63 protein-coding genes (2 of these 63 only partly in view) are annotated in these 54,283 nt (G+C 71.3%); 39 read left to right on the plus strand and 24 right to left on the minus strand.

Features of this window, described 5'->3' with window-relative positions; translation table 11 throughout:
• From AB0J76_RS39235 to AB0J76_RS39245, 3 genes are all read right to left on the minus strand, one after another.
• Nucleotides 1-181, minus strand: partial view of a methyltransferase domain-containing protein gene (locus tag AB0J76_RS39235; protein ID WP_352325364.1) — the 5' portion only. It extends 596 nt beyond the left edge of the window; 181 of the gene's 777 nt are visible here — the first part of the coding sequence; its start codon is at nt 179-181; the stop codon falls past the left edge of the window.
• A 101-nt stretch (nt 182-282) separates the two neighbouring features.
• Entirely contained in the window at nt 283-1,254 is a 972-nt protein-coding gene (locus tag AB0J76_RS39240; RefSeq protein ID WP_352325365.1) for an extracellular solute-binding protein, read from the minus strand.
• Nucleotides 1,255-1,373: 119 nt separating this feature from the next.
• A complete protein-coding gene (locus AB0J76_RS39245; RefSeq protein WP_352325366.1) occupies nt 1,374-1,604 on the minus strand; it encodes a hypothetical protein in 231 nt (76 codons plus the stop codon).
• Between the two features lie 105 nt (nt 1,605-1,709).
• Here AB0J76_RS39245 and fdxA point away from each other — a divergent pair, with 105 nt between their 5' ends.
• From fdxA to AB0J76_RS39260, 3 genes are all read left to right on the plus strand, one after another.
• Nucleotides 1,710-2,036 carry a ferredoxin gene (fdxA, locus tag AB0J76_RS39250; protein ID WP_106240826.1) on the plus strand — a complete coding sequence of 109 codons (327 nt, stop codon included), beginning with the start codon at nt 1,710-1,712 and terminating at the stop codon, nt 2,034-2,036.
• 94 nt (nt 2,037-2,130) lie between these two features.
• Nucleotides 2,131-3,201 carry a succinyldiaminopimelate transaminase gene (dapC, locus tag AB0J76_RS39255; protein ID WP_352325367.1) on the plus strand — a complete coding sequence of 357 codons (1,071 nt, stop codon included), beginning with the start codon at nt 2,131-2,133 and terminating at the stop codon, nt 3,199-3,201.
• A gap of 76 nt (nt 3,202-3,277) precedes the next feature.
• Nucleotides 3,278-3,952 (plus strand): DUF4178 domain-containing protein, encoded by a 675-nt coding sequence (locus AB0J76_RS39260; protein ID WP_352325368.1) that lies wholly within the window; start codon nt 3,278-3,280, stop codon nt 3,950-3,952.
• Between the two features lie 36 nt (nt 3,953-3,988).
• Here the strand turns inward: AB0J76_RS39260 and AB0J76_RS39265 are convergent, their stop codons facing one another.
• The gene (locus tag AB0J76_RS39265; RefSeq protein ID WP_352325369.1) at nt 3,989-4,846 is read right to left on the minus strand and encodes a hypothetical protein; all 858 of its coding nucleotides are present in this window, start codon (nt 4,844-4,846) and stop codon (nt 3,989-3,991) included.
• Between AB0J76_RS39265 and AB0J76_RS39270 the strand changes: the two genes are divergently transcribed.
• The 6 genes from AB0J76_RS39270 to AB0J76_RS39295 all read left to right on the plus strand — a co-directional run bounded on the left by AB0J76_RS39270 (nt 4,845) and on the right by AB0J76_RS39295 (nt 9,576).
• Nucleotides 4,845-5,663, plus strand: a complete 819-nt coding sequence (locus tag AB0J76_RS39270; protein ID WP_352325370.1) for a 2,3,4,5-tetrahydropyridine-2,6-dicarboxylate N-succinyltransferase — start codon at nt 4,845-4,847, stop codon at nt 5,661-5,663. The two genes, AB0J76_RS39265 and AB0J76_RS39270, sit on opposite strands and share 2 nt — an antisense overlap.
• Entirely contained in the window at nt 5,663-6,718 is a 1,056-nt protein-coding gene (gene dapE, locus AB0J76_RS39275) for a succinyl-diaminopimelate desuccinylase (protein ID WP_352325372.1), read from the plus strand. Before AB0J76_RS39270 ends, dapE begins: the two co-directional genes overlap by 1 nt.
• 238 nt (nt 6,719-6,956) lie before the next feature.
• A complete protein-coding gene (locus AB0J76_RS39280) occupies nt 6,957-7,757 on the plus strand; it encodes a TIGR00730 family Rossman fold protein (RefSeq protein WP_352325373.1) in 801 nt (266 codons plus the stop codon).
• A gap of 11 nt (nt 7,758-7,768) precedes the next feature.
• Nucleotides 7,769-8,353, plus strand: a complete 585-nt coding sequence (locus AB0J76_RS39285) for a TIGR00730 family Rossman fold protein (RefSeq protein ID WP_352325375.1) — start codon at nt 7,769-7,771, stop codon at nt 8,351-8,353.
• 72 nt (nt 8,354-8,425) lie between these two features.
• Nucleotides 8,426-9,034, plus strand: coding sequence for a hypothetical protein (locus AB0J76_RS39290; protein WP_352325376.1), 609 nt, complete (start codon nt 8,426-8,428; stop codon nt 9,032-9,034).
• Nucleotides 9,031-9,576, plus strand: a complete 546-nt coding sequence (locus AB0J76_RS39295) for a DNA-3-methyladenine glycosylase I (RefSeq protein WP_352325377.1) — start codon at nt 9,031-9,033, stop codon at nt 9,574-9,576. The genes AB0J76_RS39290 and AB0J76_RS39295 overlap by 4 nt, the downstream gene beginning before the upstream one ends.
• 22 nt (nt 9,577-9,598) lie before the next feature.
• Here the strand turns inward: AB0J76_RS39295 and AB0J76_RS39300 are convergent, their stop codons facing one another.
• Both AB0J76_RS39300 and AB0J76_RS39305 read right to left on the minus strand, forming a co-directional pair.
• The gene (locus AB0J76_RS39300) at nt 9,599-10,360 is read right to left on the minus strand and encodes an enoyl-CoA hydratase-related protein (protein WP_352325386.1); all 762 of its coding nucleotides are present in this window, start codon (nt 10,358-10,360) and stop codon (nt 9,599-9,601) included.
• Nucleotides 10,361-10,371: 11 nt separating this feature from the next.
• Nucleotides 10,372-11,169, minus strand: a complete 798-nt coding sequence (locus AB0J76_RS39305) for a PaaX family transcriptional regulator C-terminal domain-containing protein (protein ID WP_352325378.1) — start codon at nt 11,167-11,169, stop codon at nt 10,372-10,374.
• Between the two features lie 159 nt (nt 11,170-11,328).
• On the opposite strand from AB0J76_RS39305, the gene AB0J76_RS39310 reads away from it, so the two are divergent.
• Together AB0J76_RS39310 and AB0J76_RS39315 are read left to right on the plus strand one after the other, a co-directional pair.
• The gene (locus AB0J76_RS39310; protein WP_020545024.1) at nt 11,329-11,496 is read left to right on the plus strand and encodes a DUF3117 domain-containing protein; all 168 of its coding nucleotides are present in this window, start codon (nt 11,329-11,331) and stop codon (nt 11,494-11,496) included.
• Nucleotides 11,497-11,571: 75 nt separating this feature from the next.
• On the plus strand, nt 11,572-12,987 hold the full coding sequence (locus AB0J76_RS39315) for a leucyl aminopeptidase (RefSeq protein ID WP_352325380.1): 1,416 nt from the start codon (nt 11,572-11,574) through the stop codon (nt 12,985-12,987).
• Between the two features lie 27 nt (nt 12,988-13,014).
• Here AB0J76_RS39315 and AB0J76_RS39320 read toward each other — a convergent pair whose 3' ends face one another.
• Nucleotides 13,015-13,653, minus strand: a complete 639-nt coding sequence (locus AB0J76_RS39320) for an O-methyltransferase (RefSeq protein ID WP_352325381.1) — start codon at nt 13,651-13,653, stop codon at nt 13,015-13,017.
• A 161-nt stretch (nt 13,654-13,814) separates the two neighbouring features.
• Between AB0J76_RS39320 and sigE the strand changes: the two genes are divergently transcribed.
• The 4 genes from sigE to AB0J76_RS39340 all read left to right on the plus strand — a co-directional run bounded on the left by sigE (nt 13,815) and on the right by AB0J76_RS39340 (nt 17,256).
• Nucleotides 13,815-14,447, plus strand: coding sequence for an RNA polymerase sigma factor SigE (gene sigE, locus AB0J76_RS39325; RefSeq protein WP_352325382.1), 633 nt, complete (start codon nt 13,815-13,817; stop codon nt 14,445-14,447).
• A 1-nt stretch (nt 14,448) separates the two neighbouring features.
• Complete coding sequence (locus tag AB0J76_RS39330) at nt 14,449-14,973, plus strand: anti-sigma factor (RefSeq protein WP_352325383.1); 525 nt, start codon at nt 14,449-14,451, stop codon at nt 14,971-14,973.
• Between the two features lie 156 nt (nt 14,974-15,129).
• On the plus strand, nt 15,130-16,803 hold the full coding sequence (locus tag AB0J76_RS39335) for a trypsin-like peptidase domain-containing protein (RefSeq protein ID WP_352325384.1): 1,674 nt from the start codon (nt 15,130-15,132) through the stop codon (nt 16,801-16,803).
• 87 nt (nt 16,804-16,890) lie between these two features.
• Entirely contained in the window at nt 16,891-17,256 is a 366-nt protein-coding gene (locus tag AB0J76_RS39340; RefSeq protein WP_352325385.1) for a sec-independent translocase, read from the plus strand.
• A 68-nt stretch (nt 17,257-17,324) separates the two neighbouring features.
• Here AB0J76_RS39340 and AB0J76_RS39345 read toward each other — a convergent pair whose 3' ends face one another.
• A complete protein-coding gene (locus tag AB0J76_RS39345; protein WP_352319211.1) occupies nt 17,325-18,464 on the minus strand; it encodes an Mrp/NBP35 family ATP-binding protein in 1,140 nt (379 codons plus the stop codon).
• Nucleotides 18,465-18,624: 160 nt separating this feature from the next.
• On the opposite strand from AB0J76_RS39345, the gene AB0J76_RS39350 reads away from it, so the two are divergent.
• Complete coding sequence (locus tag AB0J76_RS39350) at nt 18,625-19,086, plus strand: MarR family transcriptional regulator (protein WP_352319213.1); 462 nt, start codon at nt 18,625-18,627, stop codon at nt 19,084-19,086.
• Here the strand turns inward: AB0J76_RS39350 and AB0J76_RS39355 are convergent.
• Complete coding sequence (locus AB0J76_RS39355; RefSeq protein WP_352319215.1) at nt 19,070-19,537, minus strand: DUF1003 domain-containing protein; 468 nt, start codon at nt 19,535-19,537, stop codon at nt 19,070-19,072. The two genes, AB0J76_RS39350 and AB0J76_RS39355, sit on opposite strands and share 17 nt — an antisense overlap.
• Nucleotides 19,527-20,729 carry a CBS domain-containing protein gene (locus AB0J76_RS39360; RefSeq protein ID WP_352319334.1) on the minus strand — a complete coding sequence of 401 codons (1,203 nt, stop codon included), beginning with the start codon at nt 20,727-20,729 and terminating at the stop codon, nt 19,527-19,529. Before AB0J76_RS39360 ends, AB0J76_RS39355 begins: the two co-directional genes overlap by 11 nt.
• Nucleotides 20,730-20,834: 105 nt before the next feature.
• Here AB0J76_RS39360 and AB0J76_RS39365 point away from each other — a divergent pair, with 105 nt between their 5' ends.
• Nucleotides 20,835-21,785 carry an EamA family transporter gene (locus AB0J76_RS39365; protein ID WP_352319217.1) on the plus strand — a complete coding sequence of 317 codons (951 nt, stop codon included), beginning with the start codon at nt 20,835-20,837 and terminating at the stop codon, nt 21,783-21,785.
• 63 nt (nt 21,786-21,848) lie between these two features.
• Here the strand turns inward: AB0J76_RS39365 and AB0J76_RS39370 are convergent, their stop codons facing one another.
• Nucleotides 21,849-22,217 (minus strand): hypothetical protein, encoded by a 369-nt coding sequence (locus AB0J76_RS39370; protein WP_352319219.1) that lies wholly within the window; start codon nt 22,215-22,217, stop codon nt 21,849-21,851.
• Nucleotides 22,218-22,268: 51 nt separating this feature from the next.
• Between AB0J76_RS39370 and AB0J76_RS39375 the strand changes: the two genes are divergently transcribed.
• From AB0J76_RS39375 to AB0J76_RS39400, 6 genes are read left to right on the plus strand one after another with little or no spacing between them, the layout of a single operon-like run.
• Nucleotides 22,269-22,910, plus strand: coding sequence for a hypothetical protein (locus AB0J76_RS39375; protein WP_352319221.1), 642 nt, complete (start codon nt 22,269-22,271; stop codon nt 22,908-22,910).
• A gap of 55 nt (nt 22,911-22,965) precedes the next feature.
• Nucleotides 22,966-23,577, plus strand: coding sequence for a molybdopterin-dependent oxidoreductase (locus AB0J76_RS39380; protein WP_352319223.1), 612 nt, complete (start codon nt 22,966-22,968; stop codon nt 23,575-23,577).
• Nucleotides 23,547-24,272 (plus strand): ferredoxin reductase, encoded by a 726-nt coding sequence (locus tag AB0J76_RS39385; protein WP_352319225.1) that lies wholly within the window; start codon nt 23,547-23,549, stop codon nt 24,270-24,272. The genes AB0J76_RS39380 and AB0J76_RS39385 overlap by 31 nt, the downstream gene beginning before the upstream one ends.
• A 10-nt stretch (nt 24,273-24,282) precedes the next feature.
• Nucleotides 24,283-24,552 carry a DUF6510 family protein gene (locus AB0J76_RS39390; protein WP_352319227.1) on the plus strand — a complete coding sequence of 90 codons (270 nt, stop codon included), beginning with the start codon at nt 24,283-24,285 and terminating at the stop codon, nt 24,550-24,552.
• A gap of 2 nt (nt 24,553-24,554) precedes the next feature.
• Nucleotides 24,555-25,151, plus strand: a complete 597-nt coding sequence (locus tag AB0J76_RS39395) for a sulfite oxidase-like oxidoreductase (RefSeq protein WP_352319229.1) — start codon at nt 24,555-24,557, stop codon at nt 25,149-25,151.
• 60 nt (nt 25,152-25,211) lie between these two features.
• Nucleotides 25,212-26,144, plus strand: a complete 933-nt coding sequence (locus AB0J76_RS39400) for a CoA ester lyase (protein ID WP_352319231.1) — start codon at nt 25,212-25,214, stop codon at nt 26,142-26,144.
• Here the strand turns inward: AB0J76_RS39400 and AB0J76_RS39405 are convergent.
• Both AB0J76_RS39405 and AB0J76_RS39410 read right to left on the minus strand, forming a co-directional pair.
• Entirely contained in the window at nt 26,134-26,691 is a 558-nt protein-coding gene (locus tag AB0J76_RS39405; protein WP_352319233.1) for a DUF6529 family protein, read from the minus strand. The two genes, AB0J76_RS39400 and AB0J76_RS39405, sit on opposite strands and share 11 nt — an antisense overlap.
• On the minus strand, nt 26,688-27,413 hold the full coding sequence (locus AB0J76_RS39410; RefSeq protein ID WP_352319234.1) for a hypothetical protein: 726 nt from the start codon (nt 27,411-27,413) through the stop codon (nt 26,688-26,690). The genes AB0J76_RS39405 and AB0J76_RS39410 overlap by 4 nt, the downstream gene beginning before the upstream one ends.
• A gap of 190 nt (nt 27,414-27,603) precedes the next feature.
• On the opposite strand from AB0J76_RS39410, the gene AB0J76_RS39415 reads away from it, so the two are divergent.
• Both AB0J76_RS39415 and AB0J76_RS39420 read left to right on the plus strand, forming a co-directional pair.
• Complete coding sequence (locus tag AB0J76_RS39415; RefSeq protein WP_352319236.1) at nt 27,604-28,530, plus strand: CPBP family intramembrane glutamic endopeptidase; 927 nt, start codon at nt 27,604-27,606, stop codon at nt 28,528-28,530.
• Between the two features lie 544 nt (nt 28,531-29,074).
• Nucleotides 29,075-31,969, plus strand: coding sequence for a hypothetical protein (locus tag AB0J76_RS39420; protein ID WP_364392629.1), 2,895 nt, complete (start codon nt 29,075-29,077; stop codon nt 31,967-31,969).
• Here AB0J76_RS39420 and AB0J76_RS39425 read toward each other — a convergent pair.
• The gene (locus AB0J76_RS39425) at nt 31,953-32,354 is read right to left on the minus strand and encodes an NUDIX hydrolase (RefSeq protein ID WP_352319240.1); all 402 of its coding nucleotides are present in this window, start codon (nt 32,352-32,354) and stop codon (nt 31,953-31,955) included. The two genes, AB0J76_RS39420 and AB0J76_RS39425, sit on opposite strands and share 17 nt — an antisense overlap.
• Before the next feature lie 74 nt (nt 32,355-32,428).
• On the opposite strand from AB0J76_RS39425, the gene AB0J76_RS39430 reads away from it, so the two are divergent.
• From AB0J76_RS39430 to AB0J76_RS39445, 4 genes are all read left to right on the plus strand, one after another.
• Nucleotides 32,429-33,055, plus strand: a complete 627-nt coding sequence (locus tag AB0J76_RS39430) for a DUF6758 family protein (RefSeq protein ID WP_352319242.1) — start codon at nt 32,429-32,431, stop codon at nt 33,053-33,055.
• A gap of 81 nt (nt 33,056-33,136) precedes the next feature.
• Nucleotides 33,137-33,751, plus strand: a complete 615-nt coding sequence (locus AB0J76_RS39435) for a MarC family protein (RefSeq protein WP_352319244.1) — start codon at nt 33,137-33,139, stop codon at nt 33,749-33,751.
• An 11-nt stretch (nt 33,752-33,762) separates the two neighbouring features.
• A complete protein-coding gene (locus AB0J76_RS39440; protein WP_352319246.1) occupies nt 33,763-34,482 on the plus strand; it encodes an MBL fold metallo-hydrolase in 720 nt (239 codons plus the stop codon).
• A complete protein-coding gene (locus AB0J76_RS39445) occupies nt 34,483-35,400 on the plus strand; it encodes a PD-(D/E)XK nuclease family protein (protein WP_352319248.1) in 918 nt (305 codons plus the stop codon).
• Nucleotides 35,401-35,414: 14 nt separating this feature from the next.
• Here the strand turns inward: AB0J76_RS39445 and AB0J76_RS39450 are convergent, their stop codons facing one another.
• The 3 genes from AB0J76_RS39450 to AB0J76_RS39460 form a co-directional block, all read right to left on the minus strand.
• Complete coding sequence (locus tag AB0J76_RS39450) at nt 35,415-36,320, minus strand: oxygenase MpaB family protein (protein WP_352319250.1); 906 nt, start codon at nt 36,318-36,320, stop codon at nt 35,415-35,417.
• Between the two features lie 13 nt (nt 36,321-36,333).
• The gene (locus AB0J76_RS39455; protein WP_352319252.1) at nt 36,334-37,224 is read right to left on the minus strand and encodes an alpha/beta hydrolase; all 891 of its coding nucleotides are present in this window, start codon (nt 37,222-37,224) and stop codon (nt 36,334-36,336) included.
• A gap of 311 nt (nt 37,225-37,535) precedes the next feature.
• Nucleotides 37,536-39,377, minus strand: coding sequence for a DEAD/DEAH box helicase (locus AB0J76_RS39460; RefSeq protein ID WP_352319253.1), 1,842 nt, complete (start codon nt 39,375-39,377; stop codon nt 37,536-37,538).
• Between the two features lie 350 nt (nt 39,378-39,727).
• Here AB0J76_RS39460 and AB0J76_RS39465 point away from each other — a divergent pair, with 350 nt between their 5' ends.
• A complete protein-coding gene (locus AB0J76_RS39465) occupies nt 39,728-40,381 on the plus strand; it encodes a ferritin-like fold-containing protein (RefSeq protein WP_352319255.1) in 654 nt (217 codons plus the stop codon).
• Nucleotides 40,382-40,906: 525 nt separating this feature from the next.
• Here the strand turns inward: AB0J76_RS39465 and AB0J76_RS39470 are convergent.
• The 5 genes from AB0J76_RS39470 to ligD (AB0J76_RS39490) form a co-directional block, all read right to left on the minus strand.
• A complete protein-coding gene (locus tag AB0J76_RS39470) occupies nt 40,907-41,137 on the minus strand; it encodes a DUF3107 domain-containing protein (protein ID WP_352319257.1) in 231 nt (76 codons plus the stop codon).
• A 91-nt stretch (nt 41,138-41,228) separates the two neighbouring features.
• Nucleotides 41,229-41,849: a TetR/AcrR family transcriptional regulator gene (locus AB0J76_RS39475; RefSeq protein ID WP_352319259.1), complete on the minus strand. Its 621-nt coding sequence runs from the start codon at nt 41,847-41,849 to the stop codon at nt 41,229-41,231.
• Between the two features lie 108 nt (nt 41,850-41,957).
• Nucleotides 41,958-42,167, minus strand: coding sequence for a hypothetical protein (locus AB0J76_RS39480; protein ID WP_352319261.1), 210 nt, complete (start codon nt 42,165-42,167; stop codon nt 41,958-41,960).
• A 43-nt stretch (nt 42,168-42,210) separates the two neighbouring features.
• Entirely contained in the window at nt 42,211-43,086 is an 876-nt protein-coding gene (ligD, locus tag AB0J76_RS39485; protein ID WP_352319263.1) for a non-homologous end-joining DNA ligase, read from the minus strand.
• Nucleotides 43,083-43,964: a non-homologous end-joining DNA ligase gene (ligD, locus tag AB0J76_RS39490; protein WP_352319265.1), complete on the minus strand. Its 882-nt coding sequence runs from the start codon at nt 43,962-43,964 to the stop codon at nt 43,083-43,085. Before ligD (AB0J76_RS39490) ends, ligD (AB0J76_RS39485) begins: the two co-directional genes overlap by 4 nt.
• A gap of 81 nt (nt 43,965-44,045) precedes the next feature.
• Here ligD (AB0J76_RS39490) and AB0J76_RS39495 point away from each other — a divergent pair, with 81 nt between their 5' ends.
• From AB0J76_RS39495 to AB0J76_RS39505, 3 genes are all read left to right on the plus strand, one after another.
• Nucleotides 44,046-44,957 (plus strand): Ku protein, encoded by a 912-nt coding sequence (locus tag AB0J76_RS39495; protein WP_352319267.1) that lies wholly within the window; start codon nt 44,046-44,048, stop codon nt 44,955-44,957.
• A gap of 1,155 nt (nt 44,958-46,112) precedes the next feature.
• Nucleotides 46,113-46,478 carry a hypothetical protein gene (locus AB0J76_RS39500; RefSeq protein WP_352319269.1) on the plus strand — a complete coding sequence of 122 codons (366 nt, stop codon included), beginning with the start codon at nt 46,113-46,115 and terminating at the stop codon, nt 46,476-46,478.
• A 366-nt stretch (nt 46,479-46,844) separates the two neighbouring features.
• A complete protein-coding gene (locus AB0J76_RS39505) occupies nt 46,845-47,165 on the plus strand; it encodes a hypothetical protein (RefSeq protein WP_352319271.1) in 321 nt (106 codons plus the stop codon).
• A 352-nt stretch (nt 47,166-47,517) separates the two neighbouring features.
• Here AB0J76_RS39505 and AB0J76_RS39510 read toward each other — a convergent pair whose 3' ends face one another.
• Both AB0J76_RS39510 and AB0J76_RS39515 read right to left on the minus strand, forming a co-directional pair.
• Complete coding sequence (locus tag AB0J76_RS39510) at nt 47,518-47,925, minus strand: hypothetical protein (RefSeq protein WP_352319273.1); 408 nt, start codon at nt 47,923-47,925, stop codon at nt 47,518-47,520.
• A gap of 530 nt (nt 47,926-48,455) precedes the next feature.
• A complete protein-coding gene (locus AB0J76_RS39515) occupies nt 48,456-48,848 on the minus strand; it encodes a hypothetical protein (RefSeq protein ID WP_352319275.1) in 393 nt (130 codons plus the stop codon).
• Nucleotides 48,849-49,128: 280 nt separating this feature from the next.
• On the opposite strand from AB0J76_RS39515, the gene AB0J76_RS39520 reads away from it, so the two are divergent.
• The 6 genes from AB0J76_RS39520 to AB0J76_RS39545 form a co-directional block, all read left to right on the plus strand.
• Nucleotides 49,129-49,296 (plus strand): hypothetical protein, encoded by a 168-nt coding sequence (locus AB0J76_RS39520; protein ID WP_352319276.1) that lies wholly within the window; start codon nt 49,129-49,131, stop codon nt 49,294-49,296.
• Between the two features lie 311 nt (nt 49,297-49,607).
• The gene (locus AB0J76_RS39525) at nt 49,608-50,513 is read left to right on the plus strand and encodes an alpha/beta hydrolase (protein ID WP_352319278.1); all 906 of its coding nucleotides are present in this window, start codon (nt 49,608-49,610) and stop codon (nt 50,511-50,513) included.
• A gap of 43 nt (nt 50,514-50,556) precedes the next feature.
• Complete coding sequence (moeZ, locus tag AB0J76_RS39530; RefSeq protein ID WP_352319280.1) at nt 50,557-51,738, plus strand: adenylyltransferase/sulfurtransferase MoeZ; 1,182 nt, start codon at nt 50,557-50,559, stop codon at nt 51,736-51,738.
• A gap of 46 nt (nt 51,739-51,784) precedes the next feature.
• Nucleotides 51,785-52,507: a hypothetical protein gene (locus AB0J76_RS39535; RefSeq protein WP_352319281.1), complete on the plus strand. Its 723-nt coding sequence runs from the start codon at nt 51,785-51,787 to the stop codon at nt 52,505-52,507.
• A complete protein-coding gene (locus AB0J76_RS39540) occupies nt 52,501-53,730 on the plus strand; it encodes a S8 family serine peptidase (RefSeq protein WP_352319283.1) in 1,230 nt (409 codons plus the stop codon). Before AB0J76_RS39535 ends, AB0J76_RS39540 begins: the two co-directional genes overlap by 7 nt.
• A 158-nt stretch (nt 53,731-53,888) precedes the next feature.
• Nucleotides 53,889-54,283, plus strand: partial view of a hypothetical protein gene (locus AB0J76_RS39545; protein ID WP_352319285.1) — the beginning only. The gene runs 406 nt beyond the window's last position; 395 of the gene's 801 nt are visible here — the first part of the coding sequence; it begins with the start codon at nt 53,889-53,891; its stop codon lies beyond the right edge, outside the window.

Genomic DNA, 54,283 nt, shown 5'->3' on the forward strand with positions numbered 1-54,283 from the left:
CGCCCCTGAAGGCGATCTGCGCGGTCAGCACCCCGGTGCCGCACCCGAGGTCGAGCACGCGCTCCCCGGGCTGCGGGTCGAGGAGGTCGACCAGCGGCGCGCCCTGGGTGGAGACGTACCCGAAACTGCTGTCGTAGGCGCGACTGTTCCACCGCTCCAAGCTCGGTGCGTCGTATCGCAAGACGATCAGCTCACATTCGTCAGACATCGGGTCCCCGTGGCCGTGCTGTCCGTTCACTTTAGAGCCTGATCGTCTCTACGACATATCAAGTCACAACGGACTCATCCCACGCTCTTGCTCCATTCCCGCCTGAGGTACGCCTTCGCCGCGTCCGTCTGCGGGATCGTCATGAGCACGGGAGGGCCGGCGGCCTTGGGCAGCCGGGCGGCCTGCTCGGTGTCGAGCTTGCCCTTCATGAGCATGGCCTCGCCGCGCGCCGGACGGGCGTAGCCCTTCTGCAGCAGGTTCTGGCCCTCGTCGGAGAACAGGAACTCCTGCCACAGCCGGGCGGCGGCCGGATGCGGGGCGGTCTTGCTGATCGCCTGGACGTGGTACGCGCCGAACGGCGCGTCGCGCGGGATCGTCACCTCCCAGGAGTCGGCGTGGTCGGCGCTGCGGGTCGCGTTGAGGTGGTCCCAGTCGATGATCACGTTCGCCTTGGCCGGCTCGACGAGCTGCCCGGCCTGCTTGAGCTTGGCGAACAGCTCCACCCCCTGCCTGGCGTCCGGTTTGGCGCCGGCCTTCATGGACGCGGCCATCACGCCGCCGAACGCCGCCGCCGAGCGCAGCGGGTCGCCGTCGAGGGCGACGCGGTAGCCGGGCTTGAGCAGGTCGGCGAAGGAGGCCGGGGCCTTGACCTCGCGCGGGTCGTAGCCGATCGACATGTAGCCGCCGTACGCGCCGTACCAGGCCCCCTTGGGGTCCTTGACGTAGTCGGGCAGGTCCTGCCAGCCCGTCACCTTGTACGGCGCGAACTTGTCGGCCCCGTAGACGGCCATGTCCAGAGTGAGATCGAACACGTCCGGCTTGAGCTGGGCGGCGGCGTCGAGCTCGCGCTTGCTGCTGGCGCCCGGTTCCAGCTCGTTGACCTTGATGTCGTACTTGTCGGCGAAGGTGTCGATGATCTCGCCGTAGTTCACCCAGTCGTGCGGCAGGCCGATCACGGTCAGCTGGCCCTCGCGCTTGGCGGCCTCGGCCAGGCGCGCCATCGTGCCGAAGCCCTGCTTCAGCGAGGCGGCCCGGACGTTGAGCACCGGAAGGTCCTTCGACCCCTCGGACGCGGTCTGGGATGTTGACGCGCCGCATCCGGCGCTGGCGAGAACGGCTGCTACGGCGGCGCAGATACGTGCGGTCACACAACGAATACTTACCGTTACTTCGCCCGAGGTCGAGGAGGCGCGACCGGAACGACCTTGGCCGCGACCAGCGATTCCTCGTCGATCTCCACCAATGTGCCGTCCCGCTTGCGAACGCGCAACACGCCGTCCGTCCAGGATTCGAGCACGCCGACGGCGTCCCGGAAGCCTTCTGGGACGCGTCTTCGCGTGGTGATCCGTGCGCCTATGTCCTGAGTTGTGATCGCGACGACGAGGCGTGCGGCCATGAGTTTGCCACCCTCCGTTTCGGCCAGCTGGCAAGCACGGCAATACTAGGGCGTAGCAAACCGCGGTCAGAGTCATGCCATGGTGCGGAGAAAAAGGAGCTCGAGGTGACCTACGTCATCGCGCAGCCTTGCGTGGACGTCCTGGACAAGGCGTGCATCGAGGAGTGCCCCGTCGATTGCATCTACGAGGGCGAGCGCATGCTTTACATCCACCCCGACGAGTGCGTTGACTGCGGCGCGTGCGAGCCAGTGTGCCCCGTCGAGGCCATCTTCTACGAGGACGACCTTCCCGAGCAGTGGAAGGACTTCTACAAGGCGAACGTGGACTTCTTCGAGGACCTGGGCTCGCCCGGAGGCGCCTCGAAGGTCGGCAAGATCGAGAAGGACCACCCGGTGGTGGCCGCGCTGCCGCCGCAGGGCGAGGACCACTAGCGAGTCGCGTGCGCCGGGGCCGTCCACGTCGGGCGGGCCCCGCGCGCCCGTGTCCGCGGCAGGCGTGTACGGCCCCGAACGACCCTGGAGAACCGTGAACAAGCTGCCCGACTTCCCCTGGGACCGGCTCGAACCGTACAAGGAACGTGCCCTGGCGCATCCCGACGGCATCGTCGACCTCTCGGTCGGCACGCCCGTCGACCCGGTGCCCGAGGCCGTCCAGCAGGCGCTGCGCGACTCGGCGGACAGCCCCGGCTACCCGCTGACCCACGGCACGAAGGCGCTGCGCGAGGCCGCCGCCGGCTGGCTGCGGCGCCGCCACGGCGTCACCGTCGACCAGCAGGACGTCCTGCCGCTGATCGGCTCCAAGGAGTTCGTCGCCTGGCTGCCCACCTACCTCGGCGCCCGGCGGGTGGTCTTCCCCGAGCTGGCCTACCCCACCTACGACGTGGGCGCCCGGCTCGCCGGCGCGACCGCCACCGCCTCCGACAGCACGCTGTCGGTCGGCCCCGAGCACGTCGACCTGCTCTGGATCAACTCCCCGGGCAACCCGACCGGGCGCGTGCTGCCCGCCGAGCACCTGCGCAAGGTGGTCTCCTGGGCGCGCGAGCGCGGCACGGTCGTGGCCTCCGACGAGTGCTACATCGAGCTCGGCTGGGAAGAGCAGCCGGTCTCCGTCCTCCATCCCGACGTCTGCGGGGGCTCCCACGAGGGGCTGCTCGCCGTCCACTCGCTCTCCAAGCGCTCCAACCTGGCCGGCTACCGGGCCGGGTTCGTGACGGGCGATCCCGTCCTGGTCAAGCGGCTGCTGGAGACGCGCAAGCACGCCGGCATGCTCATGCCGAAGCCGGTCCAGGACGCGATGACGGTCGCGCTCGGCGACGACGCGCACGCCGAACGCCAGCGCGAGCTGTACTCCGCGCGGCGCGCCGTGCTGCGTCCCGCGCTGGAGCGGGCGGGCTGGACGATCGACCATTCGACCGCCGGTCTGTACCTATGGGCGTCGAACGGGCAGAACGCGTGGGATCAAGTGAGTAAGCTTTCCGAAATCGGGATTTTGGTCGCGCCGGGAGACTTCTACGGATCGGCTGGTGGACGGCACATCCGCGTCGCGATGACCGCCACCGACGAACGCATCAGTGCGGCCGTGCGCCGCCTCCAGTAGGATCGCCCGTCGTAGCGCACGGACAAATTGAAAAAGGCGTCTGCCGAGACAGACCGCGAGTGGAGCGAGCTGACGGATGAGCATGACCTCCATGGTCGTACTCGGGCTGAGCATCGCCACCGTCCTGTTGTTGCTGGGGGCGTTCCTGGCCACCATGCGGCAGGACAGGAGGGGCCGGTCGAGCGCGCCGCCGTCACCGGCCGAGGTCGCTCCGGTCGAGACCCCGCTGCCGGCGCCGGTCGAGACCCCCGGGCACGCCGGCGCCGACTACGCCGACCCTCGCACGATCCAGGTTGCCGACCGGATCGAGGTGCACGGCTCGCCCTACCGGGTGCTCGGCGCGATGCACGTCTCCTGGCAGGGCCGGCAGTGGATCGAGTACCTGCTGCGTGACGTCGCCCGCCGCCGCCTGTGGCTGTCGGTCGAGGTGCGCGAGGGCAAGGCCGCGGGCGAGGCGTCCCATCTCGAGGTGCTGCTCTGGACCGAGGTGCCGACGCAGGGCATGGTCCCGGCCAAGAGCATGCTGATCATGGAAGGCGTGGAGTTCTTCCCGATCCAGCGCGGCACCGCGGCCTTCAGAAGCGAGGGCGAGACCGGCAACCCCGAACGCGGCCTGCTCGACTTCGCCGACTACCACGCCTCCGACGGCCGCCTGCTCTCCTTCGACCGCATCCAGGGCCACGCCTGGAGCGCCAGCTACGCCCAGCCGCTGCCGCCCGGCTCGATCACCATCGTCACCCGCGCCACCTGACGTCCGCGCCGGCGCCGCGCCGGAGCCGCGCCGGGGTCAGGACAGCTCGACCTCGCCGTCGCCGGCCTGGCCGCCCTTCTTCCAGCCGTCGGCGTCCACGTCGTTGACCCAGGTGGCGCCGCTGTAGCCGACGCGCCGCAGCTGGTACTTCTCCGCGTACGCCACCCACCAGGACGCCACCAGCCAGCCCCGCTTCTTCGTCGTGATCGCCGGGTCGCCGAGCGCCCTGGCCAGCTGCTTGCGCGCCTCGGCGGTCCTGGCCTGCGGCGCGGGCGTCTGCTTGGGCGGCGGGTACCAGCAGTGGACGGACTTGGGCACCCGGCCGGTGAAGGCGGCGGCCAGGATCTTGGCGTCCTGCTCGTGCTGCGCGTACGCGTAGCCGCCCGCCGACCGCTGCACCTCCTGGGCCGCCTCGGCCAGCGGCAGCTTGCGGTAGTTCTTGACCTTCACCAGGGCGGCGAAGAACTTGTTGCTGGCGTAGACCGGGTCCATCAGCTGCTTCTTGCGCCCCCAGCCCTGCGACTCGCGCTGCTGGAACACGCCCACCGAGTCGCGGTCGCCCCAGGACAGGTTGCGCAGCTTCGACTCCTGCAACGCGGTGCCGTACGCGATGACGACGGCCCGCTCGGGCAGGCGGCGGCGGGCCGCGACCGCGGCGATGGTCGCGGAGACCTGCGCCTGCTCCGGATCGAGGGTCAGCACGCCCTCGGGGGTGCGCACCATGCAGTAGGCCTCCGGCAGGACCAGCGGCGTCGCCCGCTTGAGCAGGAGATAGAGCCCCACGGAGACGCCGACGGCGAGCACCACGACGATGATCGCGATGGTGATGACTCCACGGGAGAAGCGCAGGCGCACCCTGAAGAACCTACCCGGCCGGATAAGCTCCGTGGCCATGAGTCACGTGATGTCCCCGGTGGTGGACGAGCTGTGGGAACGACGCGCGGAGCTGTCCCCGGCCGACGTGGAGGCGCGCATCCAGGTGGTCGGCGCCGTCGACCTGCTGGACAAGGGCGAGGCGAGGGTCGCCCGCCTGGTCGGCGGCGAGGTCGTGGTGGACGAGCGGGCCAAGCGCGCGATCCTGCTCGCCTTCCGGCTGCTGGGCATGGCACGTTCCCAGGTGGGCGACTTCCAGCACCACGACAGGGTGCCGCTCAAGACCTCCTTCGAAGGGGTGCGGGTGGTGCCGGGCGCCATCGCGCGCTGGGGTTCGTACCTGGCGCCGGGGGTGGTGCTGATGCCGTCGTTCACGAACATCGGCGCGTACGTGGACTCGGGCACCATGGTCGACACGTGGGCCACGGTGGGCTCATGCGCCCAGATCGGGAAGAACGTGCACCTGTCCGGCGGAGTGGGCATCGGCGGCGTCCTGGAGCCGCCGGGCGCGGTGCCGGTCGTCGTGGAGGACGACGCGTTCATCGGCAGCCGCTCGATGATCGTCGAGGGCGCGCGGGTCGGCCGGGGCGCGGTGATCGGGGCGGGCACGATCCTGTCCGGCACGATCCCCGTGATCGACGTCCAGACGGGCGAGGAGCTGGCCAGGGGCAGGGTGCCCGACTGGTGCGTGGCGGTCGGCGGCACGCGGCAGAAGGAGTTCCCCGGCGGCACGTTCGGGCTGCCGTGCGTGCTGGTGATCAAACGTCTGGAGCCGGAGCAGCGGCACGACAAGGCGGCACTCAACGAGGTGCTGCGCGAACATGGAGTGAACACCTGATGCTGGACCTGACACAGGACGTACGCGCGCTGACCGCCGCGATCGTGGACATCGAGTCGGTGAGCGGCGACGAGAAGCGTCTGGCCGACGCGGTCGAGCAGGCGCTGTCCGCGCTGCCGCACCTGAAGGTCGACCGCTCCGGCGAGACGATCGTGGCCCGCACCGACCTCGGCCGGGCCGAGCGGGTGCTGATCGCGGGCCACCTCGACACGGTGCCGGTCGCGGCCAACCTGCCCAGCCGGGTGGAGGGCGACCTGCTCTACGGCTGCGGCACCTCCGACATGAAGGCGGGCGTGGCGGTCGCGCTGAGGCTGGCGGCCACCGTCCCGGCCCCCAACCGCGACGTGACGTACGTCTTCTACGACTGCGAGGAGATCGAGGCCGAGCGCAACGGCCTGACCAGGGTCGCCAGGGACCACCCCGAGTGGCTGGCGGCCGACTTCGCGGTGCTGATGGAGCCGACCGACGGCGTGATCGAGGGCGGCTGCCAGGGCACCCTGCGCGCCGACGTCACCGTGACCGGCAAGCGGGCCCACAGCGCGAGATCGTGGTTCGGGGTCAACGCCGTCCACGGCATCGAGCCGGTGCTGGCCAGGCTCAACGCCTACGAGGCGCGGCTGCCGGTGGTCGACGGCCTGGAGTACCACGAGGGGCTCAACGCGGTCGCGGTGAGCGGCGGCGTGGCCGGCAACGTCATCCCCGACGAGTGCGTGGTCACCGTCAACTACCGCTTCGCCCCCGACCTGACGGTCGAGCAGGCCGAGCAGCACGTGCGCGAGGTGTTCGAGGGCTACGAGGTGAGCTTCCTCGACGCGGCGCCCGGGGCGCGGCCCGGCCTGACGCATCCGGTGGCCGCCGCCTTCGCCGCCGCGGTCGGCGGCACCCCGCGCGCCAAGCTGGGCTGGACGGACGTCTCCCGCTTCTCCGCGCTCGGCGTCCCGGCCGTGAACTACGGCCCCGGCGACCCCAACCTGGCGCACCAGCAGGGCGAGTACGTGTCGCTGCCGAAAATCACGGAGAGCGAGCAGGCCCTGCTCAACTGGCTGACAAAATGAAAGTGGCTTTCCTCGCCGGCCATTTGGCGGGGAAAGCCACTTTCAGTCCCGAGCAGCACCCTCGGCAGTTAGACGCAGGGGGGTCGAAATTCGGTTCCCTGCTTTTCCCAAGATTTTTTCGGCGCCTTCATCTGGCCTTCGACCTGGGCATTCATCCTCGAAGTGCCCGCTTCGGCGAGCGCGGCCCCGGTCGGGAACGGCGCCGCGGGCCGGTACGGAGAGGACTAGCGTGACCACCATGGAACAGAAGCAACGAGCCGAACGCCGTCAGGGGCAGGCGGTCGTGCGCGGGAGTCTCGTCCCCAGCTCCACCCACGACCAGCGGCTGCTCGACCGGCAGGGTCCGTCCGACTGGGTGCACATGGACCCGTGGCGGGTGCTGCGCATCCAGGCCGAGTTCGTGGAGGGGTTCGGCCAGCTCGCCGAGCTGCCCGCGGCGATCACGGTCTTCGGCTCGGCCCGCACCCCCGAGGGCACCCCCGAATACCAGATGGGCCGGCGGCTCGGCCGGGCGCTGGCCGAGTCCGGCTACGCGGTGATCACGGGCGGCGGCCCCGGCGTCATGGAGGCGGCCAACCGGGGCGCCTCCGAGGTCGAGGGCGCGGTCTCGGTCGGGCTCGGCATCGAGCTGCCGTTCGAGCAGCGCATGAACGACTACGTCGACCTCGGCATCGAGTTCCGCTACTTCTTCGTGCGCAAGACGATGTTCGTCAAGTACTCGCGCGGCTTCATCGCCCTTCCGGGCGGTTTCGGCACGCTCGACGAGCTCTTCGAGGCCCTGACGCTGGTCCAGACCCACAAGGTCACCTCGTTCCCGGTCGTGCTGATGGGCTCGGAGTTCTGGGGCGGCCTGCTCGACTGGATCAAGAACACGCTGCTCGGCACCGGCAAGATCGCCGCCCAGGACCTCGACCTGATCTCCGTCACCGACGACCCCGACGAGGCCGTGCGGATCATCGCCGACTCCGACCGGGCCCGCTCCCGCCATCGGGAGGAGGAGCTGGAGGCCGCCGCCGCCCAGACCGCGGAGCCGCAATAGGCTGTCGGCCCGTGAACATCTGCGTCTTCTGCGCCTCCAGCCTCCGCATCGACAGGAAGTACGTCGACCTGGCCCACGAGGTGGGCGCCGAGCTCGCCAGGCGTGGTCACACCCTGGTGAGCGGCGGCGCCACGGTCTCGTGCATGGGCGCGGTCACCTCCGCCGCCCGTGCCGCGGGCGGGTTCACGGTCGGCGTGATCCCGCAGGTGCTGGTGGACATCGAGGTGGCCGACACCGAGTCCGACGAGCTGATCGTCACCGACGGCATGCGCGAGCGCAAGGCCGTCATGGACGCCCGCTCCGACGCCTTCCTCGTGCTGCCCGGCGGCATCGGCACCCTGGAGGAGCTGTTCGAGATCTGGACGGCGCGGGTGCTCGGCATCCACGACCGCCCGCTGGTGATCCTCGACCCCTGGGGCCTGTACGAGCCGCTGCGGCAGCTCGTCTCCGGCATGCACGCCGAGGGCTTCACCCGGGCCGACGTCTTCGACGCGATCTCCTGGACCACCACGGTCGAGGAGGCGTTCGCCCATCTCGAAGCGCGTCCGCAGCCGGTCCGTCCGAGCGTCGCCGAGCTGGGTGAGGCCACCGGCTGAGCAGGCTGCCCCGATTGCCCGCACTTGTGGTAGATCGCTGAACGTGCTCGTCCATATGAGTACGATGCCAATGTGCTGGTCATACTCGCCATCGCCGCGATCGCCATCCTGGCCTGCGTGGTCCTGGTCTCCCTCGGCAGAGGCGGGGAGCTGACCGAGTTCCCGCCGGACGTCCCGCCGCTCGACCTGCCCGAGGCCGGACAGCTCACGGCGGTCGACTTCATGGCGCTGCAACTGCCGGTCAACCTGGTCGGCTACCACACGCAGAGCGTCGACGAGACCCTGCGCCGGGCCGCCCAGGCCATCAGCGCCCGCGACACCAGGATCGCCGTCCTGGAGCAGCGGGTGTCGGAGCTGCTGTCCAGCCGGCTGCACGCGCGCCAGGAGATCTACGCCGCGCCCGGGGCCGGGCTGCGCACCGACCACGAGCCCGAGGCGCCCGCCGCGCCCAGGGAGCTGCCGGAGTCCGGCGACCCGGTCACGTCGAGCGGCGCGACGGTGGAGTGGGCGGGCGAGCCGGAGCTGCGCGACCCGGCGGAGGAGCCGGACTGGCGCCTCCCGGAGCAGGACGAGCCCAAGCCCGACGAGCCCGAGCAGGACGAGCCCGAGCAGGACGACGACTCCGTGCGCGCGTCCCTGGGCAAACAGGACAAGGACGAGGACAAGGACGAGCGCCCGTGACCGAACTCATCCGGTGCACCTGGCCGGGCATGGGCGACCCGCTGTACATCACCTACCACGACGAGGAGTGGGGCCGCCCGGTCAAGGGCGACGACGAGGTCTTCGAACGCGTGGCGCTGGAGGCGTTCCAGTCGGGCCTGTCGTGGCTGACGATCCTGCGCAAGCGGGAGAACTTCCGCGCCGCCTTCGACGGCTTCTCGACCGTCAAGGTGGCCGCCTACACCGAGCGCGACGTCGAACGGCTGCTCGGCGACGCCGGGATCGTCCGCAACCGGGCCAAGATCGAGGCCGTGATCGGCAACGCCAGGGCCGCGCTCGACCTGCCCGAGGGCCTGTCGGAGCTGGTGTGGCGGTTCGCCGACCCCGACGCGCCGATGCCCCGGACGATGGCCGACGTGCCCGCGATCACCCCTGGCTCCAAGGCCCTGGCCAAGGAGCTGCGCAAGCACGGCTTCAGGTTCGTCGGCCCGACCACCGCGTACGCGCTGATGCAGGCGATCGGGCTGGTCAACGACCACATCGAGGGCTGCCTGGCCCGCTGAGGGCCCCTGAGCACCGGCCGGTTCAGCGGCCCCTGAACACCGGTCGTTCCTTGGCCAGGAAGGCGCGGGTGGCGTCCTGGTGGTCCTCGGTGGCCACGCACGCGTCCTGCAGGTCGGCCTCCAGCGCGAGCGAGTCGGCCAGCGAGTGCGTGGCGGAGTGGGCCAGCGCGCGCTTGGTGGCGGCGTAGGCCGTGGTCGGGCCGGCGGCCAGGCGTACGGCCAGCTCGTGAGCGGTCTTCGGCAGGTCGTCGGCGGGCACCACGCGCGTGACCAGCCCCAGGTCGAGCGCGGCGGCCGCGTCGAGCGGCTCGCCGAGCAGCAGCAGCTCGGTCGCGCGGCCCCGGCCGACCAGGCGCTGCAACGTCCAGGACGCGCCGGAGTCGGGGGCCAGCCCGATGCCCGCGAACGCCAGCGCGAACTTGGCCTTGTCGGAGGCGACGCGCAGGTCGCAGGCGAAGGCGAGGGCCGCGCCCGCGCCCGCGGCGACGCCGTTGACCGCCGCCACGACCGGCTTGGGCATGGTCGCGATCAGCTCCACGATCGGGTTGTAGTGCTCGCGCACGGTGTCGGCCAGCCCGCGGCCCGCGGCCAGGTTGGCGGCGTGTTCGCGCAGGTCCTGGCCCGCGCAGAAGGCCCGGCCGGAGCCGGTGAGCAGCACCGCCCTGACCTCGGGGTCGGCCGCCGCCCTGCCGACCGCCGCCAGCAGCGCGGCCTTGACCTCGGCCGTGAGCGAGTTCATCGACTCCGGCCGGTCGAGGGTGACGGTGGCGACGGCGTCGGACATGTCGTAACGGATCACATGAGCTCCCTGTCGACGAACGCGGCGGCTGCGGGCAGCAGCCTGGTGGCCTCCTGCTCGAAGAACGTGCGGGCCTTCTCGCCCGGCCAGCCCGCGGGCAGCAGCTCGGCCGGCAGCCCGGGGTCGCGGAACAGGAAGTTGCGCCAACCGTGCACCAGTCTGCTCCTGGTGGCGAACACCTGGTCGGGCGGGGCGTCCTCGGGCAGGGTGCTGATCAGCGTGACAGCTTCGGCGTGCCAGTGCTCGTACGCCTCGCTGATGGCCGCCAGATCCCAGGCCCGCGCCACCAGCTCGCGCGGGTCGCCCTCCAGCGCCGCGTCGAACCGGTCGGCCCGCACGCCCTCGCCGTCCAGCAGGTTGTCCAGCTCGATGGAGGAGCGCGGCCCGATCCACGTGGTCTCCGACAGGCAGGCGTAGCCGAGGAAGGTCAGGTCGGCCCTGATCCGCTCCCGGCGCTGGCGCTCCCTGACCGGCTCGATGACGATCACGTGCCAGCGGCCGTGCCAGGCGAGTGTCCCTGATCGGTAAATTCTCAGCGCTGCCTCATCAAGGCGCCTGACACACTTCGGCGTGAGCCCGTAACCGGCTCCCTGAGGCAGCCGCACCGGGCGCAACCAGCCCTGCCGGACCATCCGCGAGACCGCCGTGCGGACGGCCGGAGCGGCGATTTCCAGGGGGTTCATGAGCCGTACGAGCGCGGCCACGGTCGCCTGCCCACCGCGCGCACGCAGGTGGTCTCCGTACAGGTCGAAGAGAGCGGCGCGAGCGTGCACGAAGTCCAGTTTGGACGCCATCGCCTGGCTCGACAACGCATTCTGGGAGGAGATCGTTACCCATGAGGGCTCTCGATGCGGGAGAATAGGACATCACAGAAGACGTGAATGCGCCGACCACCCCCTCGGGCGGTCGGAAATCGCGGGCCGCGGGAGCCCAAGGCAGGAAGGGATGCACGCATGGCGGCGATGAAGCCGCGGACCGGCGATGGTCCGCTCGAGGTCACCAAGGAAGGGCGCGGCATAGTCATGCGGGTCCCTCTCGAAGGTGGCGGCCGGCTCGTCGTGGAGATCTCCGCCGACGAGGCAAAGGCGCTCGGCGAGGCGTTGAAGAACGTCGTCGGCTGAGCGCTCCCGAGACAACCTGATCCTCCGACCCTGGCGTAAGTCCGGCGCCAGGGTCGCTGACGTTTGGAGGGTTCCGTGCCCATCGAGACCACCGTCTCCGCGGTCGCCGAGGTGCCCGCGGGCGCCGAGCTGCTGGCCCTGCCCTACGCCTCCGACCTGCGTCCCGCTGTCGAGCCGTACGTCGAGCTGCACCTTCCGGTCGCCGACCTGCTGGCCCACTACGAGGCCAAGGGCGAGGCGGGCGAGATCGTCGAGGTCCCGGTGGCGCGGGCGGGCGGGGTCGGGCGCGTGCTCCTGTACGGCGTGGGCGACGGCTCGCCGCGGGCGTTGCGCAGGGCCGGCGCGGCGCTGGCGCGCAAGGTCAAGGGCCGCGACACGCTGACCGTGGTGCCGCCGGAGGGCGACGTCGCCGCGTTCGCCGAGGCCGCGCTGCTGGCCGGATACACCTTCAAGATCGGCAAAGAGGGCCGCAAGGGCGTGCGGGCGATCGAGCTGGCCGGCGCCGACGCCGAGCCGGTGCGCCGGGCCGAGGTCGTGGCGGAGGCCGTCGCGCTGGCCCGCGACCTGGCCAACATGCCGTCCTCGGTCAAGCATCCCGCCTGGCTGGCCGAGCGCGCCGCCGAGCAGGGCCTGCCGGTGCGGGTGTGGGACGAGGAGCAACTCCAGGCCGAGGGGTTCGGCGGCATCCTGGCCGTCGGGCGCGGCTCGGTCCGGCCGCCCCGGCTGATCCAGCTCTCCTACGTCCCCGAGCAGCCGGCCGAGCGGCACGTCGTGCTGGTGGGCAAGGGCATCACGTTCGACTCGGGCGGCCTGTCGCTCAAGCCGACCGAGAACATGAAGACCCAGAAGACCGACATGGCGGGCGGCGCGGTGGTGATCGCCGTGCTGGCCGCGCTGGCCCGGCTCGGCGCCCCCGTACGCGTGACGGGCCTGATCGCCGCCGCCGAGAACATGCCGTCCGGCACCGCCCAGCGTCCCAGCGACGTCATCAGGCACTACGGCGGCCGCACGGTCGAGGTGCTGAACACCGACGCCGAGGGCCGGCTGGTGCTGGCCGACGCGCTGGCCTACGCCGACGCCGAGCTCGACCCCGATGCGGTCGTGGACATCGCCACCCTCACCGGGGCCATCTCCGTGGCGCTCGGCCGGAACGTCGGCGCCGTCTACGCCTCCGACGAAGACCTGGCCGCCCAGCTCCTGGCCGCCGGCCAGGCCAGCGACGACCGGCTCTGGCGCATGCCGCTGATCGACGACTACGCCCCGGCCCTGGAGTCGTCGATCGCCGACCTGGCCAACGTCGAGAGCGGTTCCCGCTACGGCGCCGGGTCCATCACGGCGGCGCTGTTCCTGCGGGAGTTCGCGGGCAAGCGCCCGTGGGCGCACCTCGACATCGCCGGGGTCGGCCGCAGCACGGTCGACGAGGGCACCCTGACCAAGGGCGCGACCGGGTTCGGCGTGCGCGTGCTGCTGGAGTGGCTGACCCGGGGCTGAGACCCGGGCCGGCCCGGAGTCGACGGGCTAGTCGGCGATCTTCACGGCGGCCAGCAGGCCGTCGCCCAGGGGCATGAGCACCGACCGCAGCCGGTCGTCGCCCTGCACCAGCTTGCCCAGCTCGCGCAGCGAGACCGTGTCGGGGTCGCGCTGCGTGGGGTCGGCCACCCGGTCGTGCCACAGCGCGTTGTCGAAGGCCACCACGCCGCCGACGCGCAGCAGGCGCACCGCCTCGGCCAGGTAGTCGACGTACTCCTGCTTGGCGCCGTCGGCGAAGACCATGTCGTAGCCGCCGTCGGAGAGCCGGGGCAGCACGTCGAGCGCCCGGCCCGAGATCAGCCGCACCCGCCCGCCGGAGAAGCCCGCCTCCGCGAACGCCTGCCGGGCCAGCCGCTGGTGCTCGGGCTCGACGTCGACGCTGGTCAGCGTGCCGTCGCCGCGCATGCCGCGCAGCAGCCACAGGCCCGAGACGCCGCAGCCGGTGCCGATCTCGACGACCGACTTGGCGTTGACGACGGTGGCGAGGAAGCAGAGCGCGGCCCCGCCCCCGGGAAGGATGGGCACCGCACCCATCTCCAGCCCGCGCTGACGCGCCGCGTGCAGGATCTCATCCTCGTGATGGAACTGCTCCGCATAGGCCAGAGTGGCCTCCACCGGACTGGTCATCGGCCTCCTCCCCCCACTTTCGTGCGATTGGTCACCGATCGCAGCCTAGGGGAGTCACGCCTGGACGGGAACTCAGGACGGTCCGAAGGCGTTGCAGGTTTAAACGGGCTTTGCCGGTCCGGAAGGCAGGCAGTGCGCACGAAGGGACGAAACCAGGCACTATGACGGTAGCGGTGGTCCCAGAGAGAGGAGTGCTGGTGGACGAAAGCGACCACCAGGCGGATACTCCCGTGTCGTCTGATTGGACGCCTCCCACGTGGGAGGAAGTGGTGCGGACTCATTCCGCACGCGTGTACCGGCTGGCGTACCGGCTTACCGGCAATGTCCACGATGCCGAGGACCTCACGCAGGAGGTCTTCGTCAGGGTCTTCAGGTCGCTGTCGAGCTACACCCCCGGCACGTTCGAGGGCTGGCTGCACCGGATCACGACGAACCTGTTCCTCGACATGGCGCGGCGCAAGCAGCGCATCCGGTTCGAGGGGCTGGCCGACGACGCCGCCGAGCGGCTGCGCGGCCGTGAGCCGTCGCCGGCGCAGGCGTTCGACGACGCCCACCTGGAGCCCGATATCCAAGCCGCCCTCGACGCGCTCGCCCCGGAGTTCCGGGCCGCGATCGTGCTGTGTGACATCGAGGGCCTGTCCTACGAGGAGATCGCGGCCACGCTCGGCGTCAAGCTGGGTACGGTCCGAAGCCGTATTCACCGTGGCCGGGCGCAGTTGCGGGAGGCGCTCGACCATCGAGCCCCCCGTACTACCCAACTCCCCCCGACCGTGATCAGTGGGGAGGAAGTCTGATATGGCTCATCTAGGAGAACGCGTTTCGGCGCTCGTCGACGGAGAGCTGAACCACACCGAGCGCGATCGCGCGCTCGCCCACCTGACCTTCTGTGCTGACTGCCGGCGGGAGGTCGAGTCGATGCGGGCGCTGAAGTCGCGCCTGCGCTCGCTCGACGGCCCGGCGATGCCGGCCGATCTGACCATGTCGCTGCTGCGCATGGCGGAGCCGGGTGGGCCGCTGCCGCCGAGGGAGCGCCCTTTCCCTACCCGTACGTTCGGGGGGGTGCCCATCCCTGGGCCCCACAGCATCGCGCCCCTGGACAACCGCCCGCGCAGGGACGCCACCGCTGGGGCCTCGGGCCCTGGGCGGGGCGGTAGGCGGCGCGGCGCGTACGTCGCGGTGGGCGTGGTGTCCGCCGCCGTCGCACTCGGCACCTTCTTCGCGGTCTCGGGCACAGGACCCCAGACCTCGCCGCCGCCGGTCGAGCTCTGGCGGGTGCAGCACTCACCGGCCACCAGCGCGCCGCCCACCGCCACGCCTTGAACCGGGGGCTCGCCTGGGATACTCGGGTGGCGTAGTCGACGATGCCAGGGGCATACGATCTGGGTTCGGGATTTGTCGCAAACAAAGCCTTTTATGACCCTCGTATGCCGCCAGAGCAAAGATTGCGGTGGCCGAGCAAGGAGTGGTGAGACGTAGATGACCGACGAGACGCGCCCGGGCGAAGGACGCACGACGTCGGACTTCCCCGAGCCACAGGGGCGGCCGGAGTTCCTGCCCGCCGACGAGCAGGGCGAGCAGGCGGACCGCCGGTCCGACCCGCCCGCCTCGTTCGGCGCGTCCTGGGGCGACCCGTCGGGCCGCTCCGACAGTCCGGGCGTGTCGCCGTACGACCCGTCGGGCCGTTCCGAGAGCCAGGCGTCGCCGTACGAGCCGCCGGGCCGTTCCGGCGGCGTGCCGCCGCACGACGGGGGCACGCGGGCGTACGAGGGTCCGTCGTTCGAGAGCCCCGCCGGGCCGCGGGGGTTCGAGAGCCCCTTCGAGAGCCCTGGCGGCACGCGGGCGTACGAGACCCCGTCCTTCGGGCCGGCGGAGACCGGGCCGCGGCCGATGCAGCCGCCGCCCTTCATGGGCGCGTACGGCGGCAACCACCCGCCGCCGCCGCGGCAGGCCCTGGGCATGGGCCCGGGGTGGGCGCCGCCGCCGCAGGGCGGGCCCGGCGCGGGCGCGCTGCCCAGGCGCGGGCTCAACGCCGGCGCGCTGATCGCGATCGCCGTGGCCATCGCGCTGGTGGCCTCCGTGCTCGGCAGCCTCGGCACGTACCTGCTGACCAGGTCGGGCAGCAGCGGCACCGACCCGTCCTACAGCCTCGGCCCGGCCCCGACGGGCGCGACCAACAGGGCGCCCGACTCGGTGGCCGGCGTGGCCGCGCGGGTCCTGCCCAGCGTGGTCTCGCTGGAGGTCGGCAACGGCACCAACACCGAGGGCGCCTCCGGCTCCGGATTCCTGATCAAGAACGGCTACGTGGTGACCAACAACCACGTGGTCGCCATGGCCGCCAAGGGCGGCGAGATCAAGATCATGTTCAACAACCGCAAGACCACCGCGGGCCGCATCGTCGGCCGCGACCCCGGCTCCGACCTGGCCGTGGTCAAGCCCGAGGAGACCTTCGGCACGCCGGAGATCACCCTCGGCAACTCCGACCAGGTCGTGGTGGGCGACCCGGTGATCGCCATCGGCTCGCCGCTCGGCCTCAGCGGCACGGTCACCACGGGCATCGTCAGCTCGCTCAACCGTCCGGTCATCGCCGGCGACGAGACGGGCGCGGCCACCGAGGAGCCCGCCTACATCAGCGCCATCCAGACCGACGCCGCCATCAACCCGGGCAACTCCGGCGGCCCGCTGGTCAACGGCAGGGGCGAGGTGGTCGGGGTGAACTCGGCCATCGCCACCCTCAGCCGTTCGGTGAACAGCCAGAGCGGCAGCATCGGCCTGGGCTTCGCGATCCCGGTGAACCAGACGCGGCGCGTGGCCGAGGAGCTGATCACCACGGGCAAGGCCAAGCGTCCGAAGATCGGCATCGTGCTGGACAAGGACTACAAGGGCCAGGGCGTGCGCATCGCCTCCGAGCCCGCCGAGGGCCGCCAGCCGGTCGACGCCAACGGCCCCGCCGACAAGGCCGGGCTGAAGGCGGGCGACGTCATCCTGGAGGTCGACGGGCTGGCGCTGCAGGACGGCAACGAGCTGATCGCCCTGATCCGCAGCAAGGCGCCGGGCGCCAAGATCACCATCAAGTACCAGCGCGCCGGAGCGGAACGCACCGCCACCCTCACCGTCGTCGCGGACGATCAGCCGGCTCCCAGCCCGTCCTGAGTGATATGACCCATGGGGGACGGTTCAGCCACGGGCTGGAGCCTTTAGTCTGTGGAGAGGATTGCGGACTGCGGGTAGGAGCGTACGGTGTTCGGACTCGGGTGGATGGAGGTCGGAGCGCTGATCGTCATCGCGCTCCTGGTCTTCGGTCCTGACAAGTTGCCGCAGGCCGCCTCGCAGGCGGGCAAGACGCTGCGCAACCTGCGGCGCATGGCCAACAACGCGCGCGACGACCTGCGGGCGGGCCTCGGGCCGGAGTTCCAGAACTTCGACCCCGCCGACCTCAACCCGAAGAACTTCGTCCGCAAGCACCTCCTCGACGATCTGGAGGACGACTGGAACGGCCGTCCCGGAGGTCTGGAGCCGGCCGCCGTCGCGTCCTACGACGCCGCTGAGCCGCCGTCGGAGCTCGCCTATGGCGAGTTGCCCCCCTACGACTCCGAGGCCACCTGACACACCCTGCAGACGCGCGACGGGCCCGCCCAGCTTTCGCTGGGCGGGCCCGTCTTCGCGTGAGAGGGTCAGGAACGGTTGGGCGACAGGCCGAGCTGCATGCCCTTGATGCTGGAGGAGCGCTTGCTCAGACCGGCGGCGATCTTCCGCAGCTCCGCGGCGGCCGGCGAGTCGGGGTCGGTCAGCACCAGCGGCTTGCCCTCGTCGCCGCCCTCGCGCAGGCGCAGGTCGATCGGCACCTGGCCGAGCAGCGGGACGCGGGCGCCCAGCGTGCGGGTGAGGGCGTCGGCGACGGTCTGGCCGCCGCCCTCGCCGAACACGGCCACGCGCTCGTCGCAGTGGGGGCAGGGCAGCCAGGACATGTTCTCGATGACGCCGGCGATCTGCTGGTGGGTCTGGGCGGCGATCGAGCCGGCCCGCTCGGCCACCTCGGCGGCGGCCTGCTGGGGCGTGGTCACGACCAGGATCTCGGCCGACGGCAGCCGCTGCGCCACCGAGATGGCGATGTCGCCGGTGCCCGGCGGCAGGTCGAGCAGCAGGACGTCGAGGTCGCCCCAGTAGACGTCGGCCAGGAACTGGTGGAGCGCCCGGTCGAGCATCGGCCCGCGCCACACGACCGGCGTGTTGCCCTCGGGCTTGAACATGCCGACGGAGATGACCTTGATGTCGTGCGCCGACGGCGGCATGATCATGTCCTCGACCTTGGTGGGACGCTCGGCGGCGCCCAGCATGCGAGGAATGCTGTGACCGTAGATGTCGGCGTCGACGATGCCGACCTTCAGGCCGTTGGACGCCATCGCGGCGGCCAGGTTGACGGTGACCGACGACTTGCCCACGCCGCCCTTGCCGCTCGCGACGGCGAAGACGCGGGTCAGCGAGCCGGGCTGGTTGAAGGGGATCTCCTTCTCCGGGCCCCGGTCGCCCCGCAGCTTGGTCTGCAGGGTCTTGCGCTGCTCGGGGCTCATGACGTCGAGCTCGATCTGGACGTCCGTCACGCCGCCGACCTTGCCGACCGCCGTCTTCACGTCGCGGGTGATGGTGTCCTTCATCGGACAGCCTGACACGGTGAGGTAGACGCCCACCCGGACCGCGCCGTCGGGGGCGATCTCGATGTTCTTGACCATGTCGAGGTCCGTGATCGGGCGACGGATCTCGGGGTCGATGACGGTGGCGAGGGCGGCCGTCACCTGTTCCTGGGTTGGTGCCATCGAAGTCTCGGCACGAGGGAGTGCCGTCCCTCCTTAGTCGGTCTATGTGTGACAGGCGCTGAAAGCCAGTGAGAAATGCCCCTCCATGGTATGAACCCGGGGGGCCGCTCGGTTAATCCGCGCTGTTAGGTGTCTGTGCAACAACGTCTAAGGTTACTGCGTGACTCTGCTGCGCGACGAGGGGCTCACCGCCGAGGAACTGGCGGTCTGGCGGATGTTGCAGCGGGCCCAGGTGCGCATCGCCCGCCGCCTGGAGGCCGAGCTGCTGGTGGCCCACGATCTGCCGCTGGCCTCGTACGAGGTGCTGGCCCAGCTCGCCGAGGCGCCGGGGCGGCGGCTGCGCATGAACGACCTGGCCGACCGCGTGCTGCTCTCGCGCAGCGGGCTGACCAGGCTGATCGACCGGTTGCAGCGGCACGGGCTGGTCGGGCGGGAGGCGTGCTCCGACGACGCCCGCGGGCTGTTCGCGGTGCTGACCGAGCCGGGCGCCGCGCGGCTGGCCGAGGCCACGCCGACCTACCTGCGCGGGGTCAAGGACCAGTTCCTCGACCTGCTGGGCGCGGGCGACGTCGGCGCGGTGCGGGCGCTGCTGGCCAGGCTCGACGTCACTGACGTTTGTTGAGCTCCTCCAGCAGCCGGCCGAGCTCGGCGCGCAGGTAGTCGCGGGTGGCGACCTCGTTGAGGGCCAGGCGCAGGCCGGCGATCTCGCGGGTGAGGTACTCGATCTCGGCCTGGTTGCGGTCGGCGGCCTCGCGGTCCTGCTCGTACTGGATGCGGTCGCGGTCGTCCTGGCGGTTCTGGGCGAGCAGGATGAGCGGCGCGGCGTAGCTGGCCTGGAGCGACAACATCAGCGTGAGGAAGATGAACGGGTACGGGTCCCACTTGAGCGACGGGGGAGCGGCGACGTTCCAGATCACCCAGATCGCCACGAACACGGTCATGTAGACGATGAACCGGGCCGTGCCGAGGAAGCGGGCGATCTGCTCGGACAGGCGGCCGAACGCCTCGGGGTCGTAGTGCGGGCGCAGCGAGCGGCGCAGCGCCCGCGGCTGGTCGAGCCGGTCAGTGGTCACGGTGGTCCCCCTCGCGCCAGTCGTCGGGAAGCAGGTGGTCGAGGACGTCGTCGACGGTCACCGCGCCGACCAGCCTGCCCAGCTCGTCCACGACGGGGGCGGCGACCAGGTTGTAGTTGGCCAGGAAGGCGTGCACCTGGCGCAGGGTGAAGTCGGGCCTGATCGGGTCGAGCGAGGGGTCGAGCACGCGGCCGAGCAGCGTCGAGGGCGGCTCGCGCAGCAGCCGCTGGAAGTGCGAGACCCCCAGGTACGTGCCGGTCGGCGTCTCGGTGGGCGGCCTGGTCACGTAGACCTGGGCGGCGACGGCGGGCGGCAGGTCCTGCTGGCGGATGTGGGCCAGCGCCTCGGCCACCGTCGCGTTGGGCGGCAGGACGACCGGCTCGCTGGTCATCACGCCGCCCGCGGTGTCGTCGGCGTAGGTCAGCAGCCGCCGCACCGGGGCCGCCTCGCCGGGCTCCATGAGCGCCAGCAGCCTGGCCGCCTGCTCCTCGGGCAGGTCGTGCAGCAGGTCGGCGGCGTCGTCGGGGCCCATCTCCTCCAGGACGTCGGCGGCCCGCTCGGGTTCGAGGGTGCCGAGGATGCCGATCTGGTCGTCGGGCGGCAGCTCCTCCAGCACGTCGGCCAGGCGGTCGTCGGCGAGCTGGCGGGCGATCTCGATGCGCCGCTTGGTGGGCAGCTCGTGCAGGGCGCTGGCCATGTCGGCGGCGCGCAGCGACTCGAACGCGGCGATCAGCCCGGCCGCGCCCTGGTCCTTCTGCAGGGTGTCGAAGCCGGACACCTCGGTCCAGCCGACCGTCCTGGGCTCGCGCCGGCGGCCCTTGAAGAGCGCGACCTTGGTGATCTCCCACCGGGACGGCAGGGTCTCCTCCATGGCGACGTCGTAGACGGTCATGGGCTCGTCGCCGACGCGTACGGACAGGTCGAGCACCTCGCCGATGACCAGGGTCTCCGAGGCGCGCTGCTCGAACCTGCGCATGTTCAGCCGCCCGGTGAAGACGACCGCGCCCGCCTCGATGCGGCGCACGCGGGTGATCGGGAGGAACACCCGGCGGCGCGGCTGCACCTCGACGACCATGCCGTGCACCTGCGGGTTGCCGGTGATGCGCAGGCCCACCACGACGTCGCGGACGCGGCCGATCTGATCGCCCGTGGGGTCGAAGACGGGGGTCCCCGCCAGCCGGGCCACGAAGATCTGCACGTGGGCCAGGCTAACAGTGAGACGCCGTTGCGCCCCGGTTGCCTGGCATGTCAGTATCAAACGCATTTAACGCTGATTACTGGGCACTAGGGGTACACCATGAGGCTGGCGGGGCTCGCACTGGCATTCGTGTCGTCGTGTTGTTTCGCGTTCTCCGGGCCGATGGCCAAGTACCTCATCACCGCCGGGCTGGCGCCGGTCGAGGCCGTCTGGACCCGGATGGCGGGCGCCGGGCTGCTGCTGGTCGCGGTGCTGGCGGTGGTCAAGCCGCGGGCCCTGCGCATCCCGCGGGCCCGGCTGCCGTTCCTCGGGCTCTACACCGTGATGGCCGTCGCGGGCGTGCAGTCGCTCTACTTCGTCGCCATCACCCGGCTGCCGGTGGGGATCGCGCTGCTGCTGGAGTTCATGGCGCCGGTGATGGTGGTGGCCTGGGTCAGGCTCGTCCGCAAGGTACGCCTGGCCGGGGCCGCCTACGTCGGCGCGGTGATCGCGTTCGTCGGCCTGGCGATCGTCGTCGAGGCGTGGCAGGGCATGCGCCTGGACGCGCTCGGCCTGCTCCTCGGCCTGCTGGCCGGGGCGTGCTGCGCCGGGTACTTCCTGATGGGCGACAGCATGGGCCCCGACATCGACCTGCTCGGCCTGGTCGCCTGGGGCATGGTCGGCTCGGCCGTCGTGCTCATCCCCTTCGCGCAGCCCTGGGACATCCCCTGGGAGGCCTTCACGCTCTCCGTCGCCCCGCAGGGCGGCACGACGCTGCCGGTGCTGGGGGCGTACCTGTGGCTGGTGCTGGTGGCGACCGCGCTGGCGTACATCCTCAGCATGAACATGGTGCGGCGGCTGTCGGCGGCGGTGGGGGCGACGGTCGCCTCGCTGGAGGTCATCGGCGGCGCGGTGGTCGCGTGGGCGCTGGTCGGCGAGACGCTGGGGGTGTTCCAGATCGTCGGCGGGCTGATCGTGCTCGGCGGCGCGCTGCTCGCCCAGACCGCCACCTCGGGCGGCGGGCCGGCCCCCGCCCCGGACCGCCCGGCCGAGGTCACCGCCCAGGTGTGAGCCCGCCCGAGGTCACCGCTCAGGTGTGAGCCCGGCCGCCGCGGAGCCGGGTTCGGCCGGGGGTCAGCGTTCCGGCGTGAGGCGCAGGACGGTCGAGTCGCGGGCCCAGCGCTCGGTCAGGTGCTCGCTGTCGGGGGCGTTGAGCCGCTCCTTGGCCAGCACCGCCACGGCGTCGGCCGCCGCGGCCTGGTCGACGACCGAGACCGCCGCGTCGAACTCCACCAGCCGCGCGCCGTTGTCCTTGCTGCGCAGCGTCACGCGCACCCGGTCGAGCGCGCCGAGGCCCGGCAGGTCCTGCTCGCCGCCGCCGGTCACGAGGTAGATGGCGCCGTCGTGCCAGGCGTGCCAGGCCAGGCGCGGGCGGTCGAGGGCGAGCCAGAGGATGCCGGACTTCTTGGCGCCCTCCTCGATGGCCGCGATGTCGTCGCTCACGATCAGACTGTAACCCCCGAACCGCTCGGGGCCCGCGCGCGTTTCACCGGTATGCGGTCGTTCATCCTCGTGCTCGTCCTCGTCGCGGGCTGCGGCGCCGCCGGTCCTGAGCCGCCGTCCGCGTGCCGGTCCTCCGCCCGTACGGGGCCGCTGGACACGCGCGTCCTGCGGCAGACCGTGTACGACTACCCGGCCTCCCCGACGCCCGAGGCGCTCGCCGGGAAGGTGGAGGCCGTCGTCACCGGCCACCTGACGGGCTGGGTCGCCGGGCCCGTGGTCGAGGAGGGCATCCCGGGGGACCGCACCCATTACGTCCTCATGCGCGCCCGGGTCGAAGAGCGGCTCAAGGGCGCCGCCGCGGACGTCGCGGACGTCGCCTTCCACCAAGGCGCGGCGGTGGACGACGCGGGCACGCCGGTCCACAGCGTGGCCGACTTCGCCCGCGCGGCGCCCCCGGGCACCCGGGTGCTGCTGTTCCTGAACCGCGCCAGAGCGACCGGCAAGGTCGTCGAGGGACGTCCGGTCGCCTGGTCGACGCCCCCGCAGGGCGTGATCCTGCACGAGGTGACCGACGACCCCGGCGGCCGGGCCGTCGGCGGCAGGGACGAGATCTTCTCCTCGACCGGCTGGAACCAGCCGTGCGGCATCGACGGCCTGATCGCCCGCCTGCGTGCCCACGGATTCACCGGCTGAACACTTTGCCCTTTTCTGGTGTCCGCCGGGTGCTCTGTCGGGGAGAACCGCATTCATGGGGATCGTCTCACGTGGCTTCGCCGGGAAACACTTCCGGCGGCCGCGGCCGGAGCTGGCCGGGCGGGTGCCGCCGGGCCAGTACCTGGCCGAGGGGTTCCCGGTGCTCACCGCGGGGGCGACGCAGCACATCCGGACCGAGCGGTGGTCGTTCACCGTCAGGGGCGGCGCGGGCGAGCCCACCTGGACGTGGACGGACCTGCTGTCGCTGCCCGCCGAGCAGATCACCGTGGACATCCACTGCGTCACCCACTGGAGCAAGCTCGACACCACCTGGACGGGCGTGTCCCTCGACCGGCTGCTGACCGGCGCCGACCGGGCGGCCGGGTACGCCCTGGCCGTCAGCTACGGCGGCTACGCCACCAACCTGCCGGTCGAGGAGATCGTGGACGGCAAGGCGTGGCTGGTCTACGCCTACGAGGGCGCGCCGATCCCGCCCGAGCACGGCGGCCCGGTGCGGATGCTGGTGCCCGCCCACTACCTGTGGAAGAGCGCCAAGTGGATCCACGAGCTGTGGCTCATGGACGAGGACCGCCCCGGCTTCTGGGAGCGGTCCGGCTATCACAACTTCGGGGACCCATGGCGGGAACAGCGGTACTACGACGACTGACCTGGCAGCCGGCCACGATCGCCGAGGTCGTCCCGGAGACCGACCAGACGCGTACGTTGCTGCTCGACGTGCCCGGCTGGCCGGGACACCGCGCCGGCCAGCATGTGGACGTGCGGCTGACGGCCGACGACGGCTACCAGGCGACCCGGGCGTACTCGCTGGCCGGCGCGCCCGGCGAACGGCCCTCGATCACCGTGGTCAGGGTGGCAGGGGGCGAGGTGTCGCCGTACCTGGTGGAGGTGGCCGAGGCCGGCGACCAGCTGGAGGTGCGCGGCCCGATCGGCGGCTACTTCGTGTGGGAGCCCATGCCGGAGCGGCGGCCGCTGCTGCTGGTCGCGGGCGGGTCGGGCGTGGTGCCGCTGCGCTCGATGCTGCGCCACCGCGCCCGGCTGGGCGACGGCACCCCGGTCCGGCTCGTCTACTCCGTACGCGACCCCGGCCAGGTGATCTACCGCGACGAGCTGGAGTCCGCCGGCGCCGAGGTGACCTTCGTCTACACCCGCTCGGCCCCCACCGACTGGCCCGAGCCCGTGGGCCGGGTGGACCGCTCGCAACTGGTCCGGCTGGCCTGGCCGCCCGCCCACGAGCCGCTGGCCTACGTCTGCGGCCCGACCGCGTTCGTCGAGCACGTCGCCGCCATCCTCACCGCCCTGGGCTACCCGCCCACCGACGTCCGCACCGAGCGGTACGGCTAGGAGAGACACGATGCAACAACCCGTGGACGGCAACGCCGCGGCAGGCCCGCTGGCCCAGTTCTTCGGCCGGGACATGACGGCCGCCCAGGGCGTCTGCGCGCAGTGCGGCATGAACGGCCCGCTGGGGGAGGCCACCGTGTACGGCCCCGCCCCCGGCACCGTGCTGCGCTGCCCGAACTGCGACAACGTGCTCATGACCCTGGTGGAGGCGCCGGGCCGGATGATGGCCGCGATGCCGGGCCTCGGCCTGCTGGAGACGCCCGTGCAGGGAGGTGGCTGACCGTGGCCGTCGTCTCGAAGGGCTTCAAGGGGCGCGGCGGGCACGACGACCGCCTGCCGCCCGGCCAGTACCTCACGCCCGGCTTCCCCGTCCTGTCCGCGGGCCCGACACCCCGGGTGGACACCGCCGGCTGGACGTTCACCCTGGTCACCGAGGCCGGCCGGGAGCGCGTCTGGACCTGGGACGAGCTGCTCGACCTGCCCCAGAGCGCCCCGCACACCGACCTCCACTGCGTCACCGGCTGGTCGAAGTTCGACACCGACTGGCAGGGCGTGTCGATCGACGTCCTGCTCGACGACGTGGACACGCAGGCGGAGTTCGCGGAGGCGTACTGCCACGGCGGCTACACGACCAACCTGCCGCTGGCCGACCTGCGCGGCGGCAGGGCGTGGATCGTCCACACCTTCGACGGCGACCCGCTGCCCGCCGAGCACGGCGGCCCGGCCCGGCTGCTGGTCCCGCACCTGTACCTCTGGAAGTCCGCCAAATGGGTCAAGGGCCTGCGCCTGCTCGACCGCGACCGGCCCGGCTTCTGGGAACGGGCCGGGTACCACAACTACGGCGACCCCTGGCGCGAGCAGCGCTACTGGAACAGCTGATCGTGCCCATAGACGGGGGACGCCTGCCGCGGGCGGCCCGGCAGCCGTTAGCGTTGGCGCATGCGCTCACGTCGTTCCGTGCTCTCCGTGCCGGGCAGCAACCCCCGCTTCCTGGAGAAGGCCCAGACCCTGCCCGCCGACGAGGTCTTCCTCGACCTTGAGGACTCCGTCGCGCCGCTGGCCAAGGACGAGGCCCGCAAGAACGTCGTGACCGCGCTGCGCGAGGGCGACTGGACCGGCAGGACCCGCGCAGTCAGGGTCAACGACCTGACCACGATGTGGACGTACCGGGACGTCATCGAGGTCGTGGAGGGTGCCGGGCGGTTCCTCGACTGCCTGATCCTGCCCAAGGTCCAGGACCCGACCGAGGTCGTCTGGCTCGACACGCTGCTGACCCAGATCGAGCGGTCGATGGGCTACGAGGTGGGCCGCATCGGCATCGAGGCCCAGATCGAGAACGCCCGCGGCCTGGTCAACGTCGACGCCATCGCCGGGTCGTCCAGGAGGCTGGAGGCCCTGGTGTTCGGGCCGGCCGACTTCATGGCCTCGATCAACATGCGCACCCTCGTGGTCGGCGAGCAGCCGCCCGGCTACGAGGAGGGCGACGCCTACCACTACATCCTCATGCGCCTGCTGATGGCCGCCAGGATGCACGACCTCCAGGTGATCGACGGCCCCTACCTCCAGATCAAGGACGTCGAGGGCTACCGCCGGGTCGCCCGCCGGGCCGCCGCGCTCGGGTTCGACGGCAAGTGGGTGCTGCACCCCATGCAGGTGGAGGCGGCCAACGAGGTGTTCTCGCCGAGCCAGGAGGACTACGACCACGCCGAGCTGATCCTGGAGGCGTACGAGCACTACACCACCGTGGAGCGGCGCGGCGCGGTCATGCTGGGCGAGGAGATGATCGACGAGGCGTCCCGCAAGATGGCGCTCGTCGTGGCCGCCAAGGGCAGGGCGGCCGGTCTGGCGAGGACGAAGACGTTCACACCTTGACGCCCACCGCGGTGAAGAACCACAACGACGAGGTCAGCCAGAGCCCGACCAGCGCCGTGAACGCCAGCCCGCCGAGCAGCGGCAGCGTCCAGCCCGGTGCGTCGCGCTTGGGCAGCGCCAGCATCTTCGCCGTGAACACCCCGTAGAAGAAGCAGCCGAGGAGCGAGTGGGCCAGCACGCGCGGCACGTCGAACTGCAGGCCCAGGGCGTACAGGCAGTGGAAGGCGACGGGGATCGTGAGGAGGAAGGCCAGCCGCCCCGACCAGCGGTGGACGCCCTCCGGGAGCTCGATCCCCAGCCTTCCCCACATCGACAGCGCCGAGACCACCTGGACGATCGCCAGCGCGAACGCCCCGGTCGTCAGCCACGCCTTCATCGGCAGCGCGCCGGAGAACCCGGCCGGGCCGATCGCGAACCCCGTGGGCGTGTGCGCCCGGCCGTACACGCCGAGCCCCAGCGCCACCAGGCCGCCGGCCAGCAGCGGGATCAGCAGCACGGCGGCCGTGCGGTGGGCGGGCCGGTGCGAGGGACGGTGGATGGCGGTCATTGCATCTCCTCGATGAAGCCGTCCACGTCCTTCGGAAGGACCGTGGCGCCGGCGACGGTGACGGGGGTGGTGGGCCGCCCGGCGTCCAGCCGGGGGATGTCCACCTGGTCCTGGCCCAGGAACGCGGCGCCGACCTGGTCGTAGCCGCCGCCGGGGCGCGGGACGCGGATCCAGCCCGCTCGCAGCCTCGCGCCTCTGACCTGCGCGGTCGCCCGGTACAGCCCGGACGGCCGGACCACGGCGGGCGCGGTGAAGGTCCACCTCCCGCCGCCGACGGACAGGCTGCCCCTGGCGCGTCCGCCGCCGAGCGTGGCGGTCAGCCGGGCCGTGCCCGGGCCCTTCAGCACGGCCTTCCCGCCGGCCTCGCCGCCCTTGAACCAGGCTTCCGACCTGCCGTCGCAGAAGTAGCCGACGGCCTTGCCGTCGCGGACGGAGATCGCTATCAGGCCGCCGTTGCCCTTGACGTACCCGCCGTAGTCGGCCTTGGGGATCTTCGCGGCCTCGGTGGGCGCGGGCGACGCCGACGATGACACGGACGGCGACGACACGGACGGCGACGACCCGGACGGCGACGGTGTGGCGGCGGCCTCGGTCGGCGACCCGGCTGCCACGGTGCCGGTGGGATCGTCGGCCGCCGGTGCCGCGGTGACGCTGGCGACGCCCAGCCCCGCGGCCAGGACCGCGCCCGCCGCCAGGGTGATGAAAGGTCCCAGCCTTGACATGGACTGCTCCCGAACTCCGAAGGGGCGAAATGCCGTACGACTCCGAGCATCCGCCCAAAGGGGTGGGTCGTCTGTGAACTAATGCTCACCCGGCAGACAGAATGTATGGATGCAGGAGAACCCTGGACCGAATCCGCCATATGGCAGTCAGCCGCCTGGGCCGCCCGTCTATCCTTATGGGCCGCCGCCCGTGCCGCAGCCGCGGTCCTGGTTCCTGCCGACTCCGCGGGGGGCGCGTTACGACCATCTCGCCCGCACCGCGGCGAACGAGCCGTGGCGGGCCGTCGTCGGCACGATCCTCGTGGGCGTCGGGTTCTTCGTCGTCGGCACCGGTGTGCTGCTCGTGGGCAAGGTCGCCGAGCTGATCCTCGGCCTGCCCGCGCCGACCGACCCCGGGCAGATCTTCGGCGATCCGGTGTTCGGGCTGGTGATGGTGCTGCTGTCGATCGCGGCCGTGCTGCCGCTTGTCTTCGGCGCCGCCGCGCTCGTCCAGCGCCGCCGGCCCGGCACGCTGTCGTCGGTCGCCGGACGGCTGCGCTGGTCCTGGTTGCTGCGCTGCCTCGGCCTGGCCGTGCTGGCGCTGGTGCTGGGCCAGATCGCGCAGGTCACGGCCCTGTCGTTGTCGGGGGAGGGGTACTCCGACCTGTTCGGCTGGGTCGGCTGGGGACGGTTCCTGCCCGCCCTCGTGGTGATCGTGCTGCTGGTGCCGTTCCAGGCGGCGACCGAGGAGTACATCTTCCGCGGCTGGTTCGTCCAGGCGGTCGGCGTGCACGTGCGCAATCCGGTGTGGGCCATCCTCATCGGGTCCCTGCTGTTCGCGTCGCTGCACGGCTACTCGTGGGTGGGGCTGCTCGACGTGTTCGCCTTCGGCGCGGTGATGGGCTGGCTGGCCGTACGGACCGGGGGGCTGGAGGCGCCGATCGCGTTGCACGTGATGAACAACATGCTGGCCTTCGGGCTCAGCGCGGCCTCGGGCAGCCTGGAGGACGCGCTGGACCAGGGCAAGACGCCCATCCCGTGGCAGGCGTTGTCGGGAACGGTGGTGCAGCTCGCGGTGTATGCGATTGGTGTGTTCTATATATCCAAAAAGCGGGCAATTAGTGCTATTTCTGGATAAATCAGGCGAGAGGTTCCGGAAATCTCGCTAGAGAGGTCTCGCCAATCCGGCTCAGGCATGCTGGTCTGGTTCCTGTGGGACAGGCGAGGGCGTCACGGAGGTGATCGTTTTGGTGGGACGGGGTAGAAAATAGGCGCATAAGGTGGGACGGGATTTGTGGAACGGTCCGTAGGAAACGGCCCGTTCGCTCACCGTTTCCCCGCGCAACCCGGTTGACCAGGTCCGATTCGACGGGTTCCACCTGTACGACGAGTTCGACTAGGAGGTGCGGCGCGTGGCCTCCGGCCCCAGCGATCCGCCACGGCGACCGCCGGACGACGACGACCCGCGTCCTGAGGACGCCGCGGAACCCCCCTCTCCCGACGAGCCCGGCACCTCTCCCGGGCCCAGGGCCGCGTCCGAGCAGGCCAGGGCCTCTTCCGAGCAGCCCGGAGCCTCTTCCGGGGAGGCCAGGGCCTCTTCCGGGGAGCCCAGGATCCGCCACTCACCGCCCGGGCCCACCGACGACCGGGCCCGGGGCTTACCCTTGACCTCCCCTTGGGGCATGCCGCCGTTCGCGTCCCCGATCCCGGAGGAGTCGCCGCAGGAACCGCCCAAGGGGCGCAGACCGTACAGCTCGCCGACGGCCGAGCCCGAGGTCGAGCCGCGCCGCCGTCCCCGGCGCATCGTCAACCGCCCGGACAAGCTCGTCGCCGGCGGCCCGCCCCGCCAGGAACCGCCCGCCGCGCCCCCGCCCACTGCGCCGCCGTCCGGGCCCCCGGCCCCGCCCGCCGACGGCCCCCAGGAGGGCATGGCCCCCGCGGGCCCCTACCGCGAGCCGCCCTACCACCTGCCGCTCCCCACCGACGAGGCCCCCGCCACCCAGCCCCCGCCCTCGCCGCCCGAACCCCCCCGACCGCACGACCGCGGACCGCACGACCCCGGATCCCAGACCTCCGGACCGCACGACCCCGAGGTCCGCAACCGCGAGGTCCGCGACGCCGAGGCCCGCGACCCCGAGGCCCGGGACGCCGAGTCCGCGGTGGCCGGTGAGGAGGACGCCGAGGTCAGGCGGGTCGGCCGGCCGCCCGGCGGGCGTCCCACGAGACCGGACCTGCTGGTCGCCACCGGCCCGCCGCGCCCCGGCGGCGCCGGCGGCAGGCACCACAGAGGCCCGGCCCCGGCCGCCGTGCGCCGGTCCAGCCCCGTGCACCGGGGCAGCAGGGCCGCCCCCATCGCCCTCACCATGGCCCTGGCGCTCCTGGTGGCCGCGGGGGTGCTCGTCTGGCGCTGGAGCGACACCGACGCCCCCGGACTGCGCCTGGAGGCCGGCACCGGCCGTTCGGGGGACGACCTGTTCACCGTCCCGGCCGCCGGCGTCGGCACCAACCAGAAGCTCAACGACATCGTCTCCGTCGGCCGCGCGGTGGTCGCGGTGGGCAGCGACACCACCAGCCCGACCCCGCGCCCGCTCTTCCTGTTCTCGCCCGACGCCGGCAAGCACTGGCAGCTCGGCCAGGTGAGCGGCGCCTCCACGCCCATCGTCCAGCGCGTGGTCGGCGGCGACGGCCGCTGGCTGGCCAGCGGCGGCGACGGCCCGTCCGGCGAGCGCGGCCTGTGGACCAGCGTCGACGGCTTCAGCTGGACGACGGTCAACGCGACCGGCATGGCCGCCTTCCGGCCCGGCGACCAGATCTACGACATCGCCAGGACGGCCTCCGGCTTCGTCGCCGTCGGCGCCACGCCGGGGGACGGCGGCCCCGGCCCGGCGGCCTGGCGCTCGTCCGACGGCCGGGCCTGGGAGCGCGTGGAGACCAGGGGGCTGGACGTCCAGGAGATCAGGGCGGTCGTCGCCCAGGGCGACACGGTCGTGGCCGTCGGCCGCCCGGCCGACGGGAGCGGCTCACGGGTGCTGCGCTCGTCCGACGGCGGACGCGACTGGCAGGCGACCGGCTTCCAGCTGCCCGAGGCCGAGCCGCGCACGGGCACGGTGGCCGTGCTGCCCAAACGGTTCGTCCTGGTGCCGACCAGGCAGCGCACGGTCGACGGCGGCGTGCGCGTCTACTGCTCGCCCACGGGCGCCCAGTGGTCGCAGTGCGGTTCCATCGGCGGCCTGAGCGGCGAGAGCTCCGGGGTGGAGTCGCTGGTCTCCTACCGGTCCGGCGTAGCCGCGATCAGCCAGGCCACCTTGGGCAAGTACTCGGTCCTGACCAGCGCCGACGGGCGCGGCTGGACCAAGCGGGCCGACCTCGGCGACCTGGCGGGCGCCACGCTGCGCGGCTTCACGATCTCCGACGGCGGCACCCTGTTCGCCGGCGGCGACCAGGCCGCCTCCGACGTCGACAACCAGCTCGTGCTGATGACCGCGCCGCCGCGCGGCGCCGCCTCCCGCGTCCAGCTCGGCCAGGTCGAGGGCCTGACCAGGGTGTCGCGCGAGACCACCCGCCTGGCGTCCGCCGGCGGCCGGTACGTCGCGGTCGGCGCGGCCTCCGGCGACGCCGGCCTGTGGACGATCAGCAACTGGCAGCGCTGGAAGTCGATGAGCCTCGGCGGCCCCGGCAGGCAGATCCTGGAGGACGTCGCCCACGGCGCTCGCGGCTGGCTGGCGGCCGGCAGCACCCAGACGAACCTGGCCGTCACCGACCCCTTGCTCGTCACCTCCGACGACGGCGAGAACTGGCGGCGGGTGCCGGTCTCCGGCGACCTGGCCCGCGACCGCGACCGCCCCTACCTGGACACCCACGCCGTCGCGGCCGGCAAGAAGGGGTACGTGCTGGCCGGCGAGTCCCACGACCAGGCGGGCTCGGTGGCCGCCGCCATGTGGTTCACGCCCGACCTGCGCAAGTACACGCGGTCCAGGAAGCTGCCCCAGGGCGGCTCGGGCGTCCGCGTCCACGACGTGATCGCGACCCAGGGCGGCTACGTCGCGGTCGGCGGGTCGGGGAGCGGCGATCGGGAGAACAGCGTGGTCTGGTTCTCCGACGACGGCGTCAACTGGAGCGCCCGCAAACGGCTCACCCCGCCGGACGCCACGTCGGCCGGGCTGCGGCAGGTCACGACGTACCACGACAAGCTCGTCGCCATCGGCACGGCCGTGACGGGCGGCGCACGCCGCGCCTTCTCCGCCGTCTCCGACGACGACGGCGAGAGCTGGACGACGGCCTGGCTGCCCGCGGACCAGGCGGCGGCCGTGCACGACCTGGCCGCGGGCGACCAGGGCCTGGTGGCGGTCGGCTGGCACGGCGTCCCCGGCGAGGGCGACAGCGCGGCCTGGGTGTCCCAGGACGGCCTGTCGTGGAACCGCATGGCCCTGACCAGGGACCGGCTCTCCGGCCTCGGCATGCAGGCCCTGACGGCCGTGGCGATCAGCGGCACGGAGGTGGTGGCGCTCGGCCGGTCCACGACGTACGACACCGATCACCTGATCCTGTGGACCTCCAGCCTCACCGCCAACCGGTGAGCACGCCCCACTCGGTCAGGCAGCCGAGCAGCCCCTCGGTGAGCGGGAGCAGCGCCAGCTCGCCGGGGCCGCACCAGCGCACGTCGGCGGCGTCGTCCCCGGCCACGGGCACGCCGCCGGCGCAGGTGGCCAGGTAGTCGCGGATCACGTACGTGACGCCGCCCGGCCCGGGACGCTCCACCGTGCCGGCCAGGCGGCCCACCTCGACGCGCAGCCCGGTCTCCTCCATGACCTCGCGGCGCAGGCCGGCCGCGTCGCTCTCGCCGGGCTCCAGCCGGCCGCCCGGGAGCGACCACAGGCCCATGCCCGGCGGGCGGCCGCGCCGGATGAGAAGAAGCCGGTCAGAGGCGTCGAAAATGATCGCGCCGACACAATTTACGCGCACATGACCAAGATTACGACGGGATAACGGGTCCCGGTCTTGACGCGGCCGTGCCGGAGGAAGCACCGTGGGTAGCTGTGAGAGCGGCTCCTACCTGCCCAAGGTGCTTCGGCCCGCTTCACGGGTCGAGCGCCCTGTCCAGTGCGTTCCATTGCGACACGCACGGTGACGTCCTGCCGTACCAGCCTCCGCGACCGCCCACGGGTGAATCGCTGGAGGCCCTGCGGAAACGCTCGGTGGTGCCCGTGTGGCTGCCCTGGCCATTGCCGCCCGGCTGGACGGTGACCGGGTTCGGCGAGGTCGGCGACGAACGTACCGGCTCGCGGGCCAGCGTGGTCGCGCTCAGCGGCCCCTCGCCGATCGAGGGGCCGGCCGACCTGCTGGTCATCGCCGAGGAGCCGGGCGTCGGGCTCGGCGCGACGTTCGCGGGGCTCGACGGGCCCGACCCCGGTGAGGGGTTCGACTCCGGGCCGCCCAACGCGAAGATCGAGGTGCTGGGGCATCCCACGGCGATGTGGTGCCTGGCCGGCATCGACGACCGGGCCGTCTACGCCGGTGAGGCGCTCGGCAACTGGTTGTGGACCATCGCCTGGCCCGCCGAGGCGGGCTGCATGATCGCGCTGGCCGAGCTGTCCCTCCAGGACGCCCGCGACCGCGAGTTCGAGGTGCCGTTCGGCGGGTTCTCGCCGCTGCTGGAAGACTGAGGGCCGGAAATCGAGCGCCCGGCGGGCCGGGCGCGGGGCTGAGCAAGGATCGCCTCCCCCGGGCGGCCGGTTGGGGGAGCGGTGTCCGGGGTCAGGTTCTTCGTCGAGGCGTTCGTGACGATGTTCGTGATCATGGACCCACCGGGCGTCATCCCGCTCTTCCTCGCCTACACCTTCGGCCGCACCCCGGCCGAGCGGCGGCGCATCGCCTGGCAGGCCGCGGTGACGGCGTTCTGCCTGGTGGTGGTGTTCGCGGTGTTCGGGCGGGCCATCCTGTCGTACCTGCACGTCGAGGTGCCCGCCATGCAGATCGCGGGCGGCCTGCTGCTCCTGCTGGTGGCCCTGGAACTGCTGCGCGGCACGGCCGAGCCGCGCACCGACACCGTGCGCTCGAACGTCAACGTCGCCCTGGTGCCGCTCGGCACGCCGCTGCTGGCCGGGCCCGGCGCGATCGTGGCGACCATCGTCTTCGCCCAGCAGGCCGAGGGACGCGCCGACGGGCTGGCCGCGCTGATGCTGGCCATCGCGGCCGTGCACATCCTGCTGTGGCTGTTCATGCGCTTCTCGGTCAGCATCATCCGCGTCATCAAGGAGAACGGCGTGGAGCTGGTCACCAGGATCGCCGGCCTGCTGCTGTCGGCGCTCGCCGTGCAACTCATCATCAACGCGATTCGCGCTCTCATGCAGACGGGCTAAAGTTCGGAAGCGTGACAGCGCGTATCGAGCGAGTGGTGACCGAGGGCGTCGTCGACATCGACGGCACCGAGCACAAGGTCGAGAACAACACCTGGATCATCGGTGACGACGACGAAGTCATCGTCATCGACGCGGCGCGTGACGCCGAGAAGATCCTTGAGCAGGTCGGCGAGCGTGAGGTGCTGGCCGTCATCTGCACCGCGGGCCTGCCCGACCACGTCGGCGCGGCCATCGAGGTGGCCAGCAGAGACGAGGCGGTCGTCGCCCTGCACCCCAAGGACAAGCCGCTGTGGCGGGAGACCTGGCGGGAGACCTGGCCCGACATCGACATGGAGGACGACGGCGTCTTCGGCGTCGCCGACGTCCAGCTCGACGTCATGGAGACGCCCGGCGTCACGCCCGGCGGGATCTCGCTCTACTGCGAGGCGCTGGGCGCCGTCTTCACCGGCAAGGCCCTGCAGGCCGACGGGCCGGGCAAGCTCGGCGGCGAGTACCCGGCGCTGGCCGACCAGCTCACCTCGATCGGCGGCCGGCTGTTCACGCTGCCGCCCGACACCCGGGTGCTGGCCAACCACGGTGACGAGGTCACCGTCGGCGACCTGGAGCCGCACTTCGACGACTGGGTGTCGGGCTCGCTGACCCGCGACCCGGCCGCCCCCCGCGACGACGAGGGCCCGCTGACCGACGGCACCAGGGTCTCCGGCATCAAGCTCGGCCCCGGCGACGAGTAGGTGTACGACCAGCTTCCGCTGGACGGGATGCCGCGGCGGCTCTACGCGTGCACGCCGTCGCGGTTGAACACCTGGCTCGACTGCCGCCGCCGCTACCGGTTCACCTACCTGGACCGGCCGCAGCCCTCCAAGGGGCCCGCCTGGGCCCACAACAGCGTCGGGGCCAGCGTGCACAACGCGCTGGCGGCGTGGTGGCGTGAGCCGTACGAGCGGCGCACGCCGCTGACGGCCGCCGTCCTGCTCACGAACGGGTGGATCACCGAGGGGTTCAGGGACGCCGAGCAGTCGGCCGAGTGGCTGGGCCGGGCCCGCGACCTCGTGTCCGGATATGTCACGACCTTAGATCCCGCGGACGATCCGGTCGGCGTCGAGCGCACGGTCGCCACGCGTACCAAGGTGGTCGCGCTGTCCGGGCGCATCGACCGGCTCGACCGGCGCGGCGACGAGCTGGTCGTGGTCGACTACAAGACCGGCCGCCGCCCGCTGACCCAGGACGACGCCCGCTCGTCCCTCGCCCTGGCCACGTACGCCATCGCGGCCTCCACGATGATGCGCACGCCCTGCCGGGCGGTCGAGCTGCACCACCTGCCCACCGGCGAGGTCGTCGAGTGGCGCCACACCGACGAGTCGCTGGGCCGGCACCTGCGCCGCGCCGAGGAGATCGCGGTCGAGGCCGCCGCCGCCGACGACCGCTACCGCGTCGTGATGGGCGCCCCCACCGCGACCAAGCGCTCCGCGGCGGGCCGGGGGGCGGGCGAGCGTCCCGTCGTCGGCCCGGCCCAGGTCCCCGCCGAGCTCGACACGGTGTTCGCCCCCAGCCCCGGCCCGCTCTGCTCGTGGTGCGACTTCCGCCGCCACTGCCCGGAGGGCCAGGCCGCCGGCTCCGACCGCAACCCCTGGGACGGCCTGGCCGACTGACCCCCGCGAAGCGGTCAGGCGGCCCGCGCCGCCGGCCAGCGACGGGGGTCGGTCAGGCCCTTGAGCCCCTTGCTCACGTCGTAGCCGGCCGCGCCGAGCCGGGCCCGCGCGGCCGCCAGCATCGCCCGCGTCGAGGGCATGAACGCCCGGTCGTGCACCGGCTCCGGCAGCGCGTTCATGCCCAGCCGGAACGCCCTCAGCGCCGCGGTGACCGTCGCCGGGGGCACCTCGGGCAGCACGCCGTACATGCGGCGGGCCCACTCCGGGAGCGTGTAGTAGCAGAGCGCGCCGAAGGGGAAGTAGGCCGGTTTGCCCGGCGACAACATGCGCAGCTCGCGCGGCAGCCGGGGCCACAGCAGGAACCGCACGGTCGCCGCCGCCTCCTCGGTCACCCGCAGGGCGGGCCGGGCCTGCTTGAAGTAGGCGTCCATCTCGGCGCACGAGCCCGGGACGTCTTCGGGGTGCAGCCCGACGTAGGAGGCGCTCCTGCGCTGCTCGCGCAGGTAGCGGTCGGCCTGCCGCTCGTTCAGCCCGAGCCCGCCGCGCCTGGCCACCTCCAGGTACGACGACACCTCCGCGCAGTGGACCCACAGCAGCAGCTCCGGGTCGTCCACCCGGTGCGTGCGCCCGGTGCGCGGATCGGTGATGCGCAGCGCCTTGTGGATGCCGCGCACCCGCCGGCCGATCTCGTCGGCCTCCGCCGGGCTGCCGAACGTCACCCGGCCCACGAAGTCGGCGGTGCGGCGCAGGCGGCCGAAGGGGTCGTCCTGGAAGGTGGAGTTCTGCCAGACGCCGAGCATGGCCAGCGGGTGCAACGCCTGCAACATGAGGCCGCGCACGCCGCCCACCCACATCGAACGGTCGAGATGCACCTGCCAGGTCGCGCTCCGCGGCGCCTGGACGACGAGTTCGTCCGTCATAGTAAGTGAATGATTACATGGCATTGGACCTTGTGTCCAAATAGTGCTTCTCGGCCGCGTTCCAGAACCTGACCAGCGCGGCGGCCGTCGTCTCGGGCGCCTCGACGGCGGGGGAGTGGACCGCGCCGGGCACGACCACGCAGTCGGCGCCGAGCCGGGCGGCCGTCTCCGACTGGGTCTCGGGCGACCAGCCGTCGTCGTGCTCGCCGTAGAGGACCAGGGTGGGGATCTCGATCTGGCGCAGCTCGTCGGTGCGGTCGTGGGCGTGCAGCACCTGCTCGGCCATGCGGGCCAGGCCGGTGGGGGAGTTGGTCAGCAGCCGCTTGCGCAGGAACGCCATGATCTCGTCGGAGACGTCGGCGGCCAGCGCCTCGGGCTCCATCCGGTGGTGCCAGAGGTGTTCGAGCCCCAGGGCCGGGATCTCGTCCATGATCTCCCGGCCGTTGCGCGCCCGCCTGCCCTCGATGGCCGCCGGGCCCGAGCTCATCAGCGTGAACGAGGCGAACCGGGTGCGCCCGTCGATCACGGCCTCCCGCCCGACCAGGCCGCCGAAGGAGTGGCCCACCAGGTGGACGGGGTCGCCGCCGCCGATGGCCTGGGCCATCAGGTCGACGTCGGCCCCGAGGGCGGCGCAGGTGTAGGCGGCGGGGTCGTCGGGGCCCGGGGTCTCGTACTGGCCGCGCAGGTCGACGGCCACCACCCGGCGGCCGGACTGCGCCAGGGTCATCAGGACCGCGATGAAGTCCTCCTTGCTGCCGGTCAGGCCGGGGACCAGGAGGGCGGGCCAGCGCTCGACCACGCCGCTGACCGGAAGCGCCTCCAGAGCCGCGAACGCGCCATGGGGCGTTTCGAGCTTCTGCGGCGTCACACCGGGTGGCAGGTCGAGGAATCGCGGCGTACTCACGTGGGGCAACAATACCCAGAGGTCAGCGCCTCGACACCGGCAAAGCTGCGACCCTGATGCGAGTTGTGGCGAGTTGTGAGCTTTGCGGCTTTCGCGCTTCGGAGGCGGGTGGCGGCCTCCTCGTCCCCGGTGGGCCGTGGCGGGCCCTGAGGCGGCCTCTGGGGTTCTGCGGTGCCCGGACGGCGCATATGTCGGCCGGTGCCGCCGTGAGGCCGTGAGGGGGGCCTAGGGCTCCCTCCGCGCGCCGGTGCCGTACCGACGAAAAAGGCGCGCACCCCGCGAACGGGATGCGCGCCCTCTTCTCGTCGTCGCTAGCCCGCGCGACGGCGGTTGCCGCCACCGCCACGGGACTGGCGGCGCTGCTGCTTGCGCTCGGTCGCCGCGGACGGCGCGATGTCATCGTCGTCCGTGGCCAGGTCGGGTGACTGGAAGATCACCGCGAACGGGCTCGGCGGGATGATCCGCTCCGGCTCCTTGCGGGCCGGCGGCGGAGGCGTGGCCAGGAAGCTCGGCTGCGGCACGGACTCCACGACCGGCTCGGGCGCGACCTCGGCCGCCCCGCTCCGGACCGGCTGCTCCACCGGAGCAGCCTCGGCCGCACGGCTGCGCGCGGGCGCCTCGGCGGCCTCCTCGCGCGGCCGCGGGTCGGCGGCCTGGGGCTGGTCGGCCTTGCGGGAGCGGGTCCGCTTCACCGGGGTCTCCGGCGCCTCGGCCAGCGCCTGCTCGATGGCCGACGACGCGGCCCCCCTGCTGCGGACGCGCGTGCGCTTCGGCTCGGCGGCCGCCGTCTGGACCTCGTCGGGCGTGAAGATGGCGGGAGTCTCCTCCGTCTTGGCGGCCACGATCTCGACCTCCGGCGTCTCGGCGGGTGCGGTTTCGGCCAGTTCCCTGCCGCCGCGGGTGCGGCGACGCTGGCGCTGGGCGCGGGCCGGGCGCTCGCGCTCTTCGCGCTCCTCGCGCCGGCCCTTGCCGCCGCGGGTGCGGGAGCGGCCGGTCTCACCGAGGTCCTCGATGCGCTCCGCGGACAGCCCGGCGCGCGAACGGCTCGCGTGCGGCAGGACGCCCTTGGTGCCTTCGGGGATGTTCAGCTCGGCGTAGACGTGCGGCGAGGTGGAGTAGGTCTCCTCGGGTTCGGCGAAGTCGAGCCCGAGCATCTGGTTGATCATCTTCCAGCGGGTCAGCTCCTCCCACTCCACGAACGTGACCGAGATGCCCGTGCGCCCGGCCCGGCCGGTACGGCCGATGCGGTGCACGTAGGTCTTGTCGTCGGAGGGGCAGTCGTAGTTGACCACGTGGGTGACGTCGTCGATGTCGATGCCGCGGGCCGCCACGTCGGTGGCCACCAGCACGTCGATCTTGCCCGCCCGGAAGGCCCGCAGCGCCTGCTCGCGCTGGCCCTGACCGAGGTCGCCGTGGACGGCCGCGACCGCGAAACCACGCGTGTCGAGCTGTTCGGCGACCATGTCGCAGGCCCGCTTGGTCTCGCAGAAGACCATGGTGAGCCCGCGGCCCTCGGCCTGGAGCAGCCGGGCGACGATTTCGATCTTGTCCATCCGGTGGGCGCGCCAGACGATCTGGCGCACCTGCGGGGTGGTCTCGCCCTCGCCGCTCTCCATCTCCGCGCGTACGTGGGTGGGACGGTTGAGGTATTTGCGGGACAGCGAGACGATCTCGCCCGGCATGGTGGCCGAGAACAACATCGTCTGCCGCTCCGCGGGGATCAGCTTGAAGATCCGCTCGATGTCGGGCAGGAAGCCCAGGTCCATCATCCGGTCTGCCTCGTCGAGCACGAGGGAGGTGACCTGGCTCAGGTCGAGGTGCTTCTGCTTGACCAGGTCGAGCAGCCGGCCCGGGGTGCCGACGATGACGTCGACCCCGGCCTTGAGCGCCTCGATCTGCGGCTCGTAGGCCCGGCCGCCGTAGACGGTCAGGACTCGGGAGCCGAGCTTGCCGGCCGCGGTGACCAGGTCCTCACTGACCTGGACGGCCAGCTCGCGGGTCGGCACGACGACCAGCCCGCGGGGCTTCTTGCGGTTCTTGCGCGGCTTGCCGATGCTCTGGAGCATCGCGATGCCGAACGCGTAGGTCTTGCCCGTGCCCGTGCGCGCCTGGCCGATGAGGTCCTGGCCGCTCAGGGCGAGCGGGAGCGCCATCTCCTGGATGGGGAACGGTGTGACGATACCCTCGGTCTCGAGGGCATCGGCGATCTCTGGTGTGACTCCGAGGTCTCGGAAAGTCGTCAGCGTGGCCTGCCTCAGTCTCAAATGAAGGCGGGCCTGCCGGGACCGACGGGCGGAAAACAGCCCCCGTTACGTGGGTCCTCGCGGTAGAGCCAGCCCTCTCGCGTCATCAGCGACCGCGCACCCGGGGAATCGGGGGTTATCGGGGGAATCCCCCGAACTAACACAGTGCGGTCGCACTTTCACAGAGCAGTGTACTCGATACCACAACGCTGGCCGAGCTCGCTTATGTTCCCGCATATTTCGGGAAGTACGCTGCCTCCATGAACGAGTCTCCTGGAGTCGTCGACCTGCTCGGGGTTCTAGCTTACGCCGAGCTCAGCGCCTACGCCCGGATGACCGAGGACGCCGCCACCCTGGCGCCCTCGCTCGCCGACCGCGCCGCGCTCAGCGAGCTGGCCGTGGCCGAGTACGCCCACTTCCGCCTGCTGCGCGACCGCCTGGCCGAGCTGGGGGCCGATCCGGAGGAGGCGATGGCGCCGTTCGTGGCGGCCCTCGACGCCTGGCACGCCCAGACCCGGCCGGCCGACTGGCTGCAGGCCCTGGTCAAGACGTACGTGGGCGACGGGATCGCGCTCGACTTCTACCGGGAGGCCGCCCGGCACCTGGAGCCGTCGATCGTCGAGCTGGTGGACGAGGTGCTGGTGGACGAGGCCCGCTCGCAGTTCGCCGTCGAGCGGGTCAGGGCCGGGATCGAGGCCGACCCGACGACGGGCGGGCGGCTGGCGTTGTGGGCCCGGCGGCTCGTCGGCGAGGCGCTCAGCCAGGGGCAGCAGGTGGCGACGGCGCGGCCGGAGCTGGCGTTGCTGCTGGTGGAGTCGGCCAGGGCGGCGGGGGGCGAGACGCCTGACATCTCACGCCTGTTCGCGACGCTGACGGAGGCCCACAACAAGCGCATGGCCACCCTCGGCATCTAGCCCCGGCGCGACCGTGGGGAGCCGGGCCATCTGCGATCTTGCCAGGGCTGGATCTTGCCAGGACTGAAAGGAGACCGGTCTGGCCGTGGGGCGGTGCGAGGGGACGAAACGGATGTACCGTCCCAGACATGAGGGGCTCGCGCCGCTACGGCAGTTCCTGGACGAGATGTGGGCCGAATCGCTGGACCTCGCGCGTCGTGTTGCGGAGGGGAAGCGCGGGATGCCCGACGAACGACCAGCGACGGGATCACGCCGACCACCTGTATGCAGACCCCGGCGGGAACCGCCGCCCCCACGTCCGGGGCTGCCGCCTCGGACGGCCGGGCGACCGCGAGCCATGTGGCCCGTGATGCCGGTGCGGCTGGTGGTGTGCGTTCCCTGGCGTGTCCTGGTGGAGGCGTTGGGCGGCGGGCACGGTTGGTGAGGGTACGGCGGTGAGGGCACGGCTCGGCCGGTGAGGGCACGGCTCGGCTGGTGAGGGTACGGCTGGTTGGGCCGTACCCTCGTTGTGGGCCTTCAGGGTGGTTAGAGGGTGCCGCCGAAGCCGACCGGCCTGGCCTCGTCCTCACCGATCTCGACGAAACCGAGCGAGGCCACCGGCACGACCACGCGCCGGCCCTTGACGTCGGTGATGGCGAAGACGCCGCGATCTACCGACAGCGCGTTCCTGATCTCCTCTTCGACCTGCTCGGCGGAGAGGTCGGTCTCGACAACGAGTTCGCGGTGTACCGAGCGTACGCCGATCTTGACTTCCATCGTGGCTCCCTAGTCGACTGGGTTAGCGCTCGGTTCCATCGTCGCCGCTCGAAGGCCCGCAGGCGGTGAATGATCGCGCCCAGCGAACGGGTTATGCCGTACGCGGAAAACCGCTGATCCCGCGCCAGGCGAGCCGCGCCATGAGCTGCTCGGCGGCGTCCTTGGGGATCGAGCCCTGCGCGGTGACCCAGTAGCGGGCGCTCACCTCGGCCATGCCGACCAGGCCGACGCCGAGCAGGTGGGCCTCGTCGCTGGTGCAGCCGGTGTCCTCCTGGATGACCGCGCTGACCATCTCGGCGCACTCCTGCAGGGACCGCTCCACCCGCTGGCGCACGGGCGCGACGTTGCGCAGGTCGGACTCGAAGACCAGCCGGAACGCCTCCCCCTGCGTGGAGACGAAGTCGAAGAACGCGCTGAACGTGGCCTGCACCCGCAGCTTGTTCTCGTGGGTGGAGGCAAGGGCCTCGCGGCAGCGGTTGACCATGTCGTCGACGTGCAGGTCGAGCAGCGCGAGGTAGAGCTCCAGCTTGCCGGGGAAGTGCTGGTAGAGCACCGGCTTGCTGACCCCGGCCCGATCGGCGATCTCGTCCATGGCGGCCGCGTGGTAGCCGTTCTCCACGAACACTTCCTGCGCGGCGCTCAGCAGTTGCCGGCGTCGGGCCAGTCGGGGCAGCCGGGTGCCCCGGGGCTTCGCGTCCGGGGTTGCGGTCACGCGGGTCTCCATTGGTCTCTCAGCGAACTGTGCCGACATCCTACGTGCGGGTAGCCGACACCTCGGCGGTCATCGTCATACACGCTCGGTCTGGCGGGCGGCCCCTGCTCAGCGGTAGTCGTCGTCGTCGTAGTCCACGACGCGGTCCTGGTCGGCCGCGTCGGCGGGGTCGGCGTCGAGCGGAACCTCGCGGCGCGCCCCGGCGGTCTCCTGGCGGATCTCGCGATGCTGCTCGGCGGCGTCGGCCTCGGGCGTCTCCGGCGACAACTCCTCTTCCTCCTCCTCGTCGTAGACGTTCTCGTCCCCGCGGGTGTCCATCTCCGACATCTTCGGCCCCCCTCTTGGTGTGGACGGGTCCAGACTACGCCCGGCCGAAAAGGTCACCGTGCTTCTCCACTCTGGCCAGTACGTCAGGGGCGGTGAACACCAGATCCTCGGGGTGTGCACAGTCCTCGACCTCCTTCCACAGCAGCGGCGTCGAGACCGTCGGCCGTTCCCTGGCCCGCAGCGAGTACGGCGCCACGGTCGTCTTGGCCGGATTGTTCTGGCTCCAGTCGATGAACACCTTGCCCGGCCTGGCCTTCTTGGCCATGACGCTGACGATCTCCTTCGGGTGCTCCTTCTCCAGGACCTGGGCCAGCCTCTTGGCGTACGCGGACGGCTCCTCGCGGCAGTCCCAGTCGGCGTAGAGCTGCATGCCCTTGTTGCCGCTGGTCTTGGGCCTGGCGTCGAGCCCCTCGCCCTTCAGCACCTCGCGCAGCGTGAGCGCCACCCGGCAGCACTCCACGATGGTCGCCGGCGCGCCCGGGTCCAGGTCGAACACGAGCGTGTCGGGCGGCAGCGCGGCGCCGTCGTCGTCCACGCGCCACTGAGGCACGTGCAGTTCGAGCGCGGCCAGGTTGGCGTAGTAGGCGAGCGTCGGCAGGTCCTCCACGACGGCGAAGTCGATGCTCTCTCGGCCCTTGGTGCTGCCGGGGGCGGGCAGGTTGACCTTCCTGACCCAGTCGGGCGTGTGCTCGGGCGCGTTCTTCTCGAAGAAGAACTGGCCGGTGACGCCGTTGGGGTACCGCTTGACGGTCAGCGGCCGGCCGGCGAGGTGCGGCAGCAGGACGGGGGCCACGCGGCTGTAGTAGTCGATGACCTCGGCCTTGGTGAAGCCGATCTCCGGGTAGAGCACCTTGTCCAGGTTGCTCAGCGTCAGCTCGCGCCCGTCGACCCTGACCGGCACCTTCTTCACAGCGTCACCTCCGCGGGGAGCTTGTCGGCGCGCAGCCCGCGCCACACCGGATGTCTCAGCCGCAGCTCGTCGGTCCACATCGTGTAGCCCACCTCCCCGACGAGATCGGGCCTAACCCACCGATTTCTCCACGGGACGGCGTTCGTGAACGGGCTGCGCGGGATCTCCAGAGGTCGGAGCGCCTGGTGGAGGTCGTCCAGGATGGCGTCGGTGAACCCGGTTCCCACGTGGCCGACGTACGTCAGCCCTTCACCGGTGAAGACCCCCATGACGAGCGAGCCGATCCCGCCGGCCCTGTGGCCTTTGCCGGGCTTCCAGCCGCCGATCACGACGTCCCGCGTGCTGAGGTGCTTGACCTTGATCCACCACGGCGAGCGCACGCCCGGCCGGTACGGGGAGTCGAGGCGCTTGGCCACCACGCCCTCCAGGCCCTGCTCGCGCGTGGCGGTGAGCAGGTCGGAGTCCCCGGGGAAGTACGGGGGCGCGCCGACGTCCAGCTCGTCGAGGAGCGCGCGGCGGTCGCGGTAGGCCAGGTCGAACAGCGGCCGGCCGTCCAGGCAGAGCAGGTCGAAGGGCATGTACGTGACGGGGTAGAGCTCCAGCACGGCCGGTTCCGGGTCGGTCAGGTGCATACGGTGCTGGAGCCGGACGAAACTGGGCCTGCCGCGCCGGTCCAGCGCCACGACCTCGCCGTCGAGCACGGCGTTCTTGACCCCGAACCCCGAGATTTCGGGGTATCGCCGGGTGTACTCCACGCCGTGCCGTCCCGTCACCCTCAGGACGCCGTCGAGGTGCACGAGCGCGCGGATGCCGTCCCACTTGACCTCCAAGCCGTACCGGTCGCGATCGGAGGGTAGTTCCCCAGGTACGGCCAGCATTGGTTCAATCGGGTATGGCATTGGTTGCCCCATGACGGGTATGTGCCCATATGGTGAGCCCGCTACTGCTGAGGAGTGCCCATGCGCAGCATCTGGAAAGGTGCGATCTCCTTCGGGCTGGTCACCATCCCCGTAAAGCTCTACTCGGCCACCGAGCAGAAAGACGTCAGCTTCCACCAGGTCCACCGGGACGACGGCGGCCGCATCCGCTACAAGCGCGTGTGCACGGTCGACGGCGAGGAGGTCCCGTACGCGGACATCGCCAAGGGGTACGAGCTGGCCACGGGCGAGATGGTGGTGCTCACCGACGAGGACTTCGAGGACCTGCCGCTGAGCACGTCGCGCAGGATCGACGTCCTGCAGTTCACCCCGGCTGAGCAGATCGACCCCATCTACTTCGCCAAGTCGTACTACCTGGAGCCCGACGCGCAGGGCGCGAAGCCGTACGTGCTGTTGCGGGACGCCCTGGAGAGCTCGGGACAGGTGGCCGTGGTCAAGGTGGCGCTGCGGCAGCGGGAGTCGCTGGCCACCCTGCGCGTACGGGACGGGGTGTTCGTCCTGGAGACCATGTTGTGGCCGGACGAGATCCGCGCCCCCGACTTCGAGTTCCTGGAGGAGGACATCGAGGTCCGGGCCCAGGAGCTCAAGATGGCCGAGTCGCTGATCACCACCATGGAGTCGGACTTCGACCCGAGCGAGTACCACGACACGTACCGCGAGGCGTTGCAGCAGGTGATTGAGGCGAAGGTGGCGGGCAAGGAGGTCGTCGCGGCGCCCGAGGAGGAAGAGGCGGGGCCGGCGGTGGACCTCATGGCCGCCCTGCGCGCCAGCGTCGAGGCCGCGAAACGGGAGCGGACCGGGGAACCGGCCAAACCGAAGAAGGCGGCGGGCGGTGGCAAGTCCGCCAAGGCGTCGAAGGGGGCGGAGGAGGCCAAGGAGGAGGCCAAGGAGGAGAAGGCCCCGCCGAAGCGCAAGGCCCGCAAGTCCGCCTGAACCGCTCCGCTACGGCGGTTCGTGCGACGACTTACCCAGGACGTTCGAACCGGACACCGTGGCGAAGACCTGCTGCCCGCCGACCCGCGTGACCACCTCCGCCGGTCAGGCGCCCGTGCGTCCTGGTGCTGGGTATCCAGCGGGGTGCCGACGGCCATCCCCACGCTCAGGCCCGGCGTCACCCAAGGGGGAGACGCCGTTCACCGGCGACCTGGACCGCCATGGCGACGTAGGGCACCCCTCATCGCGCCGGTGACGAACCGCATGGCCGGATACAGCTGTGGACGGCGCCGAGGTGCGCACGAGGGCTGGTGAAGGCGACCGTTGCGGTGGGGGAGAGGGCGACGAGCCACCGATCCCAGCCCGGATGATCTCGTTGCGGAGGCCTGGCCACTTCCGGATCAAGGTGACCGATCGGGTTGCGTACAACGCCTGGCGGACCAGCCAGGTGCACTGGCGTGAGGCCATCACTGCGCGGGAGTTGGCGAGGCGGTTGGTCGGGTGAGATGGCCAACGTCAGGTTCGCGCTCGACAGCCGGGCGGCGCAGCGAGCGTGAGGCCGAGCAGATCGCGCTCATTGGCCGTGGACGGGAGTTTCCGGGTGGTCGACGTGCCGGAGTGGGTGAACGTATGCACCTACGTGCGCGGGCCGCAGGCCGGGCTCAGCGTCGCATTGGCAGGAGTCGCACTTTCCGCTCGGCCCGAAGGTGGCGCAGAAGGTCTGTCCTCTCACGGTGCGCCAGGGACGGCCGTCCGCGTTCCGGCTCACATAACGGCCATTAGCCGTAAAGCGGACATTGTCTTCAAATCACAATAAGCCGTGTCAATTACCTCCGGGTAAATCGGACGATCACCGACACGCTGTGCCGGTCAAGAGCCGGTGCCCGGGTTTCCGGGGCCCACTCCTTCTTGCTGGAAGCCCCCGCCAGGCGATCATGATAGATTCGGACATATCATGGCATATCAGTCAATAAATGTTTAATGCAAGCAATAAGGCTGTTAATGCATAGCAAAAAGGCGGCGGTTCTGTGTTGCCGTGCCCGCGTCCAGGAAATGACATTTCACGGATGGCTCGTCACAGGTCGTCCAAGGGCAGTTCCCTGGCAACCGGGGAGCGTTGAGAACGGGGCAACCAATCCTTTAGGGGGAAACGCAATGCCCAAGCTCAAGAGTATTCTCGCAGGCCTCGCCGTCAGCACGGCCATGGGCGGCGGTGTCGTGGCACTCGGTGCGGCGACCACCGCGACCAGCGCCGACGCCGCCACCAGCGCCGGTGTCGTCACGTCCACCAGCTTCCAGGCCGGCTGCTTCCGCAGGTCCCGGTGCGGTGGCTGGGGATGGGGCAACAACTGGGGCGGCTGGGGCGGCGGCTGGGGCTGGCGCCGTCACCACAACCGCGTGGGCAAGGTGAAGGTCACCATCCACAACCGCAACTTCAACCGCAACCGGGTGACGGACAACGAAACCACGCGCCCGACGGTCCGCGACCACGACCGCGACCACGACCGCGACTGGCGTTGACGGCGGACGGATCCGTCATCCTCATGAAGGCGGCGCCGCGCTGAATTCGACCATCGGGTACCGGGCTCGGAAAACGGTCTGAATTACGGCCCGGCGCGCCGGAGGGGTCATTCTCTCCGCGCCTTCGGAAATTCTGGTGAGGGCTTCACCGGCATCGGCCGGGGAGCCCTCACTTGCGTTTGCGTGCGAGTCGCCATGCGAATCTGTGCCTACCGGCAAAAGAGGACAATTGCGGTTTGCTGGCTATTCATGGGGATATATCAAGGTCATGGATGGCAGGCCCGGCAAGCCATACCGTCCACGTCGTTTCCTGGGAATCCGGAAGCGTCGAGAAACGGGGCATCCAAACCTTTAGGAGGAAACGCAATGCCCAAGCTCAAGAGTATTGTCGCAGGGCTCGCCATGAGCACGGCCCTGAGCGGCGGAGTGATCGCCCTCGGCGCGGCGACCACGACCACCAGCGCCGAAGCGGCTGCGAACGTCACCACCGGCGCGACCACCACCACTCTGTCGGGCTGCTTCCGCCGCTCGTGGTGCGGCGGCGGCTGGGGCTGGCGCAACAACTGGCGTCGCCACCGGCTCCCCAGGATCAAGATCATCATCGTCAACAGGAACCGGAACCGCGACGCGATCGCGCATGACGCTCGCCAGCGGGTTCGCGCTGACGACGAGCGTGAGTGGAGCTGACCGCAGGTTCTGAACCCGGGGCGCGAACCGCGATCGCGCAACTGAGTGCCCGCATCCCGCCGGACCCTCGTTCTCGTCGAGAACGGGCTCCTGGCAGGGAATGCGGGCACTCACTCGTTTCACCTTCTTGTCCGTACGGTCTTGGCGCGGGGTGACGGTCCTGTGCGGCGCCGAGAGGGCGGGCCGGCTCGGGAAGGACGTGGGACACGTCGAGTGCCCGCATCCGGGAGGCGATCCTCGCTCTCCGTCAAGAGAGCCGGTCGGCCGGATGCGGGCACTCCTCTACGTCGGCGTGGTCTCACCCCTCAGGCGGGCTCTCGCTGGGCGGGCCTTCCCCGGGTGAGGCCGCAGCCTAGTCGTCGTGGTGCTCGCGCTCGTCGTGCCGCTGCACGTTGGTGTTGTTGTGGTTGCTGTTGTGGTTGGAGTTGTGGATGACGACGCGGACCCGGGGTGCGTTGTTACGCCGCCAGCCCCAGCCGCCGCCGCGACCCCAGCCCCAGCCGCCGCGGGCCCAGCCCCAGCCGCCGCCGCAGCGGCGGTGGCAGCCGCCGCCCCAGCGGTTGCCCCAGCTGCGGCCCCAGCCGCCCCAGCCGCACCGGACCTCCCGGAAGCAGCCGGCCAGGGTGGCCGCGGTGGCCGAGCCGGTGACGCTGGCGGCGTTCGCGCCGGTGACGGTGGTCGCCGCGCCCGCGCTGACCACACCGCCGGTCAGCGCGGTGCCCATGGCGAGCCCTGCGATAACACTTTTGAGCTTGGGCATTGTGTTTCCCCCTAAAAGGATTGATTGCCCCGTACTCGACGCTCCGCGTAATCCGAGCCTTCTGAATTTCTGCGGAGCGGCGTGGATGCTCGCTAGCGAACATCCATGCCAGGGATATATCCGTCCGAATGCCCCACAAACGGACATTGTCCTCTCTTGTCCGACACTATGGAGCATCATGGTGCATAATCGGACATTTCGGACTGCCAGGGGTCATGGGTCCAGTATCAGGGGGAAGAGGGATCCCGCATTCAAGAGAGAACGCGGTGAGGGCTCCACCGGCAGAATGCCAGTGGAACGCAGTGAGGACCCACCGGCGGAATGCCGGTGGAACGCAGTGAGGGCCCCACCGGCAGAATGCCAGTGGAGCCCTCACCGGGAATTGCCGCGGTGACAGAGGAGAATGGATTCTCAGGCAGGACCGCAAGGTCCGGGTGCGGTCACTTCCTGAGAGCCCAGTACTCGCCGGTCGGATTCACTTCGCCGTGAAGAGCGACCATCCATGGATTACGGGCACCATTCCCCCGCGATCAGTCGTCGCGGTCGCCGCGCGCCCGGTGGTCCTCGCGCAGCTCGTTGCTGGTCCTCGTCTCGGTGTTGTCGTTCGTGTTCTCGTTGAAGATCTTGACGCAGACGCCGCCGCCGCGGTGGTGCCGGCGCCAGCCGCCACCCCAGCCGCCGCCCCAGCCCCAGCCGCCGCCGCCCCAGCCGCCGCCCCAGCCGTGGCGGTTGCGGTTGCAGCGGTGGTGGCGACGGTGCCACCAGCCGTGACCGTCCCCATCGCCCCAGCTGAGGGTCGTCGGGCTGGTGACGTTGTTGGCGGTGCTGGCGTTGGCGGTGGTCGTCGCGCCCAGGCTGACCACGCCGCCGGTCAGCGCGGTGCTGACGGCCAGACCTGCGATAACACTTTTGAGCTTGGGCATTGCGTTTTCCCCCTAAAGGATTGGTTGCCCCGTTCTCGACGTTCCCGAGAGGCCGGGAACCAGGTCTTGAACGACTAGCTGATGAGCCATCCGTGAAATGTCATTTCCGAGACAGAGCTACAGCAAACAGGAGTGGCCCTATTTTGCTATGCATTAGCAATCTTATTGCTTGCATTACAGCTCTATCGAATGAAATGCCATGATATGTCCGATTATGTACATATGACGGAGTGCCCATCACATCGGGTTCCGACAGCGTCGGCCGTGCTTTTCTCGGGAAATGACGGCATGGCCGTATACGCCGGAAGGCGGCGGCCATGCGGGTATCTACGGCTCGCAGGAAATGCTCGCCGGCACACCTGTGCGCCAGGCTGAGAAATGCTGGACGATGCTGTCGTCGGGATCGTTCGGGAAATGCCTTTACGCCTTCCCGATGGATTTCCAGTGACCACGACTTTCCGGCCGCTAACCAGGAGTGTCCGGTAGGTTGCGCACTGTATCCGTTCCTCATGGTTACCCGTATCGAACCTGGTAAACGGGGACAGACAGCTTTTGCCGCACACTTAAGCCCCCAAGAGATCCATTAGACATCTATGAGCGGAAATGTCGGGCCTGTCCCATGTCTGCCCGTCGGTGCGACCCCCTGTGTGCCCCGTATGTCCACTGCTGCTCTGATAGGTCGGCGAAGGTGGCGTCTGTACGGAATGCAGACCCGGCCTGAGCGCGCTGGTTATCGTGGAAGAGCGACAAGGAGGACGTATGACAGCGGTGGAGCCGGTCCCTCACTGGCCGGGACGCATGATCGGCCCGGTGCACGTGCGATCCACCCCCGACGGCGGCCCGGCCGAGCAGGCCGTGTTCGTCCACGGGCTGGCGGGTTCGGCCACCAACTGGACCGACCTCATGGACGAGCTCAAGGACACCGTCACCGGCCACGCCCTCGACCTGCCCGGCGCGGGCTTCTCCCCGGCGCCGCCGGACGGCGACTACACGGTGGCCGGCCACGCCGCGGCGGTGATCGGGCTGATGGAGCACACCGGCCCGGCCCACCTGTTCGGCAACTCGCTGGGCGGCGCGGTGGCGGTGCGCGTCGCCGCGACCAGGCCCGACCTGGTCCGCTCGCTCACCCTCGTCTCGCCCGCCCTGCCCGACCTGCTTCCCCGGTACGGCCCGGTCCGCGTGGCCGCCGCCGCCGTCCCGAGGGTGGGCGAGTGGTTCGCCGACAAGCTGCGCCTGCTCCCCGCCGAGCAGCGCATCAACGCCTCCTTCGCCATGGTCTGGGCGAACATGAACGCCGTCCACCCGGTACGCCTGGCCGACGCCGTGGAGGAGCAGCGCCGGCGCGACGACGTCCCGTACGCGGGGGAGGCCATGATCGGCTCGGCGCGGGGCATCGTGGCCGAGTACTTCCGGCGGGGCGAGGACAACCTGTGGCGCCAGGCGGCCAAGGTGGAGGCCCCGACGCTCATCGTCCACGGTCGGCACGACCGCCTGGTGCGCCCGGCCATGGCGGCGAAGGCGGCCCGTACGTTCCGGCAGGTCAGGCTCGTGCTGCTGCCGACGGCGGGGCACGTGGCGATGATGGAGATGCCCCGCGTGGTGGCGGCGGAGGCACGCCGTCTGATCGGTGAGACGAGATTGGGGAATGCCCCACTCGCCGAGTAGGTTTCAGCTAGAGATGTGACCCCCTGAAACGGGAGCGTAGAACGTGTCGTTGCCACCGCTGGTCGAGCCGGCCACAGAGCTGACCGTAGACGAAGTGCGCCGCTACTCGCGCCACCTGATCATCCCCGATGTCGGGATGGCCGGGCAGAAGCGGCTGAAGAACGCCAAGGTGCTGTGCGTGGGCGCCGGCGGCCTGGGCTCGCCCGCCCTGATGTACCTGGCCGCGGCGGGCGTCGGCACCCTCGGCATCATCGACTTCGACGTCGTCGATGAGTCCAACCTGCAGCGCCAGATCATCCACGGCCAGTCCGACGTGGGCAGGCTGAAGGCCGAGAGCGCCGCGGCGTCGGTCCGCGAGATCAACCCCCTGGTCGAGGTCGTCGTCCACAACGCGGCCCTGACCACCGAGAACGTCATGGAGATCTTCTCCGGCTACGACCTCATCGTCGACGGCACGGACAACTTCGCCACCCGCTACATGGTGAACGACGCCGCGGTGCTGCTCGGCAAGCCGTACGTCTGGGGCTCGATCTACCGCTTCGACGGCCAGGCCAGCGTGTTCTGGGCCGAGCACGGCCCCTGCTACCGCTGCCTCTACCCCGAGCCCCCGCCTCCCGGCATGGTGCCGTCGTGCGCCGAGGGCGGCGTGCTCGGCGTGCTGTGCGCGTCGATCGGCTCGATCCAGGTCAACGAGGCCATCAAGCTGCTGACGGGCATCGGCGACCCGCTCGTCGGCCGGCTGATGATTTACGACGCCCTGGAGATGAAGTACCGGGACGTCAAGGTCCGCAAGGACCCCGAGTGCGTGCTGTGCGGCAAGAACCCGACGGTCACCGAGCTGCTGGAGGACTACGAGGCGTTCTGCGGCGCGATCTCCGACGAGGCCGCGCAGGCCGCCAGCGGCTCCACGATCACCGCGCAGGAGCTCAAGTCCATGATGGACAAGGGCGACAACATCTACGTGGTCGACGTCCGCGAGCCCAACGAGTACGAGATCGTCTCCATCCCGGGCGCCACGCTGATCCCCAAGGGCGAGTTCCTCAACGGCTCGGCCCTGGAGAAGCTGCCCCAGGACAAGCGCATCGTGCTCCACTGCAAGTCGGGCGCGCGCTCGGCCGAGGCCCTCGCGATCGTCAAGAACGCGGGCTTCGCCGACGCGGTGCACGTCGGCGGCGGGGTGCTGAGCTGGGTCAAGACGGTCGACCCCAGCCTGCCCAGCTACTGAGGCGTTTTCCGGGGAACGTCCCGCCGAGGCGCTTAAGGTCGGTGTCGTGAACCACGCCCGCCCCTGGCCCACCCTGGTGGTGTCCTCCGCGCTGACCCTGGTCTGCGCGGTGGCCGCCGGGGTGGCCGGGAGCGCGGCGGGCACCGAGCTGACCCGCGGCCCGAGCGCGGCCGAGCTGCGCGCCGCCGCCACGCGCGAGGTCGCCGAACGCTGGCGCGCGTGGCCCGCCGGGCGCGTCTTCCCCGCGGCTCTGCCGTACGCGGCCGAGCAGGGCGGGCAGGAGCGGGCCGAGCGCATCGGCATCTCGCCGCACACCGGCTGCGGCGCCGGGTCCGTCGACGCGAAGGCGGTCAGGACGTTGCGCGAGGCGGGATGCAGGGGCGTGCTGCGGGCCACCTACATCGACGCGCTGCGCGGCGTGCTCGTCACCGTGGGCGTGGTGGCGCTGCCCGACGAGGCACGCGCGGTCCGGGCCAGGAGCGCGTTCGCCGACAACGGCAAGCCCGTGCCGGGGCTGCGGCCGCTGAGCTTCACGGGCACGGTCGCCGAACGCTTCACCCCCTCCATGCGGCAGGCCGGTTCGGTGCGCCAGGCGGGGCCGTACGTCGTGCTGACCACGGCGGGCCAGGTGGACGGGCGGCCCGCGACCACGTCCGGCGAGTCCCGTCCGGCGATCTTCGCCTTCGCCGCCGAGCTGTCCGAACGCGTGCTGCTCGACCTCAGCACGCCCCGGATGCCCGACTGCGCGGCCGAGGGATGGCGGTGCTGAGCCGGCGCGCCGCGAAGGCGCTGTCCGCCGCCCCCGCGGTCCTTCTCGCCATTCTTCCGGCAGCCCTGCCCGCCCACGCCGACGACGACGTGCGCCACGGCCAGCGGGCCGTGATCCAGACGCTCGACCTGCCCGCGGCCTGGCGCGTCACCAAGGGCTCGGGGGTCACGGTGGCCGTGCTCGACTCCGGGGTCGATCCGGCCCACCGCGACCTGGCCGGCTCGGTGACCGTGGGCCGCGACTTCACCGCGGGCGCCAACCCGCCGGGCGTCGCGCCGCCGCGGCTGCACGGCACGTACATGGCCTCCCTGATCGCCGGGCACGGCCACGGGCCGGGCGGCAGGAAGGGCGTCATCGGCGTCGCGCCCGAGGCCGGCGTCCTGTCGGTACGGGTCATCCTGGAGGACGAGGAGCCGGGGTTCGGCGCCTTCAACTCGGCCGAGCGCTTCGAGGACGTCGTGGCCAGAGGCATCCGCTACGCGGTCGACCAGGGCGCGGACGTCGTCAACATGTCGATCTCCAAGGAGCTCGCGACCCGGGAGGAACGGGCGGCCATCCGGTACGCCATCTCCAGGGGCGTCGTGCTGGTGGCCGCGGCCGGCAACGACGGCGACAGGAAGACCGCCGGCGACTTCGCGCCCTACTCCTACCCGGCGTCCTTCCCCGGCGTGGTGTCGGTGGGGGCGACCGACCGGCGGCTGCGCCGGGCCACGTTCTCCAACTGGAACTCCTCGGTGCTGGTGGCCGCGCCGGGCGTGGACATCATGGGCGCGGGGCCGGGCGACGAGTACTGGGTCGGCCGGGGCACCTCGCAGGCGACCGCGCTCGTCTCGGGGGTCGCCGCCCTCATCAAGGCGAGATATCCGCGGATGTCGCCGCCCTTGGTCGTCCAGGCGCTCGCCGACAGCGCCGACGACCGCCCGCCCGGCGGCTACGACACCGGCACCGGCTTCGGCGTCGTCAACGCCCGCAGGGCCCTGGCCGAGGCCGCCCGCCTGGCCACCCACACCGAGACCGCGACCGGCCCGCAGGCCCAGGACCCCGCCCGGCCCCTGGCGGGCGGCCCGGCCGGGCCCATCAGGGTCACCACGAGGGACCACCGGCGCGTGACGATCTACGCGGCCGTCGCCGCCGTCGCCGCCGGCGGGGCGCTGGCCTCGCTGGCGGTCATCTTCCTCCTGGTCAGACGCGTACGACGGGACCACGGCACACACGACGCATGATCCGCCTGCTAACGGGGACGAAATAGACACCGACCGAACGCGGGAACGAGGCCAGGGTGGTGAAGGCACGTAGGTCGACCTCAGGGCTACCGCGCGCCGGCGAGGCCACATCGGGACGCAGCAACCCGCTCGGGGCGTCGACCGGCCGCCGCTCACGCGTGCGCGCCTGGCCGGCGGCGAACTCCCGCACGCGCACCGCGGCCAGGGAACGCGCCGAGCTGGCGGCCCTCCAGCAGGGCGTGCGCTTTCGGCGCATCTTCGTCGTGCTGGTCGGCGCGGTCGTGGCCGTGTCGGCCCTCGTGGTGCTGCTGGGCACGATCGGGCTGCTCAACGAGACGCGCTCGCGCCCGCTGACCCCGGCCGAGCAGAACCAGTACAAGCAGGAGGAGATCGCCCGGCGCTGGCAGGCGTGGCCGGCCACGGGCGTCTTCCCCGAGGAGGTCAAGTACCTCGGCCTCGACCGCGCCCAGCAGTATGCCAGGCGGGTCGGCATCGCCCCCGAGACCGAGTGCGGCAAGGGCGTGGACGCCTCCGTCGCCGGGGTCCTCGACAG

The sequence above is a fragment of the Nonomuraea sp. NPDC049624 genome (assembly GCF_040675255.1).
Classification (GTDB): domain Bacteria; phylum Actinomycetota; class Actinomycetes; order Streptosporangiales; family Streptosporangiaceae; genus Nonomuraea.

Bases quoted from the DNA above. Each gene is read 5' to 3' on its own strand.
- AB0J76_RS39245 (WP_352325366.1), bottom strand. From the start codon at position 1,604: ATGGCCGCACGCCTCGTCGTCGCGATCACAACTCAGGACATAGGCGCA.
- AB0J76_RS39260 (WP_352325368.1), top strand. From the start codon at position 3,278: ATGAGCATGACCTCCATGGTCGTACTCGGGCTGAGCATCGCCACCGTC.
- AB0J76_RS39270 (WP_352325370.1), top strand. From the start codon at position 4,845: ATGAGTCACGTGATGTCCCCGGTGGTGGACGAGCTGTGGGAACGACGC.
- AB0J76_RS39265 (WP_352325369.1), bottom strand. From the start codon at position 4,846: ATGGCCACGGAGCTTATCCGGCCGGGTAGGTTCTTCAGGGTGCGCCTG.
- dapE (WP_352325372.1), top strand. From the start codon at position 5,663: ATGCTGGACCTGACACAGGACGTACGCGCGCTGACCGCCGCGATCGTG.
- AB0J76_RS39280 (WP_352325373.1), top strand. From the start codon at position 6,957: ATGGAACAGAAGCAACGAGCCGAACGCCGTCAGGGGCAGGCGGTCGTG.
- AB0J76_RS39300 (WP_352325386.1), bottom strand. From the start codon at position 10,360: ATGTCCGACGCCGTCGCCACCGTCACCCTCGACCGGCCGGAGTCGATG.
- AB0J76_RS39305 (WP_352325378.1), bottom strand. From the start codon at position 11,169: ATGGCGTCCAAACTGGACTTCGTGCACGCTCGCGCCGCTCTCTTCGAC.
- AB0J76_RS39310 (WP_020545024.1), top strand. From the start codon at position 11,329: ATGGCGGCGATGAAGCCGCGGACCGGCGATGGTCCGCTCGAGGTCACC.
- AB0J76_RS39320 (WP_352325381.1), bottom strand. From the start codon at position 13,653: ATGACCAGTCCGGTGGAGGCCACTCTGGCCTATGCGGAGCAGTTCCAT.
- sigE (WP_352325382.1), top strand. From the start codon at position 13,815: ATGACGGTAGCGGTGGTCCCAGAGAGAGGAGTGCTGGTGGACGAAAGC.
- AB0J76_RS39330 (WP_352325383.1), top strand. From the start codon at position 14,449: ATGGCTCATCTAGGAGAACGCGTTTCGGCGCTCGTCGACGGAGAGCTG.
- AB0J76_RS39335 (WP_352325384.1), top strand. From the start codon at position 15,130: ATGACCGACGAGACGCGCCCGGGCGAAGGACGCACGACGTCGGACTTC.
- AB0J76_RS39345 (WP_352319211.1), bottom strand. From the start codon at position 18,464: ATGGCACCAACCCAGGAACAGGTGACGGCCGCCCTCGCCACCGTCATC.
- AB0J76_RS39365 (WP_352319217.1), top strand. From the start codon at position 20,835: ATGAGGCTGGCGGGGCTCGCACTGGCATTCGTGTCGTCGTGTTGTTTC.
- AB0J76_RS39375 (WP_352319221.1), top strand. From the start codon at position 22,269: ATGCGGTCGTTCATCCTCGTGCTCGTCCTCGTCGCGGGCTGCGGCGCC.
- AB0J76_RS39380 (WP_352319223.1), top strand. From the start codon at position 22,966: ATGGGGATCGTCTCACGTGGCTTCGCCGGGAAACACTTCCGGCGGCCG.
- AB0J76_RS39385 (WP_352319225.1), top strand. From the start codon at position 23,547: ATGGCGGGAACAGCGGTACTACGACGACTGACCTGGCAGCCGGCCACG.
- AB0J76_RS39390 (WP_352319227.1), top strand. From the start codon at position 24,283: ATGCAACAACCCGTGGACGGCAACGCCGCGGCAGGCCCGCTGGCCCAG.
- AB0J76_RS39400 (WP_352319231.1), top strand. From the start codon at position 25,212: ATGCGCTCACGTCGTTCCGTGCTCTCCGTGCCGGGCAGCAACCCCCGC.
- AB0J76_RS39405 (WP_352319233.1), bottom strand. From the start codon at position 26,691: ATGACCGCCATCCACCGTCCCTCGCACCGGCCCGCCCACCGCACGGCC.
- AB0J76_RS39410 (WP_352319234.1), bottom strand. From the start codon at position 27,413: ATGTCAAGGCTGGGACCTTTCATCACCCTGGCGGCGGGCGCGGTCCTG.
- AB0J76_RS39420 (WP_364392629.1), top strand. From the start codon at position 29,075: ATGCCGCCGTTCGCGTCCCCGATCCCGGAGGAGTCGCCGCAGGAACCG.
- AB0J76_RS39450 (WP_352319250.1), bottom strand. From the start codon at position 36,320: ATGACGGACGAACTCGTCGTCCAGGCGCCGCGGAGCGCGACCTGGCAG.
- AB0J76_RS39460 (WP_352319253.1), bottom strand. From the start codon at position 39,377: ATGGCGCTCCCGCTCGCCCTGAGCGGCCAGGACCTCATCGGCCAGGCG.
- AB0J76_RS39465 (WP_352319255.1), top strand. From the start codon at position 39,728: ATGAACGAGTCTCCTGGAGTCGTCGACCTGCTCGGGGTTCTAGCTTAC.
- AB0J76_RS39470 (WP_352319257.1), bottom strand. From the start codon at position 41,137: ATGGAAGTCAAGATCGGCGTACGCTCGGTACACCGCGAACTCGTTGTC.
- AB0J76_RS39480 (WP_352319261.1), bottom strand. From the start codon at position 42,167: ATGGACACCCGCGGGGACGAGAACGTCTACGACGAGGAGGAGGAAGAG.
- ligD (WP_352319265.1), bottom strand. From the start codon at position 43,964: ATGCTGGCCGTACCTGGGGAACTACCCTCCGATCGCGACCGGTACGGC.
- AB0J76_RS39495 (WP_352319267.1), top strand. From the start codon at position 44,046: ATGCGCAGCATCTGGAAAGGTGCGATCTCCTTCGGGCTGGTCACCATC.
- AB0J76_RS39500 (WP_352319269.1), top strand. From the start codon at position 46,113: ATGCCCAAGCTCAAGAGTATTCTCGCAGGCCTCGCCGTCAGCACGGCC.
- AB0J76_RS39505 (WP_352319271.1), top strand. From the start codon at position 46,845: ATGCCCAAGCTCAAGAGTATTGTCGCAGGGCTCGCCATGAGCACGGCC.
- AB0J76_RS39510 (WP_352319273.1), bottom strand. From the start codon at position 47,925: ATGCCCAAGCTCAAAAGTGTTATCGCAGGGCTCGCCATGGGCACCGCG.
- AB0J76_RS39515 (WP_352319275.1), bottom strand. From the start codon at position 48,848: ATGCCCAAGCTCAAAAGTGTTATCGCAGGTCTGGCCGTCAGCACCGCG.
- AB0J76_RS39520 (WP_352319276.1), top strand. From the start codon at position 49,129: ATGACGGCATGGCCGTATACGCCGGAAGGCGGCGGCCATGCGGGTATC.
- AB0J76_RS39525 (WP_352319278.1), top strand. From the start codon at position 49,608: ATGACAGCGGTGGAGCCGGTCCCTCACTGGCCGGGACGCATGATCGGC.